This is a genomic window from Providencia sp. PROV175 (assembly GCF_032707045.1).
In the GTDB taxonomy this organism is placed as follows: Bacteria; Pseudomonadota; Gammaproteobacteria; order Enterobacterales; family Enterobacteriaceae; genus Providencia; species Providencia hangzhouensis.
In genome coordinates, this window is record NZ_CP120533.1 from 1,037,606 (window position 1) to 1,095,276 (window position 57,671).

The following is a 57,671-nucleotide window of genomic DNA, read 5'->3' on the forward strand; positions in this document are numbered from 1 at the left end:
GCCTAGCTACAAATTGAACTATTTAGGGATAATATCCTGAATAACTCAGTAGGAGCTGATTGGCAACCAACGTTAATTTCAGCTTCAATTTTAAAAGGAATATTGCTGTAATTATGACCTAACAGCCTGAAGTTTCGAATTAAAGGCTGCCTCTTTTATAAACTCAGGATAACACTTTCTTTTGAGCAATGGACAGTGTAAATGATAATAATTAATGGCGAATGGTGCTTTTTGCTGGTTTTTAACCGGCCAAATCACTATAATCTCGCGCAACCTTTTTTCCGCAAGACACTTTTCAGATTTACTCAGCAGTCGGGACCCGAATTTTATGAGCGAAAAATATGTCGTAACGTGGGATATGTTGCAAATACATGCCCGTAAACTCGCACAACGTTTATTACCAGTAGAACAATGGACCGGTATTATCGCGGTTAGCCGTGGTGGCCTTGTTCCTGGAGCACTGCTTGCACGCGAACTTGGTATTCGTAACGTTGACACCGTTTGTATTTCTAGCTATGACCATGACAACCAGCGCGAATTAACCGTGATTAAACGTGCTGAAGGTGATGGTGAAGGCTATATTGTCATTGATGATTTGGTGGATACAGGCGGCACAGCTCAAGCTATCCGTAACATGTACCCTAAAGCACATTTTGTCACCATCTTTGCAAAACCTGCAGGCCGTCCATTAGTTGATGACTACGTAGTTGATATTCCACAAGACACATGGATCGAACAACCATGGGACATGGGTGTCGTTTTTGTTAAACCATTGTGTGAACAAGATAAATAAATCTGTTTTTCATGAGCGTTTTAGGTGAAAACATTGTAATTATAAAGCGTTATAGGTTTTATTGATTGCAAAAACACATTAATACCTAAAATTTTTGAGCTAAACACGATATAATTTGGGGAGTGCATTTTTGCATTCCCTTTATTTTTGGCCAAATTCAACTCTGATCGACAAGGAAATAGGGATGACTCAGCAAAACCTTTCAGAAAAACTTTTCAAACCTAAAGTCAGACAAGTTGAAACATCAACATTAGTCTCTTATTCATCTCAAACAATTTCTCAAATTAAAGAACACAGTGTGTTAAGTGGCTCCCATCATGCGGGTTGGTATCGTATGATTAATCGCTTAATGTGGATTTGGCGGGGAATAGACGCCTTAGAAATTGAAGAGGTGCTAAGCCGTATTGCTATCTCAGATGCTGAGCGTAGTGATGATAATTTATTGGATACAGTCATTGGTAATCGTCGTGGAAACTGGTGTTTTGAATGGTCCCAGCAAGCCATGCATTGGCAGCAAAAAGCGTTAGAGTTTGAAAAAGGTGCAGAAGCAGGGGATGCTTGGTTGCGTTCTGCTAATTTGTACAGCATTGCAGCTTATCCTTTTATTAAAGGTGACGAGCTGGCTGACCAAGCTATTTTGTTGGCTTGTAAAGCGTATGATAGCGCAGCAAAATTTTCTCAATATCGCTTAAAGAAAATTCCATTTAAAGTTGATGGTGGAAAAGAAGTCTGTGGCTTTTTACATATTCCTTCACAGGGGCAAGGGCCTTATCCGACAGTGATGATCTGTGGCATGTTAGATAGCTTACAGATTGATTTTTGTCGCTATTTTCGCGACTACCTCGAACCACTCGGTATTGCAATGCTAACACTGGATATGCCGTCAATTGGTTATTCGGTTAAACACAAGCTTACGCAGGAAACGAGCACCTTACATGAGCAAATCGTTCGCCAGCTTGGGGATATTGCTTGGATTGACCATACGCGTTTTGGCATCGTTGGTATGCGTTTTGGCGCAAATATAGCGTTAAGATTAGCTTATATGTGCCCTGATAAGATTAAAGCGGTTGCTGTCATAGGGCCAATTGTCCACAGTTTATTGCATGAAGAGAAATATCAACAAGATATTCCTCGGATGGTTTTGGATGTATTCGCCAGTCGTTTGGGTGTTTATCAAGTTGATGGTTCTGCTTTACGTCATGAATTAAGTTGCTATTCACTTAAAAATCAAGGGCTTTTGGGGCGGCGCAGTAAGGTCCCAATGCTATCGGTTAGTCTTAAAGATGATATTTACAGCCCCAAAGCAGAGTCTGATTTAATTCGACGTTCATCGATGGATGCTGACACGATAATGCTACCAAGCCAGCCCGTTTTTGCTAATTTTGAAAAGGCGCTAAGTGAAACTACTAATTGGTTAAAAGCAAAAATACTTTAATTTTATTTAATAACTTGCTTATTTTTTCCCATTTGTTAAAAAGGTGTCTTCCCAAGAAGGAGATCCTTAACATGGCTTTACCGACTGATTACTCAAATGGAAAGTATTTAAAGAAGTTTGCTTCGATAGGACCTTATTTACGTGAAAAACAATGTTTAAATGGCTGTTATATATTCGATAGCCTCGTTGTTTGCGTGAATGCAAATATTGCCCCAGAAAAACGTGAATTTTGGGGGTGGTGGCTAAAATTGGTTGCAACTGATAAGGGGTTTGAATTTACTTATCATTTGGGCCTATACAACAGCCATGGTAGTTGGCAAGTTAAAGCATTAAAAGATGCACCAACCATTGAGGCGACAGAGCAAAATTTAGTGTCTTTTCACCAAGCTCTTGCAAAACAACTATCTGAACTTGAGTTAAGCCTCTTTCCCTCCCCGCTAATGACAGAATTAAAACTGGAATTAAGCGCATAAATTTGTTTTAAACCAACTTTTGTTGAATTTTGCGTTATGCCTGTTGGCATAACGCGCTTCTCCTGATAAAAATGATACCTACTTTTTGGTTTATTAATCCTAATGGCAGAAAAATGATGAAAAATAGCCAGACGCTGGTAGTTAAATTAGGGACCAGTGTATTAACAGGGGGCTCGCGCCGTTTAAATCAAGCTCATATTGTTGAGCTGGTTAGGCAGTGCGCGCAGCAATATGAAAAAGGGCATCGTATTATTATTGTGACTTCTGGGGCAATTGCCGCAGGTCGCGAACACTTAAATTACCCCGAACTGCCGGCTACCATAGCATCTAAACAGTTGCTTGCGGCGGTCGGTCAAAGTCGTTTAATCCAGTTATGGGAACGGTTATTCTCCATTTATGGCATTCATATCGGGCAGATGTTACTGACACGAGCCGATTTAGAAGACAGAGAACGTTTCTTAAATGCACGAGATACCTTGCAAGCACTGCTAGATAACGGAATCATTCCAGTTATCAATGAAAATGATGCTGTGGCTACCGCAGAAATCAAAGTCGGTGATAATGACAATCTATCCGCTTTGGCCGCGATTCTTGGCGATGCAGATAAACTGCTATTATTGACAGATATCGAAGGCTTATATGATGCTGATCCACGCAGTAATCCAAATGCAAAATTGATCCCTGAAGTGTATGGTATCAATGATGAACTTCGCGAAATGGCGGGGGGAAGCGTTAGCGGGTTAGGAACCGGTGGAATGGCAACTAAATTACAAGCAGCAGATGTCGCGGGTCGTGCAGGAATTGATGTTATCATTGCAGCAGGCAATAAACCGGATGTTATTAATGCGGTTATTGAAAATCTTCCAGTTGGTACCCGTTTTTATGGGCAAAAAAATCCAATGGAAAATCGTAAACGTTGGATTTTCGGTGCTCCAGCAGCTGGAGATGTGTACATTGATGATGGTGCACAACTGGCAATTATGGAAAAAGGCAGTTCATTATTGCCAAAAGGTATTAAGAAGATTGAAGGCGATTTCTCCCGAGGCGCAGTGATCCGTATTCGTAATATGGCAGGGAAAGATCTTGCTCATGGGGTCAGCCACTATAACAGTGATGCACTTAGAATGATTGCTGGGCACCATTCACAAGAAATCAGCAAAATACTTGGCTATGAACACGGTTCTGTGGCTGTTCATCGTGATGATATGATAGTGAGTTAATTATGTTAGAGACAATGGGTAAGGCTGCAAGGGTTGCTTCATGGCAATTAGCTCAGTTAAGTACCAAACAAAAAAATGCAGCACTATTACAAATTGCAGATCTACTAGAACAAGATAATGCAGTTATACTTGCAGCGAATCAAAAAGACATGGCGCAGGCAAAAGCAAGCGGTATGACTGAGGCGTTACAAGACCGCTTATTGCTGACGCCAGAGCGTTTAAAAAGTATTGCTGATGATGTTAGAAAAGTATGCCAATTAGCTGATCCTGTTGGGCAAATCATTGATGGAAGCCAATTGGATAGCGGCTTAAATTTACAGCGCCGCCGTGTCCCATTGGGGGTTGTCGGTGTCATTTATGAAGCCCGCCCTAATGTCACCGTTGATGTGGCTTCGTTATGTTTAAAGACAGGTAATGCGGTCATTTTACGTGGCGGGAAAGAGACGCATCATACTAACCTTGCGGTGGTGGAAGTTATTCAAAAAGCATTGGAAAATAGCGGCTTGCCAGCAGATGCAGTACAAGCTATTAATAACCCTGACCGTGAATTAGTTGCGCAATTACTCAAATTAGATCGCTACGTGGATATGCTAATCCCTCGCGGCGGTGCGGGTTTACATAAATTATGTCGTGAGCAATCAACGATCCCAGTAATTACTGGGGGAATTGGTGTTTGCCATACATTTGTTGATAAATCGGTAGATTTTAATAAAGCCATTAACGTGATTATTAATGCAAAAGTTCAGCGCCCAAGCGCTTGTAATTCACTGGAAACATTATTAGTTCATAAAGAGATTGCGAATGAATTTCTGCCGTTTTTAAGTGAAAAAATGGCACAGCAACAAGTCACATTACATGCGAGTGAAAAAGCGCTTCCATTGCTAAAACAAGGCCCAGCTAAAGTTGTTGATGTAAAACCTGAAAACCTTGTCGATGAGTGGCTATCACTGGATCTTAACGTAGACATTGTTGATGATATTGACGCGGCTATCGACCATATTCGTCATTATGGTACAGCCCATTCTGATGCTATCTTGACAGAATCTATTCACCAAGCTGACTATTTCGTTCAATGTGTAGATTCAGCCGCGGTATATGTTAATGCAAGCACTCGCTTTACCGATGGTGGGCAGTTTGGTTTAGGTGCAGAGGTCGCAGTGAGTACGCAAAAATTACATTCACGTGGCCCTATGGGGTTAGATGCACTAACAACGTACAAATGGATCGGGTATGGTGACTTTTTAAGTCGTCCATAATGAGTAAAAATGATGAGATAGCCACACTTGTGTGGCTTTCTTTTTTTATTTGCCAAACTAGGCAGTTTATCATAAGCAAATTTGTAATCGGTATTGCTTAGTATTTATGATGATGGGATGAAATTTAATGTTTTACATTATCGGTCCAAGAGGTTCGGGTAAAACCACAATTGGTAAAAAATTTGCAGAATCTAAAGGTTATCAATTTGTTGATACAGATAAATTGATTTTAGAAAAAGCGGGAAAAAGTATTGCAGAAATTGTTGAACAGCACGGTTGGGATTACTTTCGCCAGCTAGAGACTGACGTCCTTAAGTCGATTACGCAAAGCGATATGATTGTTTCAACTGGTGGGGGGCTTGTTCTTGCAGAAGAAAATCAGCAAATTATGCGTAATAACGGCACCGTGATTTACTTAAATACCCACCCTGAAGTTTTAGCAAAACGCCTCGCTGCGGAACCGCAAGCGGATCAGCGACCAAGTTTGACAGGAAAATCTTTAGTTGAAGAAATTGAAGAAGTAATGCAACAAAGGGAGCCTATCTACCGTGCGACAGCACATCATATTATTGATGCGGCACAGCCTGTCGACGACATCATCGCACAACTTAATGATTTAACTTAAACTCATGAGTGATAAGCCAGCGGTGTTTTCGGAATATACTAATTAGAGTAAAGGGAGTAGCTCAGTAAGATAGAAGTCACTAAAGGTATAGTCGTATCACACTAATATATAAAAATATAATCATAGTATAGGGACTCATTATGTTGGCAAAGATAGTCAAAACAGTACTTAAATTTTTGTTTCGCGTACAAGTTATTGGCGACGCGAAAGAATTTAATCAAGATAAATGCTTAATTACGCCCAATCATGTTTCTTTCCTAGATGGTGTATTAATCGCACTTTTTTTGCCTGTCAAACCTGTATTTGCTGTTTATTCAACATTTGCCACACCGAAAATGGTGAAGCGCCTTAAGCCCTATGCGGATATTGTCCCTCTTGATCCTGCCAACCCTCTAGGTATTCGTCATCTAGTTAAAGAGGTAGAAAAAGGGCGCCCAATAGTTATTTTCCCAGAAGGCCGAATTTCGGTTCATGGCTCTTTAATGAAAATATACGAAGGAGCGGCTTTTGTGGCAGCAAAGTCAGAAGCAAAAGTTGTTCCTATTCGTATAGAAGGTGCACAATATAGCCATTTTGGGCGGCTGAAAGGAATTTTTCCATTAAAATGGTTCCCGAAGATCACATTGCATATATTGCCAGCACAAGAAATTCCAATGCCAGAAGCTCCTAGAGCGGTAGAGCGTCGTGCTCTGGCTGGTGAAAATCTGTACCAAATCATGAAGTCCGCACGTATGTCTTGTTTACCACAAGTCACATTAGTTGAAGAATTTATTCAAAGTGTTCAGTTTTTTGGGCGCCGCACGCCTTGTATTGAAGACATCGCATTTAAAGAGGATTCATATCAATCTCTATTGAAAAAAACCTTAGGGGTTGGTCGTATTATTGAACGCTATACTCATGAAAATGAAAGAGTTGGCCTATTATTGCCAAATGCGACAGTCACCGCAGCCGCGATTTTTGGCGCTTTAATGAGAGGCCGAGTACCTGCCATGCTTAATTACACTGCGGGCAGTCACGGTATTAGTAACGCTTTAAAAGCTTCAGCAGCGAAAGTGGTCTTTACTTCCCGCCAATTTTTGGAAAAAGGCAACTTAACGCATATTCCAGAACAAGTGCCAGAAGCAAGTTGGATTTACCTTGAAGATTTAAAAGACACGGTAACATGGCAAGATAAAATATGGATTATTAAGCACTTATTTAATCCTAAAAAAGCCATTATTCCCCGAAAGCCGTCCGATGAAGCGATTGTTTTATTCACATCCGGCTCGGAAGGTACACCGAAAGGTGTTGTTCACAGCCATGCCAGCTTGATGGCAAACGTAGAACAAATTAAAACGATCGCCGATTTTACACCTCGTGACCGCTTTATGTCGTCACTTCCATTATTTCACGCATTTGGTTTGACGGTTGGCTTATTTATCCCTCTATTTTCAGGTAGCCGAGTTTTCCTTTATCCAAGCCCATTACATTACCGGATCATTCCTGAATTAGTCTATGACAAAAACTGTACGGTATTATTTGGAACATCAACCTTTTTAGGTAACTACGCACGATTTGCTCATCAGTATGATTTTGCACGTTTGCGTTATGTGGTTGCGGGCGCAGAAAAATTATCAGATAAAACCAAAAAAATCTGGTTCGATAAATTTGGCATCCGAATTCTTGAAGGCTATGGGGTAACTGAGTGTGCACCTATTGTTTCAATTAATGTGCCAATGGCCGCTAAAGAAGGCTCTGTAGGGCAAATTTTACCCGAAATGGAAGCGCGAATTATCCCCATTTCTGGTATTGAACAAGGTGGTAAATTACAGCTTAAAGGCCCAAATATCATGAAAGGGTATTTGCGTGTGGAAGCGCCTGGGGTACTTGAAACACCACGAGCTGAAAATGCACAAGGTGAAATAGAGGAAGGTTGGTACGACACAGGTGATATCGTTGAACTAGATCATAAAAATTTCTGTACGATAAAAGGCCGTGTTAAACGTTTTGCTAAACTTGCGGGTGAAATGGTTTCTCTCGAAAGTATTGAGCAAATGGTGGCATCTCTTTCTCCTAATGCAAATCACGGTGTGGTTACAAAGCCAGATAGCAGTAAAGGTGAAGCGCTTGTTTTGTTCACAACAGATAAAGAACTAGACCGTAGCGCATTATCCAGCGCAGCCAAGAGCAAAGGGTTAACCGAGTTAGCGGTTCCACGTGATATTCGTTTTGTTAAAGAATTGCCAGTACTAGGTAGTGGTAAAACGGATTTTGTCACATTAAAGCAAATGGCATTAAAGGATGAATAACATGCAAGAGAATGCTTCCAATGTACCGTTAATGAGCAGAGGAATGAAAGCTGTACTTGCTTCACAGTTTCTTTCTGCATTTGCAGATAATGCTTTATTATTTGCCATATTAGCCCAACTTAAAGCCGAGTTTTATCCTGAATGGAGTCATCCTATCTTACAAATGGTGTTTGTTTTCACTTACATCGTTTTAGCGCCATTTGTTGGGCAAATTGCAGATAGGTTCTCAAAGGGCCGAGTGATGTTGTTTTCTAACATCTTTAAGTTTATTGGGGCATTAGGGATTTGTTTTGGGCTAAATCCATTCCTTTGCTATGGGTTAGTAGGAATCGGCGCGGCTTCATATTCACCAGCTAAATACGGTATTTTAGGTGAGCTCACAGGTGGAGATAACCTTGTTAAGGCCAATGGTGTCATGGAGGCTTCAACAATCGCAGCCATTTTAGTGGGATCGGTTGTTGGAGGAATGCTTTCTGATATTAACTTAATCTTAGCGCTAGGCACATGTGCTGTATTGTATGCGTTAGCCGTTATTGCGAATTTTTTCATCCCACACTTAGCTGCCGCGAGGCCTGGAAAAGGTTGGGATCTTAAACTGTTAATTACTTCTTTTTTCAATGCCTGCCGGGTGCTATGGGCTAACCAAGAAAGCCGTTTTTCACTAGTTGGAACCAGCTTGTTCTGGGGGGCTGGGGTAACGCTGCGTTTTCTGCTCGTTGCATGGGTGCCTGTGGCATTGGGATTACAAGACAACACAACGCCGACTATTTTAAATGCGATGGTTGCCGTGGGAATAGTTGCAGGAGCCGGGCTTGCTGCCAAGTTTATTACCTTAAAAACGGTTTATCGCTGCATTCCTGCGGGAGTTATTATAGGTGTGATGGTGGTGTTACTTTCGTTGCAAACTAATATTATTCCATCCTATTTTATTTTAATCATCCTTGGGATCTTCGGCGGTTTATTTGTCGTTCCGTTGAATGCATTATTGCAAGAAAAAGGGAAGGAAACTGTTGGAGCAGGGAATGCGATTGCAGTACAAAATTTAGGTGAAAATAGTGCAATGCTAATTATGTTAGGCTTGTACTCATTAGCAATTAAAGCAGGTTTGTCAGTTGTGAATGCCGGTATTGGTTTCGGTGCTGTATTCGCAATTGCGATTGCGGGTTTATGGGTTTGGGATCGCGCTCGTAAAAAAATGGCATAAAGGTAGATAACATCATGATAGATGAGAAGCGGCTTGAAACTCTGAGTATTCAGGTTGGGCTGAAACTGAAAGAACAGGGTAAAACAGTCACAACCGCAGAGTCATGTACCGGGGGCTGGGTTGCCAAAGTTTTAACCGATATATCGGGTAGCTCAGATTATTTTCAGCGTGGCTTTGTGACATACAGTAATGAAGCAAAGCATCAAATGATCGGTGTTAAAGATGAGTCTTTACAGCAGTATGGAGCTGTAAGCCAACAAGTCGTTACTGAAATGGCGACAGGCGCTTTACAAGAAGCCTGTGCAGATTTTGCTGTTTCAGTTAGTGGAATAGCAGGCCCTGGGGGCGGTAGTGTAGAAAAACCTGTTGGTACAGTATGGTTTGGTTTTGCACAGAAACAGGCAGACCAAACGGTATTAGTCACAACACAACATCAAGTGTTTCAAGGAAACAGAAATGAAGTTCGTTTTCAATCAACACTTTATATACTTGAAACACTTTTAAAGCAGTTAAGTTAAAAATTTCCTTGATACTGTATGATTATACAGTATAATTAATTTCAACAAACCGAATTCAATCGTTTTATTTGCAGTGGTCAAATCATTGCACTTAGGGAGTAAACATGGCTATTGATGAAAACAAACAAAAAGCACTTGCAGCAGCATTAGGCCAAATTGAAAAGCAATTTGGTAAAGGTTCCATTATGCGTCTTGGTGAAGACCGCTCTATGGATGTTGAAACTATCTCAACAGGCTCCTTATCCCTTGATGTTGCATTGGGTGCTGGTGGCTTGCCACTAGGTCGTATTGTTGAAATCTACGGCCCTGAATCTTCAGGTAAAACAACACTAACTCTGCAAGTTATTGCTGCAGCGCAACGTAGTGGTAAAACATGTGCTTTCATCGATGCTGAACACGCTTTAGACCCTATCTATGCTAAAAAATTAGGCGTTGATATCGATAACTTACTATGTTCTCAACCGGACACCGGTGAGCAAGCGCTAGAAATTTGTGATGCATTAACTCGCTCAGGTGCGGTTGATGTGATCATCGTTGACTCCGTTGCTGCATTAACACCAAAAGCTGAAATTGAAGGTGAAATTGGTGATTCACATATGGGCCTAGCTGCTCGTATGATGAGCCAAGCAATGCGTAAGTTAGCTGGTAACTTAAAAACATCTAATACCTTACTGATCTTTATCAACCAAATTCGTATGAAGATTGGTGTTATGTTTGGTAACCCAGAAACAACAACAGGTGGTAATGCATTAAAATTCTACGCATCTGTTCGTTTAGACATCCGCCGTATTGGTGCTGTTAAAAATGGCGAAGAAATCGTCGGTAGTGAAACTCGCGTTAAAGTGGTAAAAAACAAAGTTGCAGCACCGTTCAAACAAGCTGAATTCCAAATTTTGTATGGTGAAGGTATTAATACCTTCGGCGAGTTAATTGACTTAGGTGTAAAACATAAGTTAATTGAAAAAGCAGGGGCTTGGTATAGTTATAACGGCGATAAAATTGGCCAAGGTAAAGCTAACTCAACAAATTATTTAAAAGAGCACCCTGAAGTCGCTCAAGAAATTGATACCAAACTGCGTGAAATGTTATTGAATCACACTGGTGAATTTAGTAGTGCAGCAACAGACTTTATCAGTGATGCTGATGAAGAAGAAACACCAGAAGAATTTTAATTTTAATCTAATTAATTGATTAATAAGCAAATTATAGGCGATCCGCTGATGTGGTGGCGCCTATTTTATTTTTAACCTATTACATTAATAGTTTATTGAACAGTTTTTCTGTGGAAAAATACACCAGTGCAAGGTATAAACATACTTTCAGAAAATATCTAGACGCTTTACAATGAAAGCTGCGAATGGATGTATCTATATTTTACTTCTGCACAAAGAGACTTTATCTTATCAGTCACTTTTTAATCGGAGAGTTGATTAGAGGTGATGTTACATTCCATCTCAACAATTCGTAATTCTGTTTCCAGCTTGATATCGGGATAAATATGAGTAAAAGCACCGCTGAGATCCGTCAAGCGTTTCTCGACTTTTTTCATACAAAAGGTCATCAAGTGGTCTCTAGTAGTTCACTAGTGCCAAATAATGACCCTACACTATTGTTCACAAACGCAGGGATGAACCAGTTCAAAGATGTATTTCTTGGTCTGGATAAAAGAGCATATTCCCGAGCGACAACCGCGCAACGCTGTGTGCGTGCAGGTGGTAAACATAACGACTTAGAAAATGTGGGCTATACCGCCCGCCACCATACATTTTTTGAAATGTTAGGCAATTTTAGCTTTGGCGATTACTTTAAGCATGACGCTATCCGTTTTGCTTGGGAGTTATTGACTAGCGAAGAATGGTTTAACTTACCAAAAGAAAGGTTGTGGGTAACCGTTTACGCAACTGACGATGAAGCTTATGATATCTGGAATAAAGAAATTGGTATTCCAGTTGAGCGTATTATTCGTATTGGTGATAACAAAGGCGCACCATATGCGTCAGATAACTTCTGGCAAATGGGTGATACCGGTCCTTGTGGTCCATGTACCGAGATTTTCTATGATCACGGTGACCATATATGGGGTGGCCCTCCAGGAAGCCCAGAAGAAGACGGTGACCGCTATATTGAAATTTGGAATTTAGTCTTCATGCAATTTAACCGTCAGTCTGACGGGACAATGGAGCCTCTACCAAAACCTTCAGTTGACACAGGAATGGGCTTAGAGCGTATTTCTGCGGTATTGCAGCACGTTAATTCAAACTATGAAATTGATATCTTCCGTGACCTTATTGCTGCGGCAGCTAAAGCAACAGGTGCGACGGATTTAGAGAATAAATCATTACGCGTTATTGCTGACCACATTCGTTCTTGTGCATTCCTTGTCAGTGATGGTGTTATTCCATCAAATGAAGGTCGTGGTTATGTTCTGCGTCGTATTATTCGACGTGCTGTTCGTCACGGTTATATGCTTGGTGCCAAAGACACTTTCTTCTACAAATTAGTCGCGCCATTGATTAAAGTCATGGGGCCTGCGGCCGATGAACTTGCACGCCAGCAAGCTATGGTTGAAAAAGTTCTCAAGACCGAAGAAGAGCAATTTGCACGCACGTTAGAACGCGGTCTTCAATTATTAGATGAAGAACTTGCTTCACTGAAAGGGGATACTCTGGATGGTGAAGCGGCATTCCGCTTATATGACACCTATGGCTTCCCAATCGATTTAACGGCAGATGTTTGCCGTGAGCGCAATATTAAAGTCGACGAAGAAGGTTTTGAGCGGGCGATGGAAGACCAGCGTCGTCGTGCGCGCGAATCCAGTGGTTTTGGTGCGGATTATAACTCTTTAATTAAAGTTGATAAGCGTAGTGAATTCTCCGGTTATCAATATGATGAGCAACAAGCCACTATTACTGCATTATATAAAGATGGCCAACCTGTAGACAGTTTGAATGCGGGTGAAGAAGGCTTAGTTATACTAGATAAAACTGCATTTTATGCAGAGTCTGGTGGGCAAGTCGGTGATACTGGTTACTTAAATAATGACAATGCGAGCTTTAAAGTCACTGATACACAAAAATATGGTCAAGCAATTGGGCATATTGGTAAGGTAGAGGCGGGTTCACTGGTTGTTAACCATAGAATTACCGCTGTTGTGGATAGCGCTAGACGTGATGCGATCCGTTTAAATCACTCAGCAACACACTTACTGCATGCGGCATTACGCCAAGTATTAGGCGACCATGTTTCTCAAAAGGGTTCATTGGTTAATGACAAATACTTGCGTTTTGACTTCTCTCATTTTGAAGCGATGACACAAGAGCAACTACGTCAAGTAGAAGATATTGTGAATGCACAAATCCGTAAAAACTCAGAAATTGAAACTGAACTGATGGATTTAGAAGGCGCTAAAGCAAAAGGTGCTATGGCATTATTCGGTGAAAAATATGAGGAACGTGTACGTGTTCTGAGTATGGGGGATTTTTCTATCGAGTTATGTGGTGGTACACATGCGCGTCGTACAGGAGATATTGGTTTATTCCGTATCTTGAGTGAATCTGGTACGGCTGCAGGTGTTCGTCGTATTGAAGCGACTACAGGCACAATGGCGATTGAAAGCATTCACAATCAGTCAGAGCAACTTTCAGCAATTGCACACTTAGTGAAAGGTGATATTAATAGTCTTGTCGAGAAAGTAAAAGCGGCGTTAGACAAATCTCGCCAACTCGAAAAAGAAATTGTGCAACTAAAAGATCAACAAGCATCTCAAGAAAGTGCTTCACTAAGTAGTAAAGCGAAAGACGTGAAAGGCATCAAATTATTAGTCACTCAATTAGCGGATACTGATCCTAAGTTGTTGAGAACTATGGTTGATGACCTTAAAAATCAGTTGAAATCAGCGATTATCGTGCTTTCAACAACAAGTGGTGATAAAGTCAGTATGATCGTTGGGGTAACTAATGATTTGACTGCTAAAGTTAAAGCAGGGGACTTAATTTCCTATATTGCAAGTCAGGTAGGTGGTAAAGGTGGCGGTCGCCCAGACATGGCTCAAGCGGGAGGTACTGACGTTAGCGCATTACCTGCTGCTATGGCAAGTGTCGAAGAATGGGTCGAAGCGCGTCTGTAAGCACTTACAAAGTTGCCTCATTAAAATATGAGGCAACTTTAATCTGTTGCGGCATTGTTAATGTATCGTTTGTAGTGCTATATTTTGCTTGTAAATAATTAGAATGCTTGTATTGATGGCATCAATGCTTTAGGTGAATGTCATTGCTTTACGTTTTCACGGTGTGTGATGGACAATAGCGGGGATACCTAGAGACCCGACTCTTTTAATATTTCAAGGAGCAAAGAATGCTTATTCTGACTCGTCGAGTTGGTGAAACACTCATGATAGGCGATGAGGTAACAGTTACTGTATTGGGTGTCAAAGGCAACCAAGTTCGTATTGGTGTTAATGCCCCAAAAGAAGTTTCTGTTCACCGTGAAGAAATTTATCAACGGATCCAGGCTGAAAAGACTCAACCAGATAATCAATAATAATGAATAAGCGTCCAATGATTGATCACACAGCAAGAATGGGCGCTTGTCTTACTCACATTATTTCTAAAAATATCCTTTCGTTTTTTATAATTCTCTAGCATCAAACTCACTTTATTGTTTAGTCTTCGGTTTTCTTGTACGAAATCTTGTTTTCCTTTGTATGAAATATAGGCTAATCAATCCAGTGAGCTCATTTTTATTCACTTATAGAATAATTTTTTTTCTGTATTTTTGTTTCTAAAGTTAGTGTCATAAGGGCTGAAAAATATCTTTTTCGGTGTTAAACTAAGCATCTTGCTTGTGAAATGTGCAAACAGACAACGGAATGCAAAAAGTTTGGAAAAATTGTTTGACTTCTAAGTCTAGGAAAGTAATATGTGCGCCACACAGCAACGAGATGTTTGAAAAAACAAATCGTGTGTAACTAAAATATGGTGAGGTGGCCGAGAGGCTGAAGGCGCTCCCCTGCTAAGGGAGTATGCGGTCAAAAGCTGCATCGAGGGTTCGAATCCCTCCCTCACCGCCATTTTAGATTATGCATCCGTAGCTCAGCTGGATAGAGTACTCGGCTACGAACCGAGCGGTCGGAGGTTCGAATCCTCCCGGATGCACCATCTTTAACCCTATGAGAGAATCTGATGGGGTTTTGTTTTGGTTTTAGCAACCAAACAAAGCAGTAACTAAGAAGTTGATTTATAGAAGTAGAAGTTGATAAAGAAGTTTGAGAGAGCAGCACATCTTGCATTAAGTATGCATCCGTAGCTCAGCTGGATAGAGTACTCGGCTACGAACCGAGCGGTCGGAGGTTCGAATCCTCCCGGATGCACCATCTCTTAGCTAATAATTTAGCATATCAATAATACCTTTTAATTTAACTCAGAAAAGTTATTGAGAATGTATCGATTTCAAATCGAATGAATTTTGCATCCGTAGCTCAGCTGGATAGAGTACTCGGCTACGAACCGAGCGGTCGGAGGTTCGAATCCTCCCGGATGCACCATCTTTAAGAAACTCCTGATTCGAGATGTTTTTTTTGCCTAAAATTACCATTCATAAAATTAATTAAATCGTATTTTCTATACCTCTTTGATTTATTCCCTCATAAACCACACATCTAGACAGCGACAATTTATGTGATTTAAGCTAAAGTAATTGCCTTAATAAAATAAATTAACATCACAGGAGGGAGGTCGACTTGATCCCGGACGTATCGAAAGCGCTCTCATGGTTAGAGGCGCACCCAGAAACACTTAATGGTATTCAACGTGGTATTGAGCGTGAAACATTGCGTGTAACCCCCACAGGCGCAATTGCAGAGACCTTGCATCCAGAAGGGCTGGGAAAAGCTTTAACACATAAATGGATCACGACAGATTTTGCGGAGTCCTTACTCGAATTTATTACTCCTGTAGATAAAAGCATTAGCCATAATTTGGCTTTTTTGCGAGATTTACACCGCTATACAGCTCGTCACCTTCAAGATGAAAGAATGTGGCCGCTGAGTATGCCATGCTTTATTGAAAGTGAAGATAAAATCACTCTTGCGCAGTACGGCTCTTCTAATGTGGGGCAGTTTAAAACGCTGTACCGCGAAGGCCTTAAAAATCGTTATGGTGCTTTGATGCAAACGATAGCAGGGGTGCATTATAACTTCTCTTTGCCGATTGAATTTTGGCAAGCATGGGCGGGTATTGAAGACGAAGAAAGCGGTAAAGAAAAAATTTCTGAAGGCTATTTACGTCTAATTAGAAATTACTACCGCTTTGGTTGGGTTATTCCTTATCTATTTGGCGCATCTCCAGCTATTTGCGGCTCTTTTTTGAAAGATAGGGATACGACGCTATCATTTGATAAAACAGACTGTGGTACGTATTACTTGCCTTATGCGACATCATTACGCATGAGTGACTTAGGTTATACAAATAAATCACAAAGTGATTTAAACATCACATTCAATAAATTGGATGAATATGTAGAGAACCTGAAAAAAGCCATCCATAAGCCTTCAGCTGAATTTGAAAAACTGGGTGTAAAAAAAGACGGCAAATATATTCAACTAAATACGAATGTGCTGCAGATTGAAAATGAGCTCTATGCCCCAATACGGCCCAAACGCGTTCCTAAAGGCAATGAATCACCTTCTGACGCATTATTACGTGGTGGTATTGAGTACATTGAAGTCCGTTCACTTGATATCAATCCATTTAGTGCGATAGGCGTTAATGAAACGCAAGCTCGTTTTGTTGATCTATTCTTAATATGGTGTGTACTTGCTGATGCACCTGAAATGAATGCTCAGGAATTAGACTGTTGCCGTCAAAACTGGAATCGTGTCATTCTTGAAGGTCGTAAACCAGGCCAAGTCATTGGTTTCGGTTGTGGCAGCGAAGTTAAACCATTAGTTGACGTTGGGCAGCAATTATTTAATGACTTGATCCGTGTGGCTGAAGTGCTAGACACTTGTTGCGATGCAAAATATCAAGAAGTTTGTCACCAATTTGTTGCTATGTTTAAAGACCCAACTCTTACATATTCAGCGCTTGTTATGGATGAAATGTTAGAAAAAGGTATTGGTGGTTACGGGTTAGAATTAGCTGAAAAATATTTTGAACAGTTAGTGAACGAGCCGTATGAAGTGATAACTGAAGAGCAATTTGAGCAAGCACGATTAGCTTCAATAGCGAAGCAAGCGAAGATGGAACAAAGTGAGAGCGAAAGCTTTGAGGACTATCTACGCATTCATGCAGGACGCTAAAAGAAATGGCCACTCTAGGTGGCCAAAAAAAATCTCTTAGAGAATTAGGGATGATAACAAATTGCGCGTCTTTCAATAATTCAGACTCTGTATTTTCAAAATAGTTTCATTTATTTTAGAAAATATTTTTTATTTTCGAGGAGGTCACGAAATGCCATTATTAGATAGCTTTACTGTCGATCATACTCGCATGTCAGCACCTGCTGTACGTGTGGCAAAAACCATGAAAACACCAAGCGGTGATACCATCACAGTTTTTGATTTGCGTTTTACTGTACCAAATGAAGAAGCCATGACAGAAAAAGGGACGCATACTTTAGAGCACCTTTTTGCAGGCTTTATGCGTGATCACCTCAACGGAAATGGTGTTGAAATTATTGATATTTCACCAATGGGGTGCCGTACTGGTTTTTATATGAGCCTTATTGGCCAGCCAGATGAACTGCGTGTTGCTAATGCATGGAAAGCGGCAATGGAAGATGTTTTGCAAGTGAAAGACCAAAACAAGATCCCTGAATTGAATGTCTATCAGTGCGGTACATACAAAATGCACTCACTGGAAGAAGCCCAGCAAATTGCACGTAATGTTCTTGCATCAGAAATTGGTATCAATAAAAATGATGAATTAGCATTACCTGCAGAGAAACTTGAACAGCTACACGTTTAGTTTTTATCAAATATTCTCTATAAAAAGAGCCAATTAAGGCTCTTTTTATTTTATATGAGAATTAAATTGCAAGTTTATGACCAAATCAAAGGTCGGGGACTTGAGAACTGAATGTAAGAGGTGTGATCCTAACCTGTTTAACGATATTTTCATTCATCGCTAATACCTCGATAAGGTAATGCCCCACCACGATTTGCTCTTCAAGCTGTGGAATATCACCAATGACCTCTAAAACCATGCCATTAACCGTCCTAGGGCCATCTATGGGGAGATTCCAATCAAAAGCCTTATTCAGCTCACGAATATTAGCAGAACCGTCTACAAGAACGCTTCCATCACTTTGTGGCAAGACTTCTTCGGCTAAAGATGGCGACATCGAGGTTGTGAAGTCACCCACTATCTCTTCTAATATATCTTCGACAGTGATAAGGCCTTGAATTTCACCGTATTCATCAACAATGATCCCAAGTTTTTCTTTATTGTGCTGGAAGTTAACTAACTGAACATTTAATGGTGTACTGTTAGGAATAAAATAAATGTTATCTGCAGCTTTAATTAGGTTTTGCTTATTAAACTCACGTTTTTCCATCATAAGACGGTATGCTTCACGGACGCGTAAAATGCCAATAGAGTCATCAAGTGAGTCGCGATAAAGCACAATGCGGCCATGAGGGGAGTGCGTGAGCTGCCGAATGATTGATTTCCAGTCATCATTGACATCAATACCAACAATCTCATTCCTTGGCAGCATAATATCGCCAACAGTGACTTTGTCTAAGTCTAAAATTGAAATCAACATGTCTTGATTTCGGCGGCTAATTTTATGCTTTGATTCGTTAACAATGGTGCGTAGCTCTTCCTTATTAACCGCATCAGTTCTTGCGGTTAGTGACTTCACCCCAATGCAGCGTAACAGTAGCGCTGAAATAGTATTAAATGCCAAAACAATAGGCATCATGACTACTTGTAATGGTTTTAAGAGGTAACTACTTGGAAATGCGATTTTTTCAGGGTACAGCGCTGCCAGTGTTTTTGGCATGACTTCGGCAAAAATGAGGATCACAAAAGTCAGGATCCCTGTAGCCATAGCTACACCTGCATTCCCATATAATCGCATACCAATGATGGTCGCTAATGCGGAAGCGACTATGTTGATTAAGTTATTACCAATAAGGACTAGGCTTAACAGCTTATCAGGGTGTTTAAGAAGTTTTTCAACGCGGATCGCTGAGCGATTACCTTGTTTTGCTAAATGTTTTAACCGATAACGGTTTAGCGTCATCATCCCTGTTTCTGATGCAGAGAAATAGGCTGACATAAAAATTAAAACAATCAATATGATGATTAGCGTACTCGTGGACACATCATCCAAAACAAGTTTCCTTATATTGTGAAAGTCGTGGCTTTATTTGCGTCAAAATACCATAAACTCCTGTATTAAACGGTTACCAAAAAAAGCCATTGTTAAGATGATTGAGCCACCAACATGGAAAAATAGGACGCGCTTACCTCGCCATCCTCCATGGAAATGCCCCCAAAGTAGAGTGATATAAACAAACCATGCAATGACGGATAATACCGATTTATGGATATTTTCTTTATCAAAAATATTATCCATATAAATAAAGCCAGTACACAAGGTCAGAGTCAGCAAAATGACCCCAACTTGAGTGATGTGGAACATTTTACGTTCAATTACCATCATGGGTGGCATATCTGGACTAAATTTTAAGGTTTTGTTCTTTAGCTGATGGTCAATTAAAGCCACTTGTAATGCATATAAAGCAGCAATAAGGAGTGTCGCATAGCTCAACAAAGCTAGACCAATATGAACAAAAAGTGGTACTCGAGCTTCAAGATGCGTAATAAACTCACCGGGCATTAGCGTTGACAGCATCAAGTTAATAATGGCAAAACTATAGACTATAGGCGTTAAGTACCAAGCTTTTCCCCAGTAAGCGACAACAGTCATAATCACACACATGAGTAAGCTCACTGTTGAGCCTAAATTCAACAGAGTGAGGTTTTGTCCCTCGGCTTCACTGAAAATCAAAAATTTCAATGTAATAGCGTGAGTTACTAACGCAACAACGGCAAGAAAAAGCGCGAGGTGGCGGTAGAAAGGCTGTTTACGCACTTGGCCAGGGACGATCATTAACAGACTGACCATGTATGTACAAACTGCTATGACTGCAAATACGGGCATAGTATAGTGTCGTTTATCATTTTTAGTGGAAAGTTATTCATAGTATAACTTGTACGAGTGTAGGCTCCAACTATTGGACAGGCCAATCACAATATATTCATTGCTGATAGCATTTCATGCGTCTACTGCTTGGTTTGTATTATTAAATTCATGCCATAATAACCTGTATCATCTGTTTCAAACAGGGGGCAGCGAAAAAACTGCGGGCATGTTACAATGGGGCATTATTTTGCCGCGATTATTTTTAGTGTTGGTTTCCCTTCATCATTGTGAAGGTATTGATGCTTATAATTCAAGTTGTTAGGTAACACGCACTTGAAATTATCTGTATTAGCAACCAGATCAGGCTGACATCGGCCCATCAACAGAATTGAGCTAAGACATATGTTTGATAATTTAACTGACAGACTATCGCGCACGTTGCGCAATATCAGTGGGCGTGGGCGTCTAACTGATGAAAATATTAAAGAAACACTACGCGAAGTTCGCATGGCCTTGCTGGAAGCTGACGTTGCTTTGCCAGTTGTCCGTGAATTCATTCAAAAAGTTAAAGAAAATGCCGTTGGGCAAGATGTCAATAAAAGTCTAACACCTGGCCAAGAGTTCATTAAAATAGTTCAAAATGAACTGACTAGGGCGATGGGGGACGAAAACCATCAACTTAATTTATCCGCACAACCTCCTGCTGTCGTTTTAATGGCAGGTTTGCAAGGTGCAGGTAAAACGACCAGTGTTGCAAAATTAGGTAAGCTCTTAAAAGAAAAGCAAAAGAAAAAAGTATTAGTTGTCTCTGCTGACGTTTATCGCCCTGCAGCGATTAAACAATTAGAGACATTAGCTGAAAGTGTTGGAATTGACTTTTTCCCTTCAGAAGTACAAGAAAAACCCGCTGCAATTGTTCAAAAAGCATTAAAACACGCACAATTACAATTCTACGATGTGCTGTTGGTGGATACCGCAGGTCGCTTGCATGTTGATGAAGCGATGATGGAAGAAATCCAAGAAGTTCACCGTATTATTAAGCCAGTTGAGACCTTATTCGTCGTCGATGCGATGACAGGGCAAGATGCGGCAAATACAGCGAAAGCATTTAATGAAGCCTTACCACTGACAGGGGTTGTATTGACCAAGGTCGATGGTGATGCACGAGGCGGTGCGGCACTTTCAATTCGTGCGATTACGGGGAAACCTATTAAGTTCTTAGGTGTTGGTGAAAAAACTGATGCCTTAGAACCATTCCACCCAGAGCGCGTCGCGTCTCGTATCCTTGGTATGGGTGATGTGATTTCTCTGATTGAAGAGATTGAGCATAAAGTTGACCGTGATGAAGCTGAAAAGCTTGCTAAAAAACTTAAAACGGGAGATGGCTTTGATTTAAATGACTTTTTAAGTCAATTGAAGCAAATGCGTAATATGGGCGGCATGGCGAGCATGATGAGCAAAATGCCAGGAATGTCTCAGTTACCCGATGCCGTTAAGTCCCAAATGGATGATAAAATCACCGTTCGTATGGAAGCGATGATTAATTCCATGACACGTAAAGAACGTGAAAAACCGGAAATTATTAAAGGTTCACGAAAACGTCGTATTGCGGCAGGTTCGGGAACTACCGTGCAAGAAGTTAATCGCCTCTTAAAACAATTTGATGACATGCAACGCATGATGAAGAAAATGAAAAAAGGCGGTCTAGCCAAGATGATGCGCGGCATGAAGGGTATGATGCCACCGGGTTTTCCGGGGCGTTAAGCAATAAAGCCTCAAACAAAACGCACTTTTGATTGATTTTTGCGTCAAAGTGAGTAAACTTTTCGGGCTTTTTATATGACAGCCGGACTCTATCCCTCGATGGAGTCTGGTTGTTTTGTTAACTAATGAGGATGTTATGGTAACAATTCGTTTATCTCGTGGCGGCGCTAAAAAACGTCCGTTCTACCAAATCGTTGTGACTGATAGCCGCAATGCGCGTGACGGTCGTTTCATTGAGCGTATCGGTTTCTTCAACCCGATCGCTGCAGGTCAAGCAGAAGAACTGCGTTTAGACCTGGACCGTGTTGAGCACTGGGTTGGCTTAGGCGCAACTATTTCTGACCGTGTTGCACAACTGGTCAAACAAGCTAAGAAAGCAGCTTAATCTGTCGCGGTGGTAACAATGAGCAAGCAAACTAAACTACAGCCACCTGAAAACCCAATCGTATTGGGGAAATTAGGTGCAGCGTACGGTATTCGTGGTTGGCTCAAAGTTTTTTCGTCCACCGAACATGCTGAAAGTATTTTTGAGTATCAGCCTTGGTTTATCCAACGTTCAGGTCAATGGCAACACATTGAAATTGAAGATTGGAAACATCATAACAAGGATATCATTGTCAAGCTGAACGGGGTCGATGACCGCGATGCAGCCGCGCTTTTGACTAACTTTGAAATTGCGGTTGATTCAACCCAACTTCCTGAGTTAGAAAACGAATACTACTGGAAAGACCTGATGGGCTGCCAAGTAGTGACGTTACAAGGCTATGACCTTGGTACCATCACTGACATGATGGAGACCGGTTCAAATGATGTGCTGGTCATTAAGGCGAATTTAAAAGATGCATTTGGCATCAAGGAGCGGTTGGTTCCGTTTCTTGATGGGCAGGTTATCAAGAAAGTCGATCTCGATGCCAAACTTATTGAAGTGGATTGGGATCCTGGTTTTTAAATCTCCGGTTGAACGGTTTTGATAAGTGGGACGAAATTATGTGGATTGGTGTAATTAGCCTGTTTCCCGAAATGTTCCGCGCAATAACCGAGTACGGGGTAACTGGTCGGGCAGTGAAAAATGGCCTGCTAACATTTGAGTGCTGGAATCCGCGAGATTTTACTCACGATAAGCACAAAACTGTTGATGATCGCCCCTATGGTGGTGGTCCAGGCATGCTGATGATGGTGCAACCGCTTAAGGATGCAATCAACGCAGCAAGAACTGAGGCTGGTGAGGGTGCAAAGGTTATTTATCTTTCACCGCAAGGGCGCAAACTTAGTCAAGACGGTGTTTGCGAGCTGGCAACCAATGAGAAATTGATTCTTGTTTGTGGCCGCTATGAAGGCATTGATGAGCGTATCATTCAAACCGAAGTTGACGAAGAATGGTCAATCGGTGATTACGTTCTCAGTGGCGGGGAACTTCCCGCGATGGTGTTGATTGACTCAGTTTCACGGTTTATACCGGGAGTACTTGGTCATCAAGCTTCTGCTCAAGAAGACTCTTTTGCAGATGGTTTGTTAGATTGTCCGCACTATACCCGCCCTGAAGTGTTAGATGGCATGCAAGTTCCTGATGTTTTACTTTCAGGAAACCACGCTAAAATAGATAGCTGGCGCATGAAACAATCACTCGGCCGTACCTGGCTTAGAAGACCTGAGCTTCTGGAAAGCCTAGCTCTGACTGACGAGCAGAGGATGTTGCTGGCTGAATTCCAACGGGAATATCAGTCTGAGCAACAAATGAATCCAGACAATTAATTGTCTAAACATATCAGTTTACCTAGGGTAAGAGAGTTATTATGAGCAACATTATTAAACAAATCGAAGAAGAGCAGATGAAGCAGGACGTACCTTCATTCCGTCAGGGTGACACCGTGGAAGTTAAGGTATGGGTCGTAGAAGGCTCTAAAAAACGTCTGCAGGCATTCGAGGGCGTGGTTATCGCTATTCGTAACCGCGGTCTGCACTCTGCATTCACTGTTCGTAAAATTTCTAACGGCGAAGGTGTTGAGCGTGTATTCCAAACTCACTCTCCAGTCGTAGATAGCATTGCTGTTAAACGTCGTGGTGCTGTTCGCAGATCTAAACTGTACTACCTGCGTGAGCGTTCTGGTAAGGCAGCTCGTATTAAAGAGCGTCTGAACGCCAAGTAATACGCTTTCGCTACATCCGAAAGTTATGTTATGAGAGAGGCCCGCATTTGCGGGCCTTTTTATATTCGTCACTATATTCGTCATACTTCAAGCTGTGGCGTTGTTGTCTTCTCTCGGTTACTCGGGTCACATACTTATGTATGCTCCCCGAGATAACCTCGTTTGACGCCTAGCCACAACTCGAATTATTTTGAATATAGCTGAGAGAGTTTATTTCAAGTTGTAGCTATGTTGGCAGCACTCATTCGCACTAGTCACATGCTCCTAGCGTCTCATTCCTTTGCCGCCTTGCTACACCCCGAACTATTTAGAATATAGCTGAGAGATTAACATCTTAATCTGTAAATAAATATTTACTAAAAATTGGTGTTGAACTCTAATTTAAATATTATAAATGTTAATTTTATGTAAATTTATATATTTATCAATTCACTACTGTTGTGTAAGTAATATTTTACATGTGTGGAAATATTTTACATAAATGGATTGAATTGTTTACGATGCATGGTATGTTATTACTCATACACCCAAACACAATACGTAAATAATAAACTAAGCAAATATAAGCTAATAAGTAGGTAAAAAATGATCATGCAAAAAGATGTACTCAACAACGTGAATATTCAAGACGAGCAGGTATTAATCACTCCTGAGAGTCTGAAAGAGAAATATCCGCTGAGTCGCAGCAACCTGCATGCCATTGCGACATCGCGCCAAGTGATTGCTGACATTATTCATCAACGCGACCCTCGCTTACTCGTGGTATGTGGTCCTTGCTCAATCCATGATGTGGATGCCGCTATTGAATATGGTGAGCGCCTGAAAGTATTAGCCGAAGAATTAAGTGATAGCTTATATATTGTGATGCGTGTGTATTTTGAAAAACCTCGTACAACCGTAGGATGGAAAGGTTTGATTAGTGATCCATTTATGGATGGTTCTTTTGAAATGGAAAAAGGCCTACATATTGCTCGTGATTTGTTGACCAATTTAGTGAATATGGGGCTGCCATTAGCGACAGAAGCATTGGATCCTAACAATCCTCAATACTTAGGGGATTTATTCAGTTGGTCAGCCATTGGTGCAAGAACGACTGAGTCACAGACCCACCGTGAAATGGCATCTGGTTTATCTATGCCTGTTGGTTTCAAAAATGGAACCGATGGGAGTTTATCTACAGCGATTAATGCGTTAAAAGCAGCAGCGATGCCACACCGTTTTATGGGAATTAACCAATCTGGCCAAGTTTGTTTATTACATACCAAAGGTAATAGTAACGGACATGTCATTTTACGTGGTGGGAAAACGCCTAACTACAATGCTGAAGACATTGCGGCTTGTGAAGCGGAAATGAAAAAAGCAGGTTTAGAGCCGTCCCTTATGGTGGATTGTAGCCATGGAAACTCGAATAAAGATTACCGCCGTCAACCATTAGTTGTTGATTCTATTATTGAACAAATTATTAATGGTAATGAATCAATTACAGGTATTATGCTAGAAAGTCATATTAATGAAGGGAATCAAACATCTGAACAAGCCCGTGACACAATGAAATACGGTGTGTCAGTGACAGATGCCTGCATTAACTGGCAAACGACGGAAACGGTATTGCGTAAATTACATCAAGCATTGTTGCCTGCGCTTGAACAACGTGCGCAAAAATTGAGTAAAGTGAGCTGATCAAGGTATTGGTATGTCTGTTGAGTTATCCCATTTACGGGAACAAATTGATGAAGTTGATAAATCATTATTAGATTTATTAGCAAAAAGGCTGCAACTGGTTGCTGAAGTCGGTGAAGTGAAAAGTTTACATGGTTTACCGATTTATGTGCCTGAACGAGAAACAAGCATGTTGGCAGCACGTCGCACCGAAGCTGAGCGTATGGGGATCCCACCTGATCTGATAGAGGATATTCTAAGGCGGATCATGCGCGAATCTTACGCACGTGAAAATGATAAAGGGTTTAAAACACTGAACCCATCAGCTGGCCCAATTGTGATTGTAGGTGGTGATGGGAAAATGGGGCGGTTATTTCACCGTCTCCTTAATTTATCAGGCTATCAGGTTAAGACATTAAACGAAGATGACTGGGTACAAGCAGAATCTATAGTTGCTGGTGCGAGCGTCGTGATAGTTAGTGTACCAATACATTTGACAGTACAAGTCATCAACCAGCTGCCTAAACTGGATAAAAGCACGGTCTTGATGGATATCGCATCGATTAAGCAACAGCCATTAGAAGCGATGTTAGTAGCCCATGATGGGCCAGTACTTGGGCTTCACCCGATGTTTGGTCCTGATATTGGTAGTGTTGCAAAGCAAGTATTTGCTTACTGTAATGGCCGTGGCTCGGAGTCTTATCAGTGGTTTCTTGAACAGTTATTAGTTTGGGGGGCACGTTTGAAAGAAATCTCAGCCGAAGAGCATGATAAAAACATGAGCTTTATTCAGGCATTACGCCACTTTACAACATTTACTTACGGGCGAAATCTTGCTGAGGAAAATATCGATTTACAGCAATTACTTGATTTGTCATCGCCTATTTATCGTTTAGAGCTCGCGATGGTTGGGCGGCTGTTTGCTCAAGACCCTCAACTCTATGCAGACATTATTATGTCTTCAAATGAAAATGTTGAATTGATACGCAGATATCATCAATTGTTAGGTGATTCAATAGCGCTACTGGAGAAAAAAGATAAAGCGGAATTTATTCGCCAATTTAATCAAATTAGCCAGTGGTTCGGTGAAGATGCCTATCATTTTATGAAGGAAAGCCAATCATTACTGCAACGAGCAAACGATAATCGAAAATAATCATCCCGCCTTCTATCGTGTTTTATAGCGGTAGAGGGCTTTATTTTCCTGTTAATTTTTTGTTATCTTCTATATTCTTCTATTTCAGTTAATCTCACCAAGAATGTTTATTTAAAATAGGTAATTGTACTTATCTGTATAATTTCTATCGAATAATATGCTAATCAGATAAAAACTGAATTTATTCACTATCTAATTTCAAATTAATCAATTTTTAAAATCAATATTTATAAATCGATCGATTTATATGATAAAGATTTCACCTGTTTTACCGATAACACTACTCATTAAATGATGGTTAGCGTGGTAAATATATGTCTTTTAAAAATCTCAAAATTAGTATGAAGTTAACGGTAGCATTTGGTGGTTTTGTTGCGCTTATTATCCTAAGTTCACTTTTTTCTTTAGCCAATATGAACCGAGCTAATGATGGCATGAAACAAGTCCTGTATGAAAGTTATCCTATTGCCTCTACCGCAGGGCAAATGATGGATAACTTTTATTCTTTTATAGGGATCCAAGAGCTAATTTTACTTGATGATCGTGGTAGTGATAAACGCAGAGAAGAGTTGGCTAAAATTACATTAAAAATTAATGGATTGATGGAAAGCTTAGAAAATAACGTTACAGATGATCGCTCTAAAGAAGTCTTGGCTGATTTGCGTGTTATTCGCCAACAGTTTCATTCATCAATTACTCGCATCAATACCTTTTTATCAGAGAATAATCGCCAAGCTGCTATTGACGAAATGATGACTAAAACGTCTAGTATTCAACGTGATTATCGTGATCAAATTCAAACGTTAATGGCCATCCAAGATTTGGAAATGCAAGAAGTTGGCCGTAAAGTGAATGCGGATTATGAAAACAATAAACTATTACTAGCGGTGTTATCAATCTTGAGTATTGGCGCGGGCTGCGTAATGGGCTGGTATATTACGAACATTATCACAAGGCCATTGGAAAATGCGGTTAATTTCGCGCAGTCAATTGCTAATGGGGATCTGACTAAAGATATTCAGGTCACCTCAAAAGATGAAACGGGTGTATTGTTAAATGCACTTAATGATATGAAAGGGCACTTGCTGGAAATCGTTCAAGAGGTTCAACAAGGTTCTGAAAGTATTTCGGCAGCAGCAGGGCAAATTGTCGCGGGGAACCAAAACCTGGCGGCGCGCACCGAAGAACAGGCTGCATCAGTTGAAGAAACGGCCAGTTCAATGGAACAAATAACTTCAACCGTTCAAAACACGACTGAGCACACTCATGAAGCTAGCATGCTTGCAGACCAAGCGGCGATTATTGTACAAAACAATGGCGACATGATGAGTCAAGTAACGAATAAAATGCGTGCAATCAATGGATCATCATCACAGATGACAGAAATTATTAATCTAATAGACTCAATTGCATTTCAAACCAATATCTTAGCATTGAATGCATCCGTTGAAGCGGCAAGAGCCGGTGAACATGGGCGAGGCTTTGCCGTTGTTGCCGGAGAAGTGAGATTATTAGCACAAAAAAGTGCGGCTTCAGCGAGTGATATTCGTGGGTTGATTGAAAACTCATCGTCACAAACGCAAGAGGGTATGGAACTTGTTGAAAAAGCGACTCAGCAAATACATGGCATGGTTGATAGTGTAAAAGAGATGAATGCGTTACTACGTGAAATTGGGCAGGCTAGCCGTGAGCAAAGCGATGGAATTTCTCAAATCAATAGTGCAGTAGGGCAACTTGATTTAACCACACAACAAAATGCGAGTTTAGTTGAGGAATCTGTTGTCGCAGCGGACTCATTGAATGAACAGGCGTACCATTTGAAGGAACTAGTCAATTATTTCAGAGTCAAATCTTCGAATTATCAACCTGAAGTGAGAGCATAGTTTCAGTTTAGTAGGCTGCACTGAAAAAATGCAGCCTAATTATATTTTAATTAAGGCGTAATTTTTTCAGGTTCAACAGGAACCACATTTTCGGATGGGTAGCAGCCTAATATTTTAATTGACCTAGTAATTGTTGAAAGCTCTCTTAAAGCTTGTTGCATATTATCTGAACGTAAATTGGCATGCACATCAACATAAAACATCTCTTCCCATGGTTTTCCATTTATTGGGCGTGATTCTAACTTGCTCATGATTATCTTATTATTTTTCAAGATAACTAATGCATCAACTAAGGCACCAGCTTGTTGGCCAGTGGTCAGAAGCAGTGTTGTTTTAGCCGGTACTTGTTCAGTGACTTCAATTGGTTGTGGTGCAACAACAATAAAGCGTGTCATGTTAATTTGCTGATTAGCGAGATTATGCTCTATTACGCTTAAATCGTATAAGGCGCCACCGGCTTCACTTCCAAGTGCCGCGACACTCGGTGAGTTTTGGTCTGCGACCATTTGCATTGCAGTTGATGTGCTATCACAATATTTTATTTCCCAGTGTGGGAATTGTGCTAAGTATTGGCTGCATTGTTGGAAAGGCTGAGGGTGGCTATACACGGTTTTGATCTGGCTGAGATCGGTATTTCCTGTTGTTAAGAGGCAATGGTTAATTGGGAGCCGAATCTCTCCGACGATTGATAATGATGTATTTTGCAGTAAATCGTAAACATCGTTAATTGCGCCCGAACTGGTGTTTTCTATTGGTAAAATGCCATATTCCGCTTGCCCATTTTCAACTAATGAAAAAATATCTTGGAATTTATGGCAACTGCATTCAACTAGTTGGTCAAAATGACGGGCTGAGTACTGGCGTGCCGCAATGTGTGAATAAGAACCTTTCGGCCCTAAAAATGCGAAACGCGCGGTATCACTAGGGGTTAAATTTAAATGCTTTTGTAAAATAGCCTGTTGCGTAAGAACAGAGTCCTCAATAATCATCTGGAATAGGCGAGTGATATAAAAGCCATCAAGCCCTAGCGGTTTGCCTTTGTTGATTAAAACATCAAGAAGCTGGCGCTCACGGTCTTTATCACGAATAGGGCGGCTATCATCAATTTTTGTTTCAGCGACTTCAACAGCATAACCACGGCGCTTTGCTAAAAGATTTAGTAATTCACTATCCAGTTGACTTATTTTCTCTCTTACTTTTAATAAATTAGTGCTGTTTTCCATGCTGCCCACCCTGTTAATATCATGATATAAAAAAAGCCCCCTAGAGGGGGCTTTCTAATTTTGTCTTCTTTTCTTTCTCGAACGACAAAAGCCCCCAATTAGGAGTTGCTAAAGAAGAAAAAGAAAACAAAATTAAGATTCATATGAACACCTTTAGTCAGATTCAATTTAAATAAACCCGATACTCACTAAGAAGTCAATAGGTAAGGATCATAAACATAAAAAAACGCGCCCATGGTGAGCGCGTTTATAAGGTTCAAGATTAGTTGATAGATAATATAAAATTATAACGTAACAGTATTATTCGCTTCTTTTACACTATTATATGCTCTTCTTGATTCTCCTTTATGTTGCACTTTATTAAGTTGTCTTTCGAGTTTGTTAATTAGTTCATTAATTGCAACGTACATATCTTCATGCTTGGCACTTGCGACCAATTTTCCTGTCGCTGTTTTTATGTTGGCATCAACCATAAAACCTTGTGGCTCTTTTGATAATACGACATGCGTATTTATTAGAGATACTTGCCACTTATCGAGTTTTGTTAGACGGCTCTCAATGTGCTCACGAATCGCTGGGGTAATGTCCATTTGTTTGCTAGTAATGTTCACTATCATATAGTTACCTCTCATTGTTTCCGTCTTTGTTGGTTTCAGAATACCCGTTCTTGCTAAGAAAAAATTGATGTAGATCACATCTCATTCAGGGGAAGAGTAACAGCTATCTGAAGTGTGATTTCACATAAAAAAGGGGCGAAAAAGCATTGCCAAAATGAATGGATTAAGGGACACTGATTGAGTTGGCTAGGGGAACGGTAAATAGCCGGAACTTTTTTTGGGTTAAAATTAGTACCCTAAATGAGCAAGCAACTAAATCGCCGCTAGCAAAGAAAAACAGCAGCCATGGCTGCTGTTTTAGATCGCACGATGATATTATTGTGGGTTTGCAGCAATAATACTCGCAACTTTATTCGCTTCTTGGTTTAGCCCCATCTCATTATAAGCAATTTCCATGTATGCTAAGGCATTACGTGTTGCTTCTGTGTCTGGGTAGTCTTTTAGCATTTGTTGAACACGATTAACAACCGCGACATAAGCACCGCGTTTGTTGTAGTATTCGACAACAGAAAGGTCGAATTTCGCTAAGCGGTCTTTTAAGAAGACTAATCGCTTACTCGCATCATTGGAGTATAAGCTGTTAGGATAGTAGCGAACTAACTGACTGAAATCTTTGAATGCAACTCGTGCATGCTGTGGGTCTCTGTCTGAGCGGTCAATACCAAAGAGGCCTTGCAATAAGCTATCATCCAGAGCCATCGCGGTTAAGCCTCGCATATAGAGGACATAATCAATATTTGGATGAGTTGGGTTCAAACGCATGAAACGGTCAATTGCGGCTATCGCCATTGGCAGCTCTGCTGATTTATAATATGCATAAATCAGGTCTAATTGAACCTGCTGAGCATATGGACCAAATGGATAACGGTTATCAAGCGCTTCAAATTGTTTAATCGCTGCTTTAAAATTGCCGTCCTGTAATTTTTGCTGACCCGTTGCATATATTTCAGCAGGGGGGCTATCAGGGCTGACTTCAGGAGTGCTGGAACAGCCGACTAAAATCAGGCTCAACGTGGCTGCAGCCACCAGATTTTTCATACGTATCATCACGTGTAGGTTATCCTCTGAGTGTTTCGAGGGAGTCTATCCATAAGGCTCCCGGCAAAATTCGAGTTACAATAGCATATATTTTAAATGAAACGGCACTGCCGTCAAAATACAAACACCAAAAAGTAGATTAATTTATGGCTCAACAAGTACAACTTAGTGCAACTATCGCTGAATCACAGCTTGGTCAACGTTTAGATCAGGCTTTGGCCGAATTGTTCCCTGATTATTCACGTTCTCGCATAAAAGAATGGATTTTAGCTGATAGAGTGCAGGTTAATGGCAAAGTTATCAATAAGCCAAAAGAAAAAGTTTTTGGCAGCGAACAAATTTTAATCGACGCCCTCATTGAAGAAGAGAATCGCTGGGAACCACAAGATATCCCACTTAATGTGATTTATGAAGATGAAGATATCCTAATTATTAATAAACCGCGTGATTTAGTTGTCCACCCTGGAGCAGGAAATCCAGACGGTACAATTCTTAATGCGTTGTTATATCGTTATCCTGAAATTGCTGATGTGCCGAGAGCAGGTATTGTTCATCGTTTAGATAAAGACACGACAGGCTTAATGGTTGTCGCAAAAACAGTTCCAGCTCAAACACACCTTGTAGAAGCATTGCAACGTAGAGAAATTACGCGTGAATATGAAGCGGTTGCGGTCGGCCGTATGACAGCGGGTGGCATGGTAGAAGAACCTATCTCTCGTCATCCAACTAAACGAACCCATATGGCTGTGCACCCAATGGGCAAACCCGCTGTAACGCATTATCGTGTGATGGAACACTTTAGAGCCCATACTCGTTTACGTTTACGTCTGGAGACGGGAAGAACTCACCAAATTCGTGTTCATATGGCCCATATCAATCATCCATTAATTGGTGATCCTTTATACGGTGGCCGCCCGCGCCCACTAAAAGGGGCGACCGAAGAATTTTTAGAGGTCATGCGTAATTTTGATAGGCAAGCACTGCATGCCACCATGTTACGCTTATATCACCCAATCTCAGGTATTCAAATGGAGTGGCATGCACCGTTACCTGATGATATGGTTAAGCTTATAGAAGCTCTAAAAGCAGACACTGAACTGCATAAAGACGATATGGACTGGTAATGAATACATTGATTTTCCCTGATTGGCCGCAACCTAAAAACATAGCTAGCTGTAGTACAACTCGAGTGGGTGGTGTGAGCCTGCCACCTTTTGATAGCTTGAATCTAGGTGATCATGTTGGGGATATACCCAATGCCGTCAGTGAAAATCGTCAACGCCTTGAGGCGCTTGCTCAGCTACCACAACAACCAGTTTGGCTTGAGCAAGTTCATGGAACGGATGTGCTTCAGCTTGTTGGTGATAAAATTCATAATAGGCAAGCGGACGCCGTGTACAGTAATCAGGTTGGCCAAGTTTGTGCCATTATGACTGCGGATTGCTTGCCTGTGTTATTGACTAATCAAGCAGGAACGGAAGTGGCAGCAGCCCACGCAGGGTGGCGCGGGCTATGTCATGGGGTTCTTGAAAATACAATCAATCAATTTATTAGCCCTGCAAATGAAATTATCGCTTGGCTTGGCCCCGCTATTGGTGCTGAGAAATTTGAAGTCGGTAAGGAAGTCAAAGAGGCTTTTGTTAATCAATCATCTGATTTAGCCTCTGCTTTTGTTCCTTATAATGATAAATATCTCGCTGACATTTATTTATTAGCACGTAAAAAACTACGGGCTGCTGGCGTAACGAAGGTCTATGGTGGTGATTTTTGTACAGTAACAGATGAAAACAGATTTTTTTCCTATCGAAGGGAAGGAAAAACCGGCAGGATGGCTTCATTGATATGGATAAATACCTAGTATTGGGGTTTTGTTCTAAATTAACGGATATATCAAAAATAATTCCTTGCAAAACTTGAATATTTAAAAACTGACCTCATCTAGTATCCAGTAGCAAATTTAATCTCATTTATTGGAGGTGTTATGCGTCTGGACCGTTTAACTAATAAATTCCAGCAAGCTCTCGCTGACGCCCAATCACTAGCCCTTGGGCGCGAAAACCAGTTTATTGAACCTATTCATCTATTAAGTGCCCTGTTTAATCAAGAGGGTGGCACAGTTCGTCCATTGCTGACGACGTTAGGCGTGAATGCCGTACAATTCCAGCAAAAAGTCGAAGATGCATTAGGGCGTTTACCTCAAGTGCAAGGTGTTGCGGGAGATGTTCAACCATCAAGTGACTTAATGCGTCATTTGAATTTATGTGATCAGTTGGCACAAAAGCACGGAGATGAATTTATCTCCTCAGAATTATTTCTTGTCGCCGCTTTAGAAGCCAATACGACATTAGCAGACATGCTCAAAGCAGCAGGTGTTAATAAAGATAATTTAAAAAAGGCAATAGAACAGATGCGTGGTGGAGAAAAAGTGAATGACCAAAGCGCTGAAGACCAGCGTCAAGCCTTGAAAAAATATACGGTTGATTTAACTGAACGTGCAGAGCAAGGCAAATTAGACCCAGTAATTGGTCGAGATGAAGAAATACGTCGGACCATTCAAGTACTGCAACGTCGTACTAAAAATAACCCTGTGCTGATTGGTGAACCAGGTGTAGGTAAAACAGCAATTGTTGAAGGGTTAGCACAACGTATTGTTAATGGTGAAATTCCAGAAGGGTTAAAAAACAAACGTGTATTATCCCTTGATATGGGGGCGCTGATTGCGGGTGCGAAATATCGTGGTGAGTTTGAAGAGCGTCTGAAAGCTGTTCTAAATGATCTTGCCAAACAGGAAGGTAACGTCATTCTGTTTATTGATGAATTACACACCATGGTTGGTGCAGGTAAAGCAGATGGTGCGATGGATGCGGGTAACATGTTAAAACCTGCGTTGGCTCGCGGTGAATTACACTGTGTTGGCGCTACCACATTGGATGAGTATCGCCAATACATTGAGAAAGACCCTGCATTAGAGCGTCGTTTCCAAAAAGTGTATGTGGCTGAGCCATCCGTTGAAGACACAATTGCTATTTTACGTGGTTTAAAAGAACGTTATGAACTGCATCACCACGTGCAAATAACTGACCCTGCGATTGTGGCAGCGGCAACGTTATCGCATCGCTATATTACTGACCGTATGTTACCCGATAAAGCGATTGATTTAATTGATGAAGCGGGTGCAAGTTTACGTATGCAAATGGATTCGAAACCTGAATCCTTAGATAGGCTGGAACGCCGTATTATTCAGCTCAAACTTGAACAGCAAGCGCTGAAAAAAGAATCGGATGATGCAAGTAAAAAACGTCTTGAGATGTTAGAAGAAGAGCTCGCAGAGAAAGAACGTGAGTACTCTGCGTTAGAAGAAGAATGGAAAGCTGAAAAAGCATCATTAACAGGTACTCAGCATATTAAAGCTGAACTTGAAAATACACGTATCGAGATGGAAAAAGCACGCCGTATGGGTGATTTGGCAAAAATGTCCGAATTGCAATACGGTAAAATTCCAGAATTAGAGAAACAGCTTGAAGCGGCAACCAAAGCTGAAGGCAAAAGCATGAAACTGTTACGTAATAAAGTAACAGATGTCGAAATTGCTGAAATCTTAGCTCGTTGGACTGGCATCCCTGTATCTCGAATGCTAGAAAGTGAAAGAGAAAAGCTGTTACGTATGGAACAGCAACTCCATCAGCGTGTTATTGGACAAGATGAAGCGGTAGTTGCAGTATCGAATGCAATTCGTCGTAGTCGTGCAGGGTTATCAGACCCGAACCGCCCAATTGGCTCGTTTATGTTCTTAGGGCCAACAGGGGTAGGTAAAACTGAATTGTGTAAAGCGTTAGCAAATTTCATGTTTGATAGCGATGATGCAATGGTTCGTATCGATATGTCTGAATTTATGGAAAAACATGCGGTATCACGTTTAGTGGGTGCACCTCCAGGGTATGTCGGTTACGAAGAAGGTGGGTATTTAACTGAAGCGGTTAGACGTCGTCCATATTCAGTCATTTTATTGGATGAAGTTGAAAAAGCACACCCTGATGTTTTCAACATTTTATTACAAGTGCTTGATGACGGGCGTTTAACGGATGGACAAGGTAGAACAGTAGACTTCCGTAATACGGTGATTATCATGACATCTAACTTGGGTTCTGACTTAATCCAAGAAAGATTTGGCATGATTGGTTACTCAGAAATGAAAGATATGGTGATGGAAGTGGTATCCCATAGTTTCAGACCTGAATTTATTAACCGTATAGATGAAGTTGTTGTATTCCATCCATTAGGTAAAGAGCAAATTACGAATATTGCCAATATTCAATTGGCTCGTTTATATAAACGTCTTGAAGAGCACGGTTATGAAGTTAGTGCGACACCTGCTGCACTGGAGAAAATTGGGGAGGCTGGTTTTGACCCAATCTTCGGAGCAAGGCCATTGAAACGCGCAATTCAGCAGGAAATTGAGAACCCTCTGGCACAAGAAATCTTGTCAGGTAAGTTATTACCAGGTAAACCTGTCGTTTTAGATGTAGAAAATGACGAAATCGTTGCTAAACAGTAATTGATATTATTGTAAAATCAAAAGGTGGCTATTGTTAGCCACCTTTTTTATATCAAATTACGTATAAAATCACTTTTTTTGCTTGATAATTGGGCGTAAAGTATAAAATATCACCACTTGAGATTTTTTTTCAAAAAAACACTTGCCAGATTTTTCTGACTCCCTATAATGCGCCACCACTGACCGGGAACAAGACAACGCAAAGCGCGATGAACACTGAAACGGCAGCGAGAGATTCTGAAAAGAAAAAGCAAAAAATAGCTTGACTCTCACGGAGGAAAACGTAATATACGCCTCCTCGCAGCAACGACCGAAAGGTTGGTTTTCATAAAGAAAAGCTGCAACGCTCTTTAACAATTTATCAGACAATCTGTGTGGGCACTCACAGGACACTATCAAAAAATATTTGATTTTAAGTCTTGAAGAGTGACTAACACGTTAATTCATATATATGAAATAAGGTAGTAACGCTTATTTTGGAAGGATAACGCGAAGGCGAGCAAAGATAACCCGAGACAGTACTTAGGTACGGCGAGGGGAAGCGATGCGAAGTCGACAAAGTTAGCCGAACAAAAGAACGTTACGGTCAGTAAGACATTCTTTGAGCATCAAGCTTTTTAATTGAAGAGTTTGATCATGGCTCAGATTGAACGCTGGCGGCAGGCCTAACACATGCAAGTCGAGCGGTAACAGGGGAAGCTTGCTTCTCGCTGACGAGCGGCGGACGGGTGAGTAATGTATGGGGATCTGCCCGATAGAGGGGGATAACTACTGGAAACGGTAGCTAATACCGCATAATCTCTAAGGAGCAAAGCAGGGGAACTTCGGTCCTTGCGCTATCGGATGAACCCATATGGGATTAGCTAGTAGGTGAGGTAATGGCTCACCTAGGCGACGATCCCTAGCTGGTCTGAGAGGATGATCAGCCACACTGGGACTGAGACACGGCCCAGACTCCTACGGGAGGCAGCAGTGGGGAATATTGCACAATGGGCGCAAGCCTGATGCAGCCATGCCGCGTGTATGAAGAAGGCCCTAGGGTTGTAAAGTACTTTCAGTCGGGAGAAGGCGTTGATGCTAATATCATCAACGATTGACGTTACCGACAGAAGAAGCACCGGCTAACTCCGTGCCAGCAGCCGCGGTAATACGGAGGGTGCAAGCGTTAATCGGAATTACTGGGCGTAAAGCGCACGCAGGCGGTTGATTAAGTTAGATGTGAAATCCCCGGGCTTAACCTGGGAATGGCATCTAAGACTGGTCAGCTAGAGTCTTGTAGAGGGGGGTAGAATTCCATGTGTAGCGGTGAAATGCGTAGAGATGTGGAGGAATACCGGTGGCGAAGGCGGCCCCCTGGACAAAGACTGACGCTCAGGTGCGAAAGCGTGGGAGCAAACAGGATTAGATACCCTGGTAGTCCACGCTGTAAACGATGTCGATTTGAAGGTTGTTCCCTAGAGGAGTGGCTTTCGGAGCTAACGCGTTAAATCGACCGCCTGGGGAGTACGGCCGCAAGGTTAAAACTCAAATGAATTGACGGGGGCCCGCACAAGCGGTGGAGCATGTGGTTTAATTCGATGCAACGCGAAGAAACCTACAATCTTGACATCCAGATTGAACTTAAGCAGAGATGCTTTAGTGCCTTCGGGAACTCTGAGACAGGTGCTGCATGGCTGTCGTCAGCTCGTGTTGTGAAATGTTGGGTTAAGTCCCGCAACGAGCGCAACCCTTATCCTTTGTTGCCAGCGACTCGGTCGGGAACTCAAAGGAGACTGCCGGTGATAAACCGGAGGAAGGTGGGGATGACGTCAAGTCATCATGGCCCTTACGAGTAGGGCTACACACGTGCTACAATGGCGTATACAAAGAGAAGCGACCTCGCGAGAGCAAGCGGAACTCATAAAGTACGTCGTAGTCCGGATTGGAGTCTGCAACTCGACTCCATGAAGTCGGAATCGCTAGTAATCGTAGATCAGAATGCTACGGTGAATACGTTCCCGGGCCTTGTACACACCGCCCGTCACACCATGGGAGTGGGTTGCAAAAGAAGTAGGTAGCTTAACCTTCGGGAGGGCGCTTACCACTTTGTGATTCATGACTGGGGTGAAGTCGTAACAAGGTAACCGTAGGGGAACCTGCGGTTGGATCACCTCCTTACCATTGAAGTGTTTTTGTGAAGTGCTCACACAGATTGTCTGATGAAATAGAGTAGCGGTATCGATAGGCTTGTAGCTCAGGTGGTTAGAGCGCACCCCTGATAAGGGTGAGGTCGGTGGTTCAAGTCCACTCAGGCCTACCACTTTTCTCTTATGCTGCGTTATGGCTCAGCTCGTTTACCCAAAAGTAAACTTCGCTAATCCACGCCTTGCCTAAGAAAAAAGACCTCCGAATAAGAAAATCTTATAAAGAGATTCATTGATACCGAAAATACCTTTATGGGGCTATAGCTCAGCTGGGAGAGCGCCTGCCTTGCACGCAGGAGGTCAGCGGTTCGATCCCGCTTAGCTCCACCATAATTTTTCTGATTATTCAGAATAGATTAGTAATAGTCTATTGCGAATAATTATGCTCTTTAACAATCTGGAACAAGCTGAAAATTGAAAACAACGCACATTGTTTATCGCTTAAACAATGTGAGAGTCTCTCAAAATTTCAGACCTGAAATTTTCGGTCACTTTAGCGAGTGGCATGAGCGAGCAGTCAGTCCTTCGCGGCGGCCAGCGCACAGCAAGCGCAACATACATAAGTATGTGAGCATTGCGAGCACTGCCCAACAAAGAAGGAATGCACGCACAGCCATGACAGTAAGGTGAACGTTGAAACAATTTCGGGTTGTGAGGTTAAGCGACTAAGCGTACACGGTGGATGCCTAGGCAATCAGAGGCGATGAAGGACGTGCTAATCTGCGATAAGCGTCGGTAAGGTGATATGAACCGTTACAACCGACGATTTCCGAATGGGGAAACCCAGTGCAATTCGTTGCACTATCGTTTGATGAATACATAGTCAAACGAAGCGAACCGGGGGAACTGAAACATCTCAGTACCCCGAGGAAAAGAAATCAACCGAGATTCCCCTAGTAGCGGCGAGCGAACGGGGAGCAGCCCAGAGTCTTAATCAGCATTAGCATCAGGAGAACGGTCTGGAAAGTCCGGCAGTAAAGGGTGATAGCCCCGTATCCGAAGGTGTTAGTGTTGTGAACTCGACGAGTAGGGCGGGACACGTGTTATCCTGTCTGAATATGGGGGGACCATCCTCCAAGGCTAAATACTCCTGATTGACCGATAGTGAACCAGTACCGTGAGGGAAAGGCGAAAAGAACCCCGGCGAGGGGAGTGAAATAGAACCTGAAACCGTGTACGTACAAGCAGTGGGAGCCCCATCACTCAAGTGCCTCGGCAATTGAGTGAGGGTGTAAAACCATCACAATAACAGCGCAGGATTTGCCAACAAGATTGGCTGATTTTTTCAAGCCGCAGCGCAGTGGACATCGAAGTCCATGAGCAGCGGAAGTTAAAAAATCGGGCAAGATTGGCCGCAAAGCCAAGCGGGACATTTGAGGATGGGGTGACTGCGTACCTTTTGTATAATGGGTCAGCGACTTATATTCTGTAGCAAGGTTAACCGAATAGGGGAGCCGTAGGGAAACCGAGTCTTAACTGGGCGAATGAGTTGCAGGGTATAGACCCGAAACCCGGTGATCTAGCCATGGGCAGGTTGAAGGTTGGGTAACACTAACTGGAGGACCGAACCGACTAATGTTGAAAAATTAGCGGATGACTTGTGGCTGGGGGTGAAAGGCCAATCAAACCGGGAGATAGCTGGTTCTCCCCGAAAGCTATTTAGGTAGCGCCTCGTGAACTCATCTTCGGGGGTAGAGCACTGTTTCGACTAGGGGGTCATCCCGACTTACCAACTCGATGCAAACTACGAATACCGAAGAATGTTATCACGGGAGACACACGGCGGGTGCTAACGTTCGTCGTGAAGAGGGAAACAACCCAGACCGCCAGCTAAGGTCCCAAAGTCATAGTTAAGTGGGAAACGAAGTGGGAAGGCTCAGACAGCCAGGATGTTGGCTTAGAAGCAGCCATCATTTAAAGAAAGCGTAATAGCTCACTGGTCGAGTCGGCCTGCGCGGAAGATGTAACGGGGCTAAACTATGCACCGAAGCTGCGGCAGCGAACGTATCACTTAAACTGATTAAGTGATACTCAAATGTATCAAAACGATTGACGGAGCGAAGCGACGTCAATGCGTCCAACAAAGTCGAGGCGGAAACGTCAGGCAGTCAGTTTAAGGATACGTTCGTTGGGTAGGGGAGCGTTCTGTAAGCCTGTGAAGGTGTGCTGTGAGGCATGCTGGAGGTATCAGAAGTGCGAATGCTGACATAAGTAACGATAATGCGGGTGAAAAACCCGCACGCCGGAAGACCAAGGGTTCCTGTCCAACGTTAATCGGGGCAGGGTGAGTCGACCCCTAAGGCGAGGCAGAAATGCGTAGTCGATGGGAAACGGGTTAATATTCCCGTACTGGTGATAATTGCGATGGGGGGACGGAGAAGGCTAGGCTATCCGGGCGACGGTTGTCCCGGTTTAAGGATGTAGGCAGGTGAATTAGGCAAATCCGGTTCACTACATGCTGAGGTCCGATGACGAGTCACTACGGTGATGAAGTAGCTCATGCCCCGCTTCCAGGAAAAGCCTCTAAGCTCTAGATTATCATTAATCGTACCCCAAACCGACACAGGTGGTCAGGTAGAGAATACTCAGGCGCTTGAGAGAACTCGGGTGAAGGAACTAGGCAAAATGGTGCCGTAACTTCGGGAGAAGGCACGCTGGCATTAGGTGAAGTGATTTACTCATGGAGCTGAAGCCAGTCGCAGATACCAGCTGGCTGCAACTGTTTATTAAAAACACAGCACTGTGCAAACACGAAAGTGGACGTATACGGTGTGACGCCTGCCCGGTGCTGGAAGGTTAATTGATGGGGTTATCCGTAAGGAGAAGCTCTTGATCGAAGCCCCAGTAAACGGCGGCCGTAACTATAACGGTCCTAAGGTAGCGAAATTCCTTGTCGGGTAAGTTCCGACCTGCACGAATGGCGTAATGATGGCCAGGCTGTCTCCACCCGAGACTCAGTGAAATTGAACTCGCTGTGAAGATGCAGTGTACCCGCGGCAAGACGGAAAGACCCCGTGAACCTTTACTATAGCTTGACACTGAACATTGAGCCTTGATGTGTAGGATAGGTGGGAGGCTTTGAAGTGTGGACGCCAGTCTGCATGGAGCCAACCTTGAAATACCACCCTTTAATGTTTGATGTTCTAACGTTGCCCCATTATCTGGGGTGCGGACAGTGTCTGGTGGGTAGTTTGACTGGGGCGGTCTCCTCCCAAAGAGTAACGGAGGAGCACGAAGGTTGGCTAAGCATGGTCGGACATCATGCGGTTAGTGCAAAGGCATAAGCCAGCTTGACTGCGAGAGTGACGGCTCGAGCAGGTACGAAAGTAGGTCTTAGTGATCCGGTGGTTCTGAATGGAAGGGCCATCGCTCAACGGATAAAAGGTACTCCGGGGATAACAGGCTGATACCGCCCAAGAGTTCATATCGACGGCGGTGTTTGGCACCTCGATGTCGGCTCATCACATCCTGGGGCTGAAGTAGGTCCCAAGGGTACGGCTGTTCGCCGTTTAAAGTGGTACGCGAGCTGGGTTTAGAACGTCGTGAGACAGTTCGGTCCCTATCTGCCGTGGGCGTTGGAAGATTGAAAGGGGCTGCTCCTAGTACGAGAGGACCGGAGTGGACGCACCACTGGTGTTCGGGTTGTCATGCCAATGGCATTGCCCGGTAGCTAAGTGCGGAAGAGATAACCGCTGAAAGCATCTAAGCGGGAAACTTGCCTTGAGATGAGTCTTCCCTGACTCTTTAAGGGTCCTAAAGGAACGTTTAAGACTAAGACGTTGATAGGTTGGGTGTGTAAGCGTAGCGATACGTTGAGCTAACCAATACTAATGAACCGTGAGGCTTAACCTGACAACACCGAAGGTGTTTTAGAGAGATGGAGTTGTTTTCGAGAAGTGAGAAGCCGAAAGGTGAAGGACACGCAGCTTGTTCAAGATTGAAGTTTAGGTTTAGCAAATACCGAAAGTGTGTTGAGCTAAACGTGAACAAACAGAATTTGTCTGGCGGCAATAGCGCGGTGGTCCCACCTGACCCCATGCCGAACTCAGCAGTGAAACGCCGTAGCGCCGATGGTAGTGTGGGGTCTCCCCATGTGAGAGTAGGGAACTGCCAGACATTAAATTAGTGAGAAAGCCACCCATTGGGTGGCTTTTTTGCGTTTGGAGAAAAAAAGAAAAACAGTGGGTGTTGAGATTAGGAGGGGGGCCTAACATACTTATCATTTCAAAGGGAGTAGTAAAAGAAGGCATGGAGCATTACCCCTTTATAGATAGCGCTAATGAAAAACTTAAAGACCCTAGGGTTAAGATGGCAGTTACATTAAATTTGATAAGCTATAACACCTCAAATTTGATATACTACCTACAGTAACTAATCAAAAAGTGTAAGATTTTCATTATTTTTCTGTGATATAGGGACTTCAAATTTGGCGAAAAGAACCTATTCTGTTCGGTATATTGCAGGTGAGCCCGCTAAACGTATTCAGCCCATGCCTGTACATATGTTAGGAGAATCACTTCCAATAGGTTTACCGCTATTTGCTGCGGGTGAAACTCTTGATGTGGTTACATGGAACATTTATAAGCAGCAGCGTCCAAATTGGAAATATACACTTAATGAGTTAGTGAAAGATAGAAAACTTATTTTGTTGCAAGAAGCTCAAATGTCACCTGAGCTAATATCTTTTGCTGCATCACATAAATTAATTGCTGACCAAGTACCTGCATTACCTTTTTCTCCTCATCCCGCAGGTGTGATGACACTTGCTGCTTCACACCCAATATATTGCTGTCCTTTAAGAGAAAAAGAACCACTTTTACGGTTAACTAAATCTGCGTTGATTACGGTATATCCCCTACCAAATGGAAAACACTTGATGGTAGCGAATGTTCATGCAATTAATTTCAGTTTTGGAGTAGATGTTTATACTCGGCAACTAAGTAAATTAGGTGTTCATATTGCTAAACATGTAGGGCCAGTAATCCTAGCGGGTGATTTTAATGCATGGAGTAGACAGCGTGTGAATGCGTTGAAACGATTTATTCGCAGTGTAGGCTTGAAAGAAATTGTATTTAGTGATGATTACCGTACTAAGGCTTTTGGTCGTCCTTTGGATTACGTGTTTTATCGTGGATTGAACGTTAAAGATAGCACTGTACTACCGACAGATGCTTCTGATCATAACCCTATTATGACCAAATTTACGCTTCTAAGTAATTAAGATCATCTCCCTTATTTTTCCTCGTATTTAATTGTAGATTCGATGAACTACTTTTATGGGGAATATCAGATTGAAATCATCGTCGTGTACCTAATTTAGAGGCTTTTTTCTCGCGAAAAGGGAAAAAAAAGCCTATATCAAAGAATGCCAGTGATTATATTCCCGGCGATATTGTCTCTTGGCGTTTAGATAATGGTCGGCCACATATCGATGTTGTAACTTCGATAAAGTCACCAAGTACACAAAGTTATTTAGTTATGCACAATATTGGATATGGCCAAGTTGCTGAAGATGTTTTATTTCGTTGGGATATTGTTGGACATTATTCTTATTAAGTGAGATGGTTTTTATATAATATAATTTCCTGGCTTATAATTTTCAAAATTAACTTATTCAAGAGATTTTATATATGTAAGTGATTAGTTTTAATTGTTGTTTTTAAAATTATATTCTAATTATTGTATTAGCATTAATTCACTATGAACTATATTTATAACAGGTAGGTGGTATGTCGTATAGAATTTAATTATATATAAATGGTGGCTAATGTTATGAAAAATATAGTTATTGTTGGCGGTGGAACGGGTGGGACGATGCTAGCAAATACACTTACTAGAAAATTGAGTAGAGAAATTTTTTCGAAGAAAATAAAAATAACATTAATTACTGATAATCCAATCCATTATTATAAACCTGCATTTATGTATGTTGCTTTTAATTTATTTTTTAAGGATGAACTGAGTCGCCCTGAAAGAGAATTGCTAAGACCTGAAATAGAGTTAGCCATTGATAAAATAGAGCATTTTGATTTTAAAAATAAAGCGCTAAACTCTAAGCATGGAAAAAAATATAACTATGATTTTCTTGTGATTGCAACAGGTTGCGTACCTAAACCTGAGCGAATTGAAGGTTTAAAAGATATCGGTAACCACTTTTATGCATATGAAGCATCGAGAAAGCTAGCAGATCAACTTGCTAAGATTGAAAAAGGTCGAATTTTTATTACGGTATCATTCCCTGAAACGCCAAATGTACCCCATCAGTGTGGCATCGCGCCGATGGAAACAACATTAATGATTGATGAATTTTTACGTAAACGTCGAGTTAGGGATAGTATTGAAATCGTTTATACCTATCCAACAGTTTCACAATTATTGCGTAACTGTTTATTCATGCAACAACCTGTTTGTGAAGTTATTCCTGAAGTATTTACTGCTAAAAATATTAAAGCTCAGAGAGGGTTTACTTTAGATAAAGTTGATCCAGATAAAAAAATAGCTTATTCGAAAGAAGGTGATGAGCAAAATTTCGACTTATTGATCAGTACTCCGCCAATTACCGCGGTTGAGGCAGTTATTAATACCGGATTAAGTGAGCATAATAATGGTGAAGGTTGGTTACCTACCGACCATGAAACTATGCAAGTTTATGGTGTTGATGGCGTTTATGTTATAGGTGATACCGTTGATTTACCGATCAGTAAAGCAGGTGGAAGCTGTCATAATCAGGCCGCAATTATAGCTGATAATATTTGCGGAGAATTAATTTATGGTTATCCCGCAGCTATCTATGATGGGCGAGTTCAAGCTGTTGCCCAAATGGGATTAACTGCAGGGATGCCTTTACAATACGATTATAAACACGATGTTATTCCTACGCCTCCGACTAAATTAGGGGGATTACTAAGAAATGGCTTTAATAGAGGTATTTATTGGGCTGCTATTCGTGGCTTAGTTTAAGGAGGAAATCAAAATGTCTAATAATGAAAATCAAAGTAAACTAATTGAACTTCTTAATTCTGAGTCGGGTGATCATTTCGCAGACAAATTAGCACCGCTATTACAATTGAATCGTTTAGATAATATTGTTGATTTACTTTCTCTAATTTCTGACCTTATTGACATTACTGATAATAGCACGGTAGAAAAACTGGCAAACTCATTTGAGGATACTCTAGCGCCAGTCTGGGAATTCGGCACTGCATATAATATGGCTAAAATGGAGGAAATATATAATAGTAAAAATCCAAATTTTCGTTCTGTGTATGCTTTATTAAAAGATCCAAATACATTACGTGGAATTAGTACCGTTTTACGAACCTTGCAAATAATGGGTTCTCGATTGTCTTCCCCCCAAGAGGGATAATATTTCGGAGGTGGTATGATATTAGATAGACTGTATTCTTTTGATACGCGTGTGATACATAATTACTATGATGCAGCCGAAAATTTAGGATCACTAGCTTCTCCTATTTATCAAACGTCAACTTACGTATTTGATAGTGTTGAAGAAGGTGCCGCTTGTTTTAGCGGTGAATCGGATGGGTATATTTATACACGAATAAATAACCCAACATTAAGTTTGTTGGAAAAGCGGCTTGCTGATTTAGAAGAGGGGGATGCCGCAATTGTATTTTCTTCAGGGATGGGGGCAATAACATCAACCCTTTGGACCTTACTAAGCCCAGGAGATGAGCTGTTAGTTGATATGACGGTTTATGGCTGTACATATGCGTTCTTTCATCATGGATTAGCTCGATTTGGTGTCAAAGTTCGTCACATTGATATGAGTGACCCAAATAATGTGGCACAGGAACTCACTGAAAAAACAAAGATGATATTTTTCGAATCACCTGCAAACCCAAATATGCGCTTAGTTGATATTAATGCTGTAAGCAATATCGTTCATCAATATAACCTTGCAAATAACCAAGAAATATTGGTGACAATAGATAATACCTATTGTACTCCTTACATTCAAAAACCACTTGAGCTTGGGGCGGATATTGTTGTTCATTCATTAACGAAATATATGAATGGGCATGGTGATGTGATGGCTGGCGCTGTTATAACAACTGAGGAATTAGTGAAGCAAATCAGATTGGTTGGGCTGAAGGATATGACTGGAGCATGTTTATCCCCTCATGATGCAAACCTGATATTGCGAGGAATGAAAACACTGCCAATCAGAATGGAAAGGGTGGTTGAGAATGCACAGAAAGTTGCAGAATATTTGGCTTCGTTATCTGAAGTTTCTCAGGTTATGTATCCAGGTTTACCGAATTTTCCGCAATACTCATTAGCTCAAAAGCAGATGAAGCTACCCGGGGGAATGATTGCTTTTGAACTTAAAGGGGGCCTTGAGGCGGGTAAGCAGTTTCTGAACCGTCTACAGCTATTTTCTTGTGCGGTTAGCCTCGGTGATTGTGAGTCATTGGCTCAGCACCCTGCAAGTATGACCCATTCTACTTACACTGCTGAGGAACGAAAACAGTATGGGATTAGTGATGGGCTTATTCGTTTATCAGTTGGGTTAGAAAGCGCTAATGATTTGATTGCCGATATTAAGCAAGCGCTCTTTTGATACCACAATAGGTAACAAAAGGCCCTATATCATATATATATAGGGCCTAAATTCACTTTACGAATACTTTAGTCGATTAAGATTTTTGAAATTTACGCATGACAAAGAAGGTGACGCTCAATATAGCGACCCATGCAAACCCGACGAGAAGGGCAACTTGTGTATCTTTAAAGAAGCCAAGTAGCGCGATAACAAAGACCATAAATGCAATAGTAATTGCAGGGCCAATCGGCCAAAATGGAACTGGGAATTTGAGTTTTTTAACTTCTTCAGCGCTCATTTGGCGACGCATTGCGGCATGAGAAAGTAGGATCATTAACCAGACCCAAACAGTTGCAAAGGTTGCGATTGATGCAATAATCACAAAGATTTTTTCTGGAAGTAGGTAGTTCAAATACACGCCGAGTAACATTACCACGGACATCACCATCACAGTGACCCAAGGCACCCCACTTTTCGTTAACTTGGTAAAGACTTTTGGTGCCTGCTTGTCTTGAGCCATACCATACATCATACGACCAGCACCAAAAATATCACTATTGATAGCTGAGACGGCTGCTGTGATCACCACGATATTTAAGATATTTGCCGCTGATTGAATACCTAAGCTATCAAAAATTTGGACGAATGGACTGCCATTCTGACCAATTTGATTCCACGGATAGATGCACATCAGAATAAAAAGTGTTAACCCATAGAATAATAAAATACGAATGGGTACTGCATTGATTGCTTTAGGAATAGTTTTTTCTGGATTTTGTGCTTCACTGGCGGTAATACCGATCACTTCGATACCCCCAAAGGCGAACATTACGATAGCTAAGGATGCAATAACACCTTCAATACCGTTAGGCATAAAGCCACCGTGTTCCCAGAGATTTTGGATACCCACCGCATGGTCAGTTTCTTGGCCGAAACCGTAGAACATTAAGAAGGTACCACCAACAATCATTGCGATGATTGCGGAGACTTTCACGATAGACAGCCAAAATTCCATTTCACCGAAAATTTTAACATGGCATAAATTGAGCGCACCAATAAATAGCACGATACTTAATACCCATACCCATTGGTCAACATGTGGAAACCAGAACCCCATGTACATCCCGAAAGCGGTAATATCAGCCAAGCACACGACTAACATTTCAAATACGTAGTTCCAGCCAGTCAAAAAACCAGCGAGGGGGCCCATGTAATGGCTAGCGTAGTGAGAGAATGAACCGGGTACTGGGTGATGCACTGCCATCTCGCCTAAGGCTCGCATGACCATAAATACAGCGGCACCACCGACCATATAAGCGAGTAAAACTGCTGGACCTGCCGCTTGAATGGCAGAAGCAGACCCATAAAACAAGCCGGTACCAATCGCTGACCCTAAAGCCATAAAGCGAATGTGCCGAACACTCAGTCCCTTTCTGAGTTGATTTTGTTCACTACTTTGCATGTCTTTTCCTGTCTTTTTCTTCGTTCGATATATTGTTCCGAATAGGCTTTCGGTATTGTTTATTAAGTCGGACGTACTTTATTGAACCCTAAGGTGGCTACATTATCACAAACTTCCTTGTTCGTGAGATAGATATCTGCAATATAATGCGTGCTCAGCTAACTATTTTAGGAGTGATATGAAATACCCAATTAATGAAATTTTCCAAACCATTCAAGGAGAGGGGGTTTTTACTGGTGTTCCAGCTGTATTTATTCGTTTGCAGGGCTGCCCAGTTGGATGTAGCTGGTGTGATACCAAACAAACATGGGAAAAAGAACAAGATAAAGAATCTACCCTAGGGGATATCGCACTTAAAACGATTGATTCAGATGCATGGGCTATGGCAGATGGTGAGGCATTGGTTCAATTAATGAAAGAAAAACACTTCAGCGCACAGCATATTGTTATTACAGGCGGTGAGCCCTGTATTTATGATTTACAGCCACTGACTGGGATATTAGAACAACATGGATATCAATGCCAAATTGAAACTAGCGGAACATACCCTATTCAATGCACTGATAACACATGGGTTACTGTATCACCAAAAGTCGGTATGAAAGGAGGACTGCAGGTGATCAACCAAGCAGTAAATCGTGCCAATGAAATTAAACATCCTGTTGCTCGCGAGAAAGATATTGAAGCACTTGAGAAAATTTTAGCATTACGTACTGTCGAAACGCCTCCAGTAGTGGCATTACAGCCAATCAGCCAAAAGGCGGCAGCAACAAAATTGTGTATTGCAACCTGCATTCAACGTAACTGGCGGTTATCGATTCAGACACATAAGTATTTGGATATTCAATAATAAAAATAGCGATAACCTAGCAGTAACCCCCAATAGTTAGAAAACACTCATTGGGGGCCTTTAAATTACCTAAATGGTTGGTTTAATGGTACTTCAGGATCTGGCTCGTGAGTAATACGGTTACGTAAGTCACGGCGAATAATTTCAATAGACCAAAACCAAATTAAATGACCAAATATTTCTGACACATTCTCATACCATGGCAGGTCGAAAAGTGGAGGGGTGAGCCCCATAAGAGGGAAAGAAATCATATGGACAAATAATTGCGCCAGTGCACCCGCTAACAACCCTTGCCATAGCTTAATTTTAGGGAATACTTCAGCAACAATACAATATCCGACAGCAAATACGATAGAAAATATGATGTGGGTAACACCCACAGAGTTAAAAACGTGCCCAGCAAAGGTGTAAACTGCAGAGTTAGGGTCGGCAATTCCTAACCAATCCCTTAAGAAAATATAAGGAGGGTTGAGGAAGTTACGTGAGCAGTCAATTTGTTCCGCTGCACGGATCAGCGTTTCTGGCGAACAAGCTGCGTTGAACATATCCGTTGGGCTTCTTGGTGGTAATGGGACTTCAGCCCCCCATTTGACAAACGAAGAGACGATACCAGCGATTAGACCAATAAATGCGGCCAGCCCATAACGTCTTCTGGATTTTGGTGTTTGTTGAAATAAATGCATTTTCCCTGCCTTATTAAGAGTAAATAATGGTAAATAATAGATCAGGTTATAATTTAATGCACTATGTCAAATTAAAGTTTTTATATACTTAATTTCAAGGAGGGAATGCCAGCCACTAATTGCTTTTTGCCCCTCATTTATTTTCAAAATCTATTAAGCTTGCCGCCTGAGGTGCTTGTGTCTCTATATTATATTTCTATATTTATGAATGTTATTTTGCCCAGCTATCAAAATGGCTGCGTAAAATAACATTACATTATATTTGTAGCACTTGTACTTTTAAGCTTCCCCGCGATAGACGCAACCTGCATTGCAGGTTTCTTTTACGGTAACTGCACTTAATAAGGGTAGCAAAGGCTTAGTTTGTTGCCAAATCCACTGCGCTAATACCTCACTGGTTGGGTTTTCTAACCCTTCGATATCATTTAAATAATGATGGTCTAAGCGTTCCCAAATAGGTTTAAACGCGGCTTTTACATCGGAAAAATCAATAATCCAACCACTATGGGAGTCGACTTCACCAGTAATTTCTAAACGCACCATGAAAGAATGCCCATGGAGGCGGCCACACTTATGGCCCTCTGGGACATGAGGTAATTTGTGGGCAGCTTCGAAAGTGAAATCTTTATAGATTGTTGTGCTCATATGTGGCTCCTTGTTATGAGTAAACAGCGTATTGTACTGCATTTTTAGGTGAAAATATCTTTAATTACTAAAATAGCGTTAACCGCTTTTATCAATATGATCCATCAGTTAATTGCTTTAGGCTTTTTAGTTATTAATTATGGCTATCGTTTCTTATCCCATTATCTAGGGTTGTTATAACCTAACTGCATACCCTATATGTTTCAGGTACTGCGGTATTTTTTGCTTTATTACCTTAATTATTTGGGGGAATGAGCAAGTGTTAGGTTGTCGGTCTTTTCTGGGGTAATGACATGGCGTCGTTTTTAAAATCAAAGATGAATAACACTGGGGTTACAAGATAATGACAAAAAAACAGCCGCCATTAGCGGCGCTGCCAATATCTGTTGAGCAATTAACACGTTTACAGACGGCCGTTGATGATTTTTCATCCCATCAACTCGCATGGCTTTCTGGTTATTTGTGGGGAATAGTAAATCAGAATACGCAAGTTGATGCATCTGTCAGTGCGCCTGTGGTTACCCAAGATACGGTCACAATCATCTCTGCATCACAGACAGGAAATGCACGCCGCCTATCAGAGCAGCTTAGAGAGCGTTTAGTCGGTGAAAAAATTAGTGTGAATTTAGTAAATGCAGGGGATTATAAATTCAAACAAATTAACCAAGAGAAAGTGTTAGTTGTTGTAGCCTCAACGCAGGGTGAAGGGGAGCCAGCTGAAGAAGCGGTTGCATTATACAAATATCTTCATTCTAAAAAAGCGCCAAATTTATCACAAACCAGTTATGCGGTTTTTGCGCTGGGGGATTCATCTTACGAAAAATTCTGTCAAGCAGGTAAAGATTTCGATTCACAGCTTGCATCATTAGGGGCGACGTCATTAACCGAGCGAATTGATGCGGATGTTGAATACCAAGGGATTGCGGATGAGTGGGTTGAAAGCCTTACTCAGATTTTAAAAGCTCGCGTTCCTGCTCAAAGTGATAGCCAATTATTGGCAACTCAAACAGGAAGTGTGAATGAAATTCATTCATCACCTTATAGTAAAACTGCGCCATTAACTGCGTCACTTCTTAGCAATCAAAAAATAACCAGTCGAGACTCGCAAAAAGATGTTCGCCATATTGAAATTGATCTCGGTGACTCTGGCTTACGTTATCAACCAGGTGATGCGCTAGGTATTTGGTTCGATAATGACCCTGCTTTAGTTGATGAGCTGGTGGCTTTGTTGTGGTTGCAAGGTGACGAAGAAGTCTTTATTGGTTCACAGCGCCATTCACTACGCGATGCGCTAATTTATCAATTAGAACTGACACAAAATACCCCAGTAATTGTTGAAAAATATGCTCAGTTGTCAAAAGATGATGCGTTGTTGTCATTGATTAGCGATAAAGCCGCTATTTTGCACTACGCACAAAATACGCCAATCGTCGATATGGTACGCCAAGCGGCATCTCAGCCTACTGCCCAAGAATTTGTTGACCTACTGCGTCCGCTAACCCCTCGTTTGTACTCGATTTCTTCTTCCCAATCTGAGGTAGAAAATGAAGTTCATGCAACGGTTGGGGTTGTCCGCTATGAGATTGATGGTAAGGCACGTACTGGTGGTGCATCAGGTTTCTTAGCTGACCGCTTAAATGAGGATGATGAACTTCGCATATTCATTGAGCACAATGATAACTTTCGACTGCCACAAGACCCAAATACGCCTGTGATCATGATTGGCCCTGGTACAGGGATAGCGCCATTTCGTGCTTTCTTACAGCAGCGTGACAATGACGGTGCGACAGGGAAAAACTGGTTATTTTTTGGTAACCCACATTTTGTTGACGACTTTCTCTACCAAGTGGAATGGCAGCGCTATGTCAAAGACGGTTTATTAACCCATATTTCATTAGCGTGGTCTCGCGACCAGCAAGAAAAAATTTACGTACAAGATAAACTTCGCGAACAAGGTGAAGAAGTTTGGCAATGGTTACAAGAAGGTGCGCACATCTATGTGTGTGGTGATGCAAACCGCATGGCCAAAGATGTTGAACAGGCATTATTAGATATCGTCAGTCAATATGGGAACATGGACAGTGAAGAGGCTGATGAATTTTTAAGTGAGCTGCGCGTAATGCGCCGTTATCAGAGGGATGTTTATTAATGAGCAATGAACAACAACAAAAGCCCTTAATTGTCGAAGGTAAACTCGCAGACAGTGAACGCATGAAGCAAGACAGTAATTACTTGCGTGGAACCATTAAGGATGACTTAAAAAATGGGTTAACGGGGGGATTTGAGGGTGATAATTTCCTGTTGATTCGCTTTCACGGTATGTACCAACAAGATGACCGTGATATTCGTGCCGAGCGAGCGGAACAAAAACTCGAGCCTCGCCATGCAATGATGCTACGTTGTCGTTTGCCGGGCGGCATTATTACACCCAAGCAATGGCTTGATATTGATAAGTTTGCCACAGAGCACACGCTGTATGGCAGTGTGCGCATTACGAATCGGCAAACATTTCAGTTCCATGGCATCTTAAAAGGGGATGTAAAGCCTGCCCATCAAATGTTAAGTCACGTTGGTTTAGATGCCCTTGCAACGGCGAATGACGTTAACCGTAACGTGTTATGTACCTCTAACCCCGTGCAATCTGAATTGCACCAACAAGCTTATGAATGGGCAAAGAAAATATCTGAACATTTATTACCGCGCACTAGTGCTTACGCGGAAATTTGGTTAGATAAAGAAAAAATAGTGACAACGGATGAAGAGCCAATTTTAGGGCAAACTTATTTGCCACGAAAATTTAAAACCTCAGTCGTGATCCCACCACTAAATGATGTGGATTTGCATGCAAATGATATGAACTTTGTTGCGATAGCCCAAAATGGTGAGTTGATCGGTTTTAACGTGCTGGTGGGCGGTGGCCTTGCTATGACTCATGGTGATACGGCGACATTTCCTCGCTTAGCCAGTGAGTTTGGGTTTATTCCATTAGAGAAAACGTTAGCCATTGCAGAAGCGATAGTGACTACCCAACGGGATTGGGGAAATCGTACTGAACGTAAAAATGCGAAAACCAAATATACCCTTGAGCGAGTGGGAGTTGATACTTTCAAAGCTGAAGTCGAAAGGCGCTCAGGCGTAGTTTTCGAACCTATTCGCCCATATGAATTTACTGAACGCGGTGACAAGATTGGCTGGCTTAAAGGCATTGATAACCGTTGGCACCTAACATTGTTTATTGAAAATGGTCGATTAATTGATTTAGAAAATAAACCATTAAAAACCGGCGTGGCTGAAATTGCACGTATTCACCAAGGGGACTTTCGTTTAACGGCAAACCAAAACTTAATTGTTGCGGGTGTGCCCGAAAGTGAAAAAGCGGAAATTGAAGCGATTGCCAGATCTCATGGGTTAATGAGTGATGACATTACGGCACAACGTGAAAATTCCATGGCGTGTGTATCATTTCCAACTTGCCCGCTCGCGATGGCCGAAGCAGAACGTTTTTTACCTGAATTTATTAGTCAAGTGGAAAGTATCATGGCCGCCCATCAAGTTGCCAATGAACATATCGTTTTGCGGGTAACGGGTTGCCCTAATGGCTGTGGGCGAGCCATGCTGGCAGAGGTTGGACTGGTCGGTAAAGCGATGGATAGATATAACTTACACTTAGGCGGGAACCGCATTGGTACTCGTATTCCACGTATGTACCGTGAAAATATCACTAGTACAGAGATTTTAGCTATTTTGGATGAGTTAATCGGTGATTGGGCGAAAAACCGTCTACCTAATGAAGGATTTGGCGATTTTGTTATTCGCACCAATGTTGTTAAGCCCGTATTGAATTCTGCTGTTGATTTTTATGAGGTTAAGGAGGCAGTATGAGCCGACTTGAACTAGCAGCACTCATCGAACTCGATAAGCCCCAACAAATCGCTTATCTCGCTGAGTTTAATTCCCAGTTAGAAGCAATGAATGCATTACAGCGGGTTGAGTGGGCAGTTGAATACTTACCGACTGAGTTTGTGTTGTCTTCCAGTTTTGGTATCCAAGCGGCACTGACATTGCATATGGTGACGCAAATTGTGCCTAATATCCCGGTTATTTTAACGGATACTGGTTATTTGTTCCCAGAAACCTATCAGTTTATTGAAGTGTTAACAGATAAGCTGAATTTAAATTTGCAGGTGTATCGAGCCAAACAGTCACCGGCTTGGCAAGAAGCGCTGTATGGTCAACTTTGGACACAAGGGCTTGATGGTATTGAGCGTTATAACCAATTGAATAAAGTTGAGCCGATGGAGCGCGCGTTACATGAATTACAAGCACAAACCTGGTTTTCTGGTTTACGGCGAGAACAATCAGCAAGCCGTGCAAATTTGTCTGTACTAGGTATCGGGAAAGGGATTTTTAAAGTTTTACCAGTGATTGATTGGAATAATAAGCAAGTTTATGAATATCTAACAAAATATGATTTACCCTACCATCCGTTGTGGGAACAAGGGTATTTATCGGTTGGCGATACCCATACAACTCGCAAATGGGAAGAGGGTATGAATGAAGAAGATACGCGTTTTTTTGGTTTAAAGAGGGAGTGCGGGCTTCATGAAAACTAAATATTCGTCATAATTCAATCTGCAGCGTTGTTGGCTACGTGCACTCGCACTAGTCACATACTGGTGTATGCTCCTAGCGACTCATTTACTTGCCGCCTAGCTGCAACTTGAATTATTTAGAATATTGATTAGGTCATAATTCAATCTGCAGTGTTGTTGGCTACGCGCTATTCGAATAATTTAGAGTGTTGATTAGTCATGTTTCACGTTATGACTTGAGTTTAAAATATAAATAATTACGAATTTAATAAAATATTTGTTTAATTACAAAGGGATACTTTTTATTAAAAATAAGTATCTCTTATTTTTCCCTTATTTTTAATTTTCTTATAAATATTATAAGTTTGCGTTAAGTTTTGTGTTTTTTTTCGATATTAGCGGGTTTTGATGGCTTTTATACAAATTTTGGGGCTTATGCTTTTCAGTTACAAGAAAGAGCTTTTTGTCATTTCAAACCTATTACGTGAAGCCATATAGTCAATTGTCTATTTCTTATAATAAGTTTATATAACGATGGGTGAGCAAGATGGATTATTTACCATTATTTGTCGATGTCCGCACGCGAAAGGTCGTGTTAATTGGCGGCGGTGTGGTCGCAGCACGAAAAGCAGAATTGCTAATAAAAGCACAAGCTGACTTAGTGGTCATCTCACCGACGTTATGTACACAGTTACAAGCTGAACACCAACAAAATAAATTTGTTTGGTTAGCTGAAAATTACCAATCCATTCATTTAGATGATGCTTTTTTAGTTATCGCAGCAACAGATGATGCATTACTGAATGAAACGGTTTTCTATGACGCCAATGAACGAAAAATATTTGTTAACGTGGTTGATGACCAACCATTATGTTCATTTATTGTGCCTTCTATTATCGAACGCTCGCCAGTGATTGTGGCGATCTCTTCAGGGGGGGCTGCGCCTGTATTAGCACGTTTACTCAGAGAAAAATTGGAAACGATGTTGCCAACTTCTTTGGGAAAAATGGCGGAAATAGCTGGCCGCTGGCGTCATAAAGTCAAAGAAACACTTACTAATATGCGTGAAAGAAAACGTTTTTGGGAAAAAAGTTTCAGTGGTCGTTTTGCCTCTTTAGTAGAAAAAGGGCAATTCAGTGAAGCGGAACAACAATTGGAACGTCAATTGTATGAGCCTGATAACCATGGCGAATTAATCTTAGTCGGTGCTGGGCCGGGTGATGCGGGGCTACTCACGTTAAAAGGGTTGCGAGTTTTACAAAGTGCAGAAGTGGTTTTGTATGACCATCTGGTGAGTGAGGAAATCCTCGAGTTAGTTCGCCGCGACGCTGACAAGATTTGTGTTGGGAAACGCGCAGGAAATCACAGTGTTTCCCAAGAAGAAACCAATGCTTTAATCGTGAAATTTGCTCAACAAGGTAAAAAAGTGGTGCGCCTTAAAGGTGGTGATCCTTTTGTTTTCGGGCGAGGAGGGGAAGAGCTACAAGTGGCGGCGCAAGCGGGGATCCCATTTCAAGTGGTTCCGGGTGTGACTGCAGCAATTGGTGCAGCCGCTTACGCAGGAGTTCCGCTGACTCACCGCGAACATTCACAAAGCATTACGTTTATTACGGGTCATTGCCGTGAAAATGGGATGGAACTTGATTGGCAGGCACTTGCTCGAGGAAACCAAACCTTAGCTATCTATATGGGGACCGTGAAGGCCGCGAAAATCAGCGAACAATTGATTCAATTTGGCCGTGCTGAAAATACCCCTGTAGCGGTTATCGGCTGTGGTACAAGGCGTGAACAAAAAGTAGTAACCGGAAAACTCGATGAACTTGAAGTATTAGCACAGCAGGCACCTGCTCCTGCTTTGATAGTGGTTGGTGAAGTCGCTGCATTACACCAACAACTCGCATGGTTTGGTTCTCAAACTGAAGATATAAGATGGCGCAGTGCCGTATTGGAACTGGCTTAAGTAAGGGGCTATCGTGAACGACAAAAAATTGACTCATTTACAGCAGTTAGAGGCAGAAAGTATTCATATCATTCGTGAAGTTGCCGCCGAATTTGCTAACCCAGTCATGCTGTACTCTATTGGTAAAGATTCTTCCGTGATGCTGCATTTAGCACGCAAGGCATTTTATCCGGGAAAACTACCATTTCCTCTTTTACATGTTGATACAGGCTGGAAATTTCGTGAAATGTACGAGTTTCGCGATGCAACTGCAGAAAAATACGGCTTTGAGCTACTTGTTTATCGTAATCCTGAAGGGGAAAAATTAGGGATTAACCCGTTTGTGCACGGCAGCGCTAAGCACACAGATATTATGAAAACCGAGGGCTTAAAGCAGGCTTTAGATAAGTACGGTTTTGATGCTGCATTTGGTGGTGCTCGTCGTGATGAAGAGAAATCACGTGCCAAAGAACGGATCTACTCTTTCCGTGACCGATCTCATCGTTGGGATCCTAAAAACCAACGGCCTGAGTTGTGGCATAACTATAATGGACAGATCAATAAAGGGGAAAGTATTCGTGTTTTCCCGTTATCAAATTGGACTGAGCTCGATATCTGGCAATATATCTATTTGGAAAATATCGATATTGTTCCCCTGTATTTTGCAAAAGAGCGGCCGGTTATTCAGCGGGACGGCACTTTGTTAATGGTGGATGATAACCGTATCGACTTACAAGCTGGTGAA

Annotated in this window: 43 protein-coding genes, 6 tRNA genes, 3 rRNA genes, 1 pseudogene and 1 other annotated feature (1 of these 54 cut by a window edge); of the genes and pseudogenes, 45 read left to right on the forward strand and 8 right to left on the reverse strand. The window is 41.7% G+C overall.

Annotated elements, in window-relative coordinates; genetic code table 11:
- The first annotated feature begins 328 nt into the window (after positions 1-328).
- The 18 genes from gpt (at position 329) to luxS (ending at position 17,776) form a co-directional block, all read left to right on the forward strand.
- The gene (gene gpt / locus P3L44_RS04500; RefSeq protein WP_004914086.1) at positions 329-793 is read left to right on the forward strand and encodes a xanthine phosphoribosyltransferase; all 465 of its coding nucleotides are present in this window, start codon (positions 329-331) and stop codon (positions 791-793) included.
- 184 nt (positions 794-977) lie between these two features.
- The gene (gene frsA, locus P3L44_RS04505; RefSeq protein WP_272662728.1) at positions 978-2,228 is read left to right on the forward strand and encodes an esterase FrsA; all 1,251 of its coding nucleotides are present in this window, start codon (positions 978-980) and stop codon (positions 2,226-2,228) included.
- 71 nt (positions 2,229-2,299) lie between these two features.
- The gene (gene crl, locus P3L44_RS04510; protein WP_036958914.1) at positions 2,300-2,701 is read left to right on the forward strand and encodes a sigma factor-binding protein Crl; all 402 of its coding nucleotides are present in this window, start codon (positions 2,300-2,302) and stop codon (positions 2,699-2,701) included.
- A 116-nt stretch (positions 2,702-2,817) separates the two neighbouring features.
- A complete protein-coding gene (gene proB, locus P3L44_RS04515) occupies positions 2,818-3,921 on the forward strand; it encodes a glutamate 5-kinase (RefSeq protein ID WP_036958967.1) in 1,104 nt (367 codons plus the stop codon).
- 2 nt (positions 3,922-3,923) lie between these two features.
- Positions 3,924-5,177 (forward strand): glutamate-5-semialdehyde dehydrogenase, encoded by a 1,254-nt coding sequence (gene proA / locus P3L44_RS04520; protein ID WP_004264803.1) that lies wholly within the window; start codon positions 3,924-3,926, stop codon positions 5,175-5,177.
- A gap of 127 nt (positions 5,178-5,304) precedes the next feature.
- The gene (aroL, locus tag P3L44_RS04525; RefSeq protein WP_004264804.1) at positions 5,305-5,802 is read left to right on the forward strand and encodes a shikimate kinase AroL; all 498 of its coding nucleotides are present in this window, start codon (positions 5,305-5,307) and stop codon (positions 5,800-5,802) included.
- A gap of 140 nt (positions 5,803-5,942) precedes the next feature.
- On the forward strand, positions 5,943-8,090 hold the full coding sequence (aas, locus tag P3L44_RS04530) for a bifunctional acyl-ACP--phospholipid O-acyltransferase/long-chain-fatty-acid--ACP ligase (protein WP_004264805.1): 2,148 nt from the start codon (positions 5,943-5,945) through the stop codon (positions 8,088-8,090).
- Position 8,091: 1 nt separating this feature from the next.
- Entirely contained in the window at positions 8,092-9,294 is a 1,203-nt protein-coding gene (gene lplT / locus P3L44_RS04535) for a lysophospholipid transporter LplT (RefSeq protein WP_036958917.1), read from the forward strand.
- A gap of 14 nt (positions 9,295-9,308) precedes the next feature.
- The gene (pncC, locus tag P3L44_RS04540; protein WP_004264808.1) at positions 9,309-9,812 is read left to right on the forward strand and encodes a nicotinamide-nucleotide amidase; all 504 of its coding nucleotides are present in this window, start codon (positions 9,309-9,311) and stop codon (positions 9,810-9,812) included.
- Positions 9,813-9,916: 104 nt separating this feature from the next.
- Positions 9,917-10,984, forward strand: a complete 1,068-nt coding sequence (gene recA, locus P3L44_RS04545; protein ID WP_094962029.1) for a recombinase RecA — start codon at positions 9,917-9,919, stop codon at positions 10,982-10,984.
- Positions 10,985-11,310: 326 nt separating this feature from the next.
- Complete coding sequence (gene alaS / locus P3L44_RS04550; protein ID WP_140172711.1) at positions 11,311-13,938, forward strand: alanine--tRNA ligase; 2,628 nt, start codon at positions 11,311-11,313, stop codon at positions 13,936-13,938.
- 227 nt (positions 13,939-14,165) lie between these two features.
- Positions 14,166-14,351: a carbon storage regulator CsrA gene (gene csrA / locus P3L44_RS04555; protein ID WP_004264815.1), complete on the forward strand. Its 186-nt coding sequence runs from the start codon at positions 14,166-14,168 to the stop codon at positions 14,349-14,351.
- 436 nt (positions 14,352-14,787) lie between these two features.
- Positions 14,788-14,880: transfer RNA gene (locus P3L44_RS04560), tRNA-Ser, on the forward strand.
- 11 nt (positions 14,881-14,891) lie between these two features.
- Positions 14,892-14,968 (forward strand) — tRNA-Arg (locus tag P3L44_RS04565).
- A gap of 138 nt (positions 14,969-15,106) precedes the next feature.
- Positions 15,107-15,183, forward strand: a tRNA-Arg gene (locus P3L44_RS04570).
- Positions 15,184-15,277: 94 nt separating this feature from the next.
- Positions 15,278-15,354: transfer RNA gene (locus P3L44_RS04575), tRNA-Arg, on the forward strand.
- Positions 15,355-15,549: 195 nt separating this feature from the next.
- On the forward strand, positions 15,550-17,109 hold the full coding sequence (gene gshA, locus P3L44_RS04580; protein WP_112307895.1) for a glutamate--cysteine ligase: 1,560 nt from the start codon (positions 15,550-15,552) through the stop codon (positions 17,107-17,109).
- A 151-nt stretch (positions 17,110-17,260) separates the two neighbouring features.
- The gene (gene luxS, locus P3L44_RS04585) at positions 17,261-17,776 is read left to right on the forward strand and encodes an S-ribosylhomocysteine lyase (RefSeq protein WP_004914042.1); all 516 of its coding nucleotides are present in this window, start codon (positions 17,261-17,263) and stop codon (positions 17,774-17,776) included.
- Positions 17,777-17,861: 85 nt separating this feature from the next.
- On the opposite strand, the gene P3L44_RS04590 is transcribed toward luxS, so the two are convergent.
- On the reverse strand, positions 17,862-19,148 hold the full coding sequence (locus P3L44_RS04590) for a CNNM domain-containing protein (protein ID WP_140172709.1): 1,287 nt from the start codon (positions 19,146-19,148) through the stop codon (positions 17,862-17,864).
- Between the two features lie 42 nt (positions 19,149-19,190).
- A complete protein-coding gene (locus P3L44_RS04595; protein ID WP_272662727.1) occupies positions 19,191-19,982 on the reverse strand; it encodes an inner membrane protein YpjD in 792 nt (263 codons plus the stop codon).
- 384 nt (positions 19,983-20,366) lie between these two features.
- Here P3L44_RS04595 and ffh point away from each other — a divergent pair, with 384 nt between their 5' ends.
- From ffh to P3L44_RS04635, 8 genes are all read left to right on the forward strand, one after another.
- A complete protein-coding gene (gene ffh / locus P3L44_RS04600) occupies positions 20,367-21,728 on the forward strand; it encodes a signal recognition particle protein (protein WP_004914034.1) in 1,362 nt (453 codons plus the stop codon).
- A 136-nt stretch (positions 21,729-21,864) separates the two neighbouring features.
- Positions 21,865-22,113 carry a 30S ribosomal protein S16 gene (gene rpsP / locus P3L44_RS04605; RefSeq protein ID WP_004264823.1) on the forward strand — a complete coding sequence of 83 codons (249 nt, stop codon included), beginning with the start codon at positions 21,865-21,867 and terminating at the stop codon, positions 22,111-22,113.
- Between the two features lie 18 nt (positions 22,114-22,131).
- Entirely contained in the window at positions 22,132-22,677 is a 546-nt protein-coding gene (gene rimM / locus P3L44_RS04610; protein WP_004264824.1) for a ribosome maturation factor RimM, read from the forward strand.
- 38 nt (positions 22,678-22,715) lie between these two features.
- Positions 22,716-23,480 (forward strand): tRNA (guanosine(37)-N1)-methyltransferase TrmD, encoded by a 765-nt coding sequence (gene trmD / locus P3L44_RS04615; RefSeq protein WP_036958921.1) that lies wholly within the window; start codon positions 22,716-22,718, stop codon positions 23,478-23,480.
- 41 nt (positions 23,481-23,521) lie between these two features.
- Positions 23,522-23,875, forward strand: coding sequence for a 50S ribosomal protein L19 (gene rplS / locus P3L44_RS04620; protein WP_096864779.1), 354 nt, complete (start codon positions 23,522-23,524; stop codon positions 23,873-23,875).
- Between the two features lie 585 nt (positions 23,876-24,460).
- A complete protein-coding gene (locus tag P3L44_RS04625) occupies positions 24,461-25,555 on the forward strand; it encodes a 3-deoxy-7-phosphoheptulonate synthase (protein WP_140172708.1) in 1,095 nt (364 codons plus the stop codon).
- Positions 25,556-25,568: 13 nt separating this feature from the next.
- Positions 25,569-26,690, forward strand: coding sequence for a bifunctional chorismate mutase/prephenate dehydrogenase (gene tyrA / locus P3L44_RS04630; RefSeq protein ID WP_272662725.1), 1,122 nt, complete (start codon positions 25,569-25,571; stop codon positions 26,688-26,690).
- Positions 26,691-27,004: 314 nt separating this feature from the next.
- The gene (locus tag P3L44_RS04635) at positions 27,005-28,573 is read left to right on the forward strand and encodes a methyl-accepting chemotaxis protein (RefSeq protein WP_140172706.1); all 1,569 of its coding nucleotides are present in this window, start codon (positions 27,005-27,007) and stop codon (positions 28,571-28,573) included.
- 50 nt (positions 28,574-28,623) lie between these two features.
- Here the strand turns inward: P3L44_RS04635 and pheA are convergent, their stop codons facing one another.
- The 3 genes from pheA to bamD all read right to left on the reverse strand — a co-directional run bounded on the left by pheA (position 28,624) and on the right by bamD (position 31,460).
- A complete protein-coding gene (gene pheA / locus P3L44_RS04640) occupies positions 28,624-29,796 on the reverse strand; it encodes a bifunctional chorismate mutase/prephenate dehydratase (RefSeq protein ID WP_004264832.1) in 1,173 nt (390 codons plus the stop codon).
- 26 nt (positions 29,797-29,822) lie between these two features.
- Positions 29,823-29,940, reverse strand: a sequence feature (Phe leader region).
- Positions 29,941-30,080: 140 nt separating this feature from the next.
- Entirely contained in the window at positions 30,081-30,413 is a 333-nt protein-coding gene (raiA, locus tag P3L44_RS04645) for a ribosome-associated translation inhibitor RaiA (RefSeq protein ID WP_036958924.1), read from the reverse strand.
- 315 nt (positions 30,414-30,728) lie between these two features.
- Positions 30,729-31,460: an outer membrane protein assembly factor BamD gene (gene bamD / locus P3L44_RS04650; protein ID WP_272662740.1), complete on the reverse strand. Its 732-nt coding sequence runs from the start codon at positions 31,458-31,460 to the stop codon at positions 30,729-30,731.
- A gap of 137 nt (positions 31,461-31,597) precedes the next feature.
- Between bamD and rluD the strand changes: the two genes are divergently transcribed.
- The 13 genes and pseudogenes from rluD (at position 31,598) to megL (ending at position 46,773) form a co-directional block, all read left to right on the forward strand.
- Positions 31,598-32,575, forward strand: a complete 978-nt coding sequence (gene rluD / locus P3L44_RS04655; protein WP_272662724.1) for a 23S rRNA pseudouridine(1911/1915/1917) synthase RluD — start codon at positions 31,598-31,600, stop codon at positions 32,573-32,575.
- Positions 32,575-33,309: a purine nucleoside phosphorylase YfiH gene (gene yfiH, locus P3L44_RS04660; protein ID WP_004264837.1), complete on the forward strand. Its 735-nt coding sequence runs from the start codon at positions 32,575-32,577 to the stop codon at positions 33,307-33,309. Before rluD ends, yfiH begins: the two co-directional genes overlap by 1 nt.
- A gap of 123 nt (positions 33,310-33,432) precedes the next feature.
- Complete coding sequence (clpB, locus tag P3L44_RS04665; protein WP_094962020.1) at positions 33,433-36,006, forward strand: ATP-dependent chaperone ClpB; 2,574 nt, start codon at positions 33,433-33,435, stop codon at positions 36,004-36,006.
- 618 nt (positions 36,007-36,624) lie between these two features.
- A 16S ribosomal RNA gene (locus P3L44_RS04670) occupies positions 36,625-38,163 on the forward strand.
- 65 nt (positions 38,164-38,228) lie between these two features.
- Positions 38,229-38,305, forward strand: a tRNA-Ile gene (locus P3L44_RS04675).
- Positions 38,306-38,443: 138 nt separating this feature from the next.
- Positions 38,444-38,519: transfer RNA gene (locus tag P3L44_RS04680), tRNA-Ala, on the forward strand.
- A 325-nt stretch (positions 38,520-38,844) separates the two neighbouring features.
- Positions 38,845-42,041 (forward strand): 23S ribosomal RNA (locus P3L44_RS04685).
- Positions 42,042-42,189: 148 nt separating this feature from the next.
- A 5S ribosomal RNA gene (gene rrf / locus P3L44_RS04690) occupies positions 42,190-42,305 on the forward strand.
- Together the 16S, 23S and 5S rRNA genes with 2 tRNA genes alongside form the textbook arrangement of a ribosomal RNA operon.
- Positions 42,306-42,615: 310 nt before the next feature.
- Positions 42,616-43,410 (forward strand): endonuclease/exonuclease/phosphatase family protein, encoded by a 795-nt coding sequence (locus P3L44_RS04695; protein WP_272662011.1) that lies wholly within the window; start codon positions 42,616-42,618, stop codon positions 43,408-43,410.
- A gap of 74 nt (positions 43,411-43,484) precedes the next feature.
- Positions 43,485-43,745, forward strand: a pseudogene (locus P3L44_RS04700) (DUF1287 domain-containing protein); the annotation flags it as partial.
- 216 nt (positions 43,746-43,961) lie between these two features.
- Positions 43,962-45,149: an FAD/NAD(P)-binding oxidoreductase gene (locus P3L44_RS04705; RefSeq protein ID WP_140172978.1), complete on the forward strand. Its 1,188-nt coding sequence runs from the start codon at positions 43,962-43,964 to the stop codon at positions 45,147-45,149.
- A 13-nt stretch (positions 45,150-45,162) separates the two neighbouring features.
- Positions 45,163-45,555, forward strand: a complete 393-nt coding sequence (locus P3L44_RS04710) for a hypothetical protein (protein ID WP_094960905.1) — start codon at positions 45,163-45,165, stop codon at positions 45,553-45,555.
- A 15-nt stretch (positions 45,556-45,570) separates the two neighbouring features.
- Positions 45,571-46,773, forward strand: coding sequence for a methionine gamma-lyase (gene megL, locus P3L44_RS04715; protein ID WP_200129278.1), 1,203 nt, complete (start codon positions 45,571-45,573; stop codon positions 46,771-46,773).
- A 76-nt stretch (positions 46,774-46,849) separates the two neighbouring features.
- Here the strand turns inward: megL and P3L44_RS04720 are convergent, their stop codons facing one another.
- Complete coding sequence (locus P3L44_RS04720) at positions 46,850-48,217, reverse strand: amino acid permease (RefSeq protein ID WP_272662012.1); 1,368 nt, start codon at positions 48,215-48,217, stop codon at positions 46,850-46,852.
- Between the two features lie 178 nt (positions 48,218-48,395).
- Between P3L44_RS04720 and queE the strand changes: the two genes are divergently transcribed.
- On the forward strand, positions 48,396-49,067 hold the full coding sequence (gene queE / locus P3L44_RS04725) for a 7-carboxy-7-deazaguanine synthase QueE (protein WP_272662013.1): 672 nt from the start codon (positions 48,396-48,398) through the stop codon (positions 49,065-49,067).
- Between the two features lie 65 nt (positions 49,068-49,132).
- Here queE and P3L44_RS04730 read toward each other — a convergent pair whose 3' ends face one another.
- Complete coding sequence (locus tag P3L44_RS04730; protein ID WP_004260761.1) at positions 49,133-49,750, reverse strand: YagU family protein; 618 nt, start codon at positions 49,748-49,750, stop codon at positions 49,133-49,135.
- Between the two features lie 279 nt (positions 49,751-50,029).
- Positions 50,030-50,395, reverse strand: a complete 366-nt coding sequence (gene queD, locus P3L44_RS04735) for a 6-carboxytetrahydropterin synthase QueD (RefSeq protein ID WP_004913900.1) — start codon at positions 50,393-50,395, stop codon at positions 50,030-50,032.
- A 343-nt stretch (positions 50,396-50,738) separates the two neighbouring features.
- Between queD and cysJ the strand changes: the two genes are divergently transcribed.
- The 5 genes from cysJ to cysD form a co-directional block, all read left to right on the forward strand.
- Positions 50,739-52,544, forward strand: coding sequence for an NADPH-dependent assimilatory sulfite reductase flavoprotein subunit (gene cysJ, locus P3L44_RS04740; protein WP_140172975.1), 1,806 nt, complete (start codon positions 50,739-50,741; stop codon positions 52,542-52,544).
- Positions 52,544-54,277: an assimilatory sulfite reductase (NADPH) hemoprotein subunit gene (cysI, locus tag P3L44_RS04745; protein WP_272662014.1), complete on the forward strand. Its 1,734-nt coding sequence runs from the start codon at positions 52,544-52,546 to the stop codon at positions 54,275-54,277. Before cysJ ends, cysI begins: the two co-directional genes overlap by 1 nt.
- Complete coding sequence (cysH, locus tag P3L44_RS04750) at positions 54,274-55,008, forward strand: phosphoadenosine phosphosulfate reductase (protein WP_094960911.1); 735 nt, start codon at positions 54,274-54,276, stop codon at positions 55,006-55,008. The genes cysI and cysH overlap by 4 nt, the downstream gene beginning before the upstream one ends.
- A gap of 526 nt (positions 55,009-55,534) precedes the next feature.
- Entirely contained in the window at positions 55,535-56,947 is a 1,413-nt protein-coding gene (gene cysG, locus P3L44_RS04755; protein WP_272662015.1) for a siroheme synthase CysG, read from the forward strand.
- A 13-nt stretch (positions 56,948-56,960) separates the two neighbouring features.
- Positions 56,961-57,671: the 5' portion of a sulfate adenylyltransferase subunit CysD gene (gene cysD, locus P3L44_RS04760; protein WP_110592298.1), read on the forward strand. 198 nt of this gene lie beyond the right edge of the window; the window shows 711 of its 909 coding nt (coding positions 1-711); the start codon lies at positions 56,961-56,963; its stop codon lies off the right edge, out of view.

Bases quoted from the DNA above. Each gene is read 5' to 3' on its own strand.
- gpt (WP_004914086.1), top strand. From the start codon at position 329: ATGAGCGAAAAATATGTCGTAACGTGGGATATGTTGCAAATACATGCC.
- frsA (WP_272662728.1), top strand. From the start codon at position 978: ATGACTCAGCAAAACCTTTCAGAAAAACTTTTCAAACCTAAAGTCAGA.
- crl (WP_036958914.1), top strand. From the start codon at position 2,300: ATGGCTTTACCGACTGATTACTCAAATGGAAAGTATTTAAAGAAGTTT.
- proB (WP_036958967.1), top strand. From the start codon at position 2,818: ATGAAAAATAGCCAGACGCTGGTAGTTAAATTAGGGACCAGTGTATTA.
- proA (WP_004264803.1), top strand. From the start codon at position 3,924: ATGTTAGAGACAATGGGTAAGGCTGCAAGGGTTGCTTCATGGCAATTA.
- aroL (WP_004264804.1), top strand. From the start codon at position 5,305: ATGTTTTACATTATCGGTCCAAGAGGTTCGGGTAAAACCACAATTGGT.
- aas (WP_004264805.1), top strand. From the start codon at position 5,943: ATGTTGGCAAAGATAGTCAAAACAGTACTTAAATTTTTGTTTCGCGTA.
- lplT (WP_036958917.1), top strand. From the start codon at position 8,092: ATGCAAGAGAATGCTTCCAATGTACCGTTAATGAGCAGAGGAATGAAA.
- pncC (WP_004264808.1), top strand. From the start codon at position 9,309: ATGATAGATGAGAAGCGGCTTGAAACTCTGAGTATTCAGGTTGGGCTG.
- recA (WP_094962029.1), top strand. From the start codon at position 9,917: ATGGCTATTGATGAAAACAAACAAAAAGCACTTGCAGCAGCATTAGGC.
- alaS (WP_140172711.1), top strand. From the start codon at position 11,311: ATGAGTAAAAGCACCGCTGAGATCCGTCAAGCGTTTCTCGACTTTTTT.
- csrA (WP_004264815.1), top strand. From the start codon at position 14,166: ATGCTTATTCTGACTCGTCGAGTTGGTGAAACACTCATGATAGGCGAT.
- luxS (WP_004914042.1), top strand. From the start codon at position 17,261: ATGCCATTATTAGATAGCTTTACTGTCGATCATACTCGCATGTCAGCA.
- P3L44_RS04595 (WP_272662727.1), bottom strand. From the start codon at position 19,982: ATGCCCGTATTTGCAGTCATAGCAGTTTGTACATACATGGTCAGTCTG.
- ffh (WP_004914034.1), top strand. From the start codon at position 20,367: ATGTTTGATAATTTAACTGACAGACTATCGCGCACGTTGCGCAATATC.
- rpsP (WP_004264823.1), top strand. From the start codon at position 21,865: ATGGTAACAATTCGTTTATCTCGTGGCGGCGCTAAAAAACGTCCGTTC.
- rimM (WP_004264824.1), top strand. From the start codon at position 22,132: ATGAGCAAGCAAACTAAACTACAGCCACCTGAAAACCCAATCGTATTG.
- trmD (WP_036958921.1), top strand. From the start codon at position 22,716: ATGTGGATTGGTGTAATTAGCCTGTTTCCCGAAATGTTCCGCGCAATA.
- rplS (WP_096864779.1), top strand. From the start codon at position 23,522: ATGAGCAACATTATTAAACAAATCGAAGAAGAGCAGATGAAGCAGGAC.
- P3L44_RS04625 (WP_140172708.1), top strand. From the start codon at position 24,461: ATGATCATGCAAAAAGATGTACTCAACAACGTGAATATTCAAGACGAG.
- tyrA (WP_272662725.1), top strand. From the start codon at position 25,569: ATGTCTGTTGAGTTATCCCATTTACGGGAACAAATTGATGAAGTTGAT.
- P3L44_RS04635 (WP_140172706.1), top strand. From the start codon at position 27,005: ATGTCTTTTAAAAATCTCAAAATTAGTATGAAGTTAACGGTAGCATTT.
- pheA (WP_004264832.1), bottom strand. From the start codon at position 29,796: ATGGAAAACAGCACTAATTTATTAAAAGTAAGAGAGAAAATAAGTCAA.
- raiA (WP_036958924.1), bottom strand. From the start codon at position 30,413: ATGATAGTGAACATTACTAGCAAACAAATGGACATTACCCCAGCGATT.
- bamD (WP_272662740.1), bottom strand. From the start codon at position 31,460: ATGATACGTATGAAAAATCTGGTGGCTGCAGCCACGTTGAGCCTGATT.
- rluD (WP_272662724.1), top strand. From the start codon at position 31,598: ATGGCTCAACAAGTACAACTTAGTGCAACTATCGCTGAATCACAGCTT.
- yfiH (WP_004264837.1), top strand. From the start codon at position 32,575: ATGAATACATTGATTTTCCCTGATTGGCCGCAACCTAAAAACATAGCT.
- clpB (WP_094962020.1), top strand. From the start codon at position 33,433: ATGCGTCTGGACCGTTTAACTAATAAATTCCAGCAAGCTCTCGCTGAC.
- P3L44_RS04705 (WP_140172978.1), top strand. From the start codon at position 43,962: ATGAAAAATATAGTTATTGTTGGCGGTGGAACGGGTGGGACGATGCTA.
- P3L44_RS04710 (WP_094960905.1), top strand. From the start codon at position 45,163: ATGTCTAATAATGAAAATCAAAGTAAACTAATTGAACTTCTTAATTCT.
- megL (WP_200129278.1), top strand. From the start codon at position 45,571: ATGATATTAGATAGACTGTATTCTTTTGATACGCGTGTGATACATAAT.
- P3L44_RS04720 (WP_272662012.1), bottom strand. From the start codon at position 48,217: ATGCAAAGTAGTGAACAAAATCAACTCAGAAAGGGACTGAGTGTTCGG.
- queE (WP_272662013.1), top strand. From the start codon at position 48,396: ATGAAATACCCAATTAATGAAATTTTCCAAACCATTCAAGGAGAGGGG.
- P3L44_RS04730 (WP_004260761.1), bottom strand. From the start codon at position 49,750: ATGCATTTATTTCAACAAACACCAAAATCCAGAAGACGTTATGGGCTG.
- queD (WP_004913900.1), bottom strand. From the start codon at position 50,395: ATGAGCACAACAATCTATAAAGATTTCACTTTCGAAGCTGCCCACAAA.
- cysJ (WP_140172975.1), top strand. From the start codon at position 50,739: ATGACAAAAAAACAGCCGCCATTAGCGGCGCTGCCAATATCTGTTGAG.
- cysI (WP_272662014.1), top strand. From the start codon at position 52,544: ATGAGCAATGAACAACAACAAAAGCCCTTAATTGTCGAAGGTAAACTC.
- cysH (WP_094960911.1), top strand. From the start codon at position 54,274: ATGAGCCGACTTGAACTAGCAGCACTCATCGAACTCGATAAGCCCCAA.
- cysG (WP_272662015.1), top strand. From the start codon at position 55,535: ATGGATTATTTACCATTATTTGTCGATGTCCGCACGCGAAAGGTCGTG.